We start from the raw sequence: 54,191 nt of genomic DNA, 5'->3' as shown, positions 1-54,191 counted from the left end.
CAGGGGGGACCCTGTGGGAGAGTAGGACGCCGCCGAACAATCATTCGAGAAAGCCCCTTCCCGGGAGACCGGGGAGGGGCTTTCCGCATTTCCGGGCGAGATGGTCCGGGAACGGGGTGGCGAGGCGGACGGGAATCGGCGGTGTTAGATGGCCGGGAAGCCCTGGATCCGTGGATTTGGAGTCTGTGATGCTCAGCCACCCTCTCGTGCCCGGCGCGGAGCTGCGTGCCCTGGAACCCTGGTGTGCCGAGGAGTTCTTCGCGTTCGTAGAGCGGGCGCGCGAGTACCTGGCGCCCTGGATTCCGTGGGCGACCAGCATCACCGACGTGGACGGTGCACGGCGATGGTTGCGGTACTGCGCCGAGGAGCAGGCCAGGGACGAAGGCCGGATCTATGGGATCTGGCTGGACGGGGAATTGGTCGGCGGGGTGGTGTTCCAGAGCTTCAGGGCGCGGGCCGGGGTCTGTGAAGTGGGCGCCTGGCTGGCACCGGAGGCAGCGGGGCGGGGGCTGGTGACCGCGGCGGTGCGGCGGATGATCGAGTGGGCCTTCGTGGAGCGGGGGATGGCCCGGGTCGAGTGGCGCACCGAGCCGGCGAACCTGCGGAGCGTCGCGGTGGCCAGGCGGTTGGGGATGGTGCGCGAGGGTCTGCTGCGGCAGGTGTTCCGGTTCCACGACGGTCGCCGGGACCTGGAGATGTGGTCGCTGCTGGCCTCGGAGTACGAGGCGCCGACGAGCGTGGCGTGAGGGCTGGGAGGCGGGGGAGACGGCTCAGAGCCGTCCGGCGGCCTTGAGTGCGAGGTAGGCGTCGGCGAGGGCCGGGGGCAGGGTGGCCGGCGGCGCGTCCAGGACGGTGACGCCGTGGCGGGTGAGGCGCTCCGCGGTGCGGCGGCGGTCGGCGCGGGTCTGCTCGGCGGCGGCGGCGCCGTACACGTCCTGGACGGTGCCCCGGGCGGTGGCGAGCTCGTCCAGGCGCGGGTCGGCGACGGAGGCCAGGAGGACCTCGTGGCGCCGGGTCAGCAGCGGGAGCTGGGGGAGCAGGCCCTCCTCGACCGGGCGGGCGTCGAGACCGGTGATCAGCACGATCAGTGAGCGGCGCGGGGCCATCCGCAGGGCGCACGCGGTGAGTGCGCGCATGTCGGTTTCGAGCAGGGCGGGTTCGAGGCCGGCCATCGCGTTGGTGAAGGCGGGCAGGACCTCGTTCGGCGAACGGCCGATGACACTGCCGCGCCGGTGCAGGTCGTGGGCGAGCAGGTCGACCCGGTCGCCGGCCCGGGTGGCGAGTGCGGTGAGCAGCAGTGCGGCGTCGAGGGCGGCGTCCAGGCGCGGGGCGTCGCCGACGCGTCCCGCGCTGGTGCGGCCGGTGTCGAGGACGACGAGGATGTGCCGGTCGCGCTCGGGCCGCCAGGTGCGGACGGCGACGGTGTTGCGGCGGGCGCTGGCCCGCCAGTCGATCGAGCGGACGTCGTCGCCGGGCAGGTACTCCCGCAGCGAGTCGAACTCGGTGCCCTGACCGCGCGCCAGCACCGAGGTGCGGCCGTCGAGTTCACGCAGGCGGGCGAGCCGGGAGGGCAGGTGCTTGCGGCTGGTGAAGGGCGGCAGCGCGCGCAGGGTCCAGGGGACGTGGTGGGAGCCCTGGCGTCCGGCCAGGCCGAGCGGGCCGAGGGAGCGTACGGTCACCCGGTGGGCGTGGTGGTCGCCGCGCCGGGTGGGGGCGAGCGGGGTGGTGAGCCGGCGGCGTTCACCGGCGGGGATGGTGAGGGCGTGCCGGGAGCCCGCGAAGGCGGTGCCGGGGCGCCAGGCGGACGGCGGCCAGGCGTCGCGGAGTTGGGCCCGGAGCGGCCGCCCGGACGGGTTGGTCACGGTGAGTTCGACGGTGGCGGCCTCGCCGAGCCGGACGGTGGTGTCGCCGCTCCGCTCGAAGCGCAGGGTGCGGACCGGAGCGGCGAGCGCCAGGTCGGCGAGGACGCCGAGGAGTACGGGCAGGGTGACCGTGCCGATCCCCGCCCAGGAGGGCAGCAGGAGGCCCACGACGAGCGCGCCGAGCGCGACGAGCAGGGCGGTGCGGCCGGTCAGGGCCATGGGGTGTACTCCCTTGGTGGTGCTGCTGGTTGAGGAGTGGTCAGCGCGGCGCGGGGGTCTGGGCGAGGACGGCCTGGATGACGGAGTCGGCGGTGACGCCCTCCATCTCGGCCTCGGCGCGCAGCTGGATGCGGTGCCGCAGGGTGGGCAGGGCGAGGGCCTTGACGTCGTCGGGGGTGACGTAGTCGCGGCCGGCCAGCCAGGCCCAGGCGCGGGAGGTGTTCAGCAGGGCGGTGGCGCCGCGCGGGGAGACGCCGATGGAGAGCGAGGGGGACTGCCGGGTGGCCCGGCAGATGTCCACGATGTAGGCGAGCACCTCGGGGGAGACGGTCAGCTTGGCGATCAGGGCCTGGGCGGCGGCGACGTCGGCGGGACCGGCGACCGGGCGGACGCCGGCGGCGGCGAGGTCGCGCGGGTCGAACCCGGCCGCGTGCCGGGTGAGGACCTGGAACTCCTGGTCGCGGTCGGGCAGCGGGAGGACCAGCTTGAGCAGGAAGCGGTCCAGCTGGGCCTCGGGCAGGGGGTAGGTGCCCTCGTACTCGACCGGGTTCTGGGTGGCGGCGACGAGGAAGGGGACGGGCAGCCGGCGGGGTTCGCCGTCGACGGTGACCTGGCGCTCCTCCATGGCCTCCAGCAGGGAGGACTGGGTCTTCGGGGGAGTGCGGTTGATCTCGTCCGCGAGCAGCAGGTTGGTGAAGACCGGTCCCGGCTGGAAGGAGAACTCGGCGGTGCGGGCGTCGTAGACGAGCGAGCCGGTGACGTCGCCGGGCATCAGGTCGGGGGTGAACTGGATCCGCTTGGTCTCCAGGCTGAGCGCCGTGGACAGGGTGCGGACCAGCAGTGTCTTGGCCACGCCGGGGACGCCTTCGAGCAGGACGTGGCCGCCGCAGAGCAGGGCGACGACCAGCCCGGTGACGGCGGCGTCCTGGCCGACCACGGCCTTGGCGATCTCGGCACGCAGGGCGGTGAGAGCGGCGCGGGGGTCGTCGGAGGCCGCCGGGGCCGTCGCGGGTGCCGGGGTGGAGACCTGTTCGGTCACGGCTGTCGTACCTGCCTTTCCAGGGCATCGAGGTCGTCGGTGAACCGCACCAGGGCGGCGTCGTCGGTGGGTGGGGTGCCGTACAGCAGCGCGTGGACCTCGGTGGCGGGCCGTCCGAGTCGGTCGGCGACGGCGGCGCAGAGCGCGGTGGGGTCCGGTTCGCCCGCGGTGAGCGGTACGCCCAGGGCGGGGGCGAGCCGGTGCCGGGCGGCCTGGCGGAGCGCGTCGGCGGCGCGGCCGCGGGCCTTGGCGCGCCGGTAGAGGCGGGCCCGGCCCTCGGTGGTCTCGGTGGCGCGGACCACGACGGGGAGGTTCTCGGTGACCACGGGCCCGAGGCGGCGGCCGCGCCAGAAGGCCGCGAGCAGTGCGGCGAGGGCGAGTTGGAGGCCGGCCCAGGTCCAGCCCTCGGGGATGTAGTCGGTGAGGGTGCGCTGCGGCCCCGCGGCGGTGCCGTCGCCGGACCGGGCCGCGGCGGCGTAGTCGGGGAGGTACCAGACCAGCTGGTGGCGGGAGCCGAGCAGGCTCAGGCCGAGGGCGGCGTTGCCGTCCTCGTCGAGCCGCTCGTTGGTCAGCAGGCGGCCGGAGCCGAGGACGACGAGCTCGCGCGAGCCGGGGTCGGTGTGCCGGACCAGCGGGTAGGCGCCGAGCCTCGGGTAGCAGCCGATGTCGTCGGCGCCGGGCCGGTAGAGCAGGCCACCGAGTTCGGCGTGGCCGGCCAGGGTGGCCTCGGGGAGGGGGCAGTCCGCGGGGACGCCGGCGGAGCCGGCGCTCTTCGGTATGCCGTTGGCGGTGGTCGCCAGGGTGATGCCGGGGGTGAAGGCGGCGAGCGCGGCGGCCTCGGGCGAGATCAGTACCAGGCGGCTGTCGCTGCCCCGCCGGATCTGTGCCAGTCGGCGGAGTTGAGTTGTCGTCAGCAGGTCGGGTTCGGGGAGGACCACGGTGCTGCCGGGTTCGGCGAGTGCGTCGGCCAGGGCGTCCTCGGTATCCACCGTACGGGTCGTCAGGCCCTGCTTCTCCAGCAGGTGGACAACCGCGCGGGCGCCGTCGCGGTCGGGGGAGCGCGGGTCCAGCGGCGGGTACTGGCCCGGGCTGCCGAGGCCGGCGGCCAGCAGGCCGACGAGCAGCAGCAGGACTGCGGAGAGCAGGAACCAGCGTACGCGCAGCCAGAGTTGACGGCCGGTCGGGGAGGTGCTGCCGGTCGTCCCGGCGCGGGTGGCGGTGAGCGTCATGCGGTGCCTCCGCCGGTCGGTGCGGGGACCGGTGCGGTCGGTGCGGTCGTCCCGGTGAGCACGGGCGTGGCCCGCTGGAGGGCCCGGTCGAGGTCGAGCAGCAACTGGTAGGCGCTCCGGTCGGCGGTCCGGTCCCCGTAGGCGATGCCGTCGAAGGTGCGGGCGGCGTCGGCCAGCGCGGCGGTGTGCGCGGGCAGGGCGCGGCCGGCCTCGGCGGCGGCCTCGTCGGCGGTGCGCCCGGGGCGCACGTCGAGGATGGTGCGCTCCTCCAGGGCTCGGACCAGGGCGCGCATCTGCTCCCGGACGGCGGCGGACCACTCGTCCGCGGCGGCGTGTGCGGCTGCGGCGCTGCGGTGCTGGGCGGCGGTGCGCGGCCCTTCGGCGGTGAACAGGGCCGCGGCGCTCTGGACCCGGCGGCGGGGGGCGCCCAGGCGCCACCACAGGGCGGCGCCGATCAGCACCGCCACCACCAGGAAGAACAGCAGGCCGGTGACACCGCTGCTGCCCACGGAGCCGACCTGCGACAGCGCGCGGCCGAGCTGGTCCTGGATCCAGGTCATCAGCTGCTGCAGCAGGCTCGGGTCGTGCTGGTGGTAGACGGGGTTGAGGAGCTCCCGGCGGGCGTCGTCGCGGGCCGGGTCGCGTGGGACGGTGACCGGGGCGCCGCTCGCGAGCAGCAGCGCCCCTTCCCCCCAGATGGGCATCTCTGTCAGATCCTCTGCGGTCCGCCCGGGGCGGTCGGGCCCTGCGGACCGGTGGGACCGGACCCGTCGGTGCCGCCGAACTCCGGCAGACCGGCGGCGCGGGCCAGTTCGATGTCGAGGGCCTCGCGGCGGATCCGCTGGTCGACGTAGAGCAGGACGTTCACGCCGGCCAGTACCGGAATGGTGATGGTGGAGACCAGAGTGCCGCCGATGGCGAGGCTGGCCAGCATCGCGGGCGGGGCGCCGGCTATCGCGCCGAACGGTCCGCCCGGCGTGCCGGAGGTGTCCGGGGCCAGCAGCATGCCGATCACGAGGAACGGCATCGCGACGATCGAACCGACGATGCCGATCACGAGGCGGCTGATCAGGGTGACGCCGAAGATCCGCCACCACGAGCCCTTGACGAGCCGCCGGGAGCGCGCGAGCGCGGTCAGCACGCCCTGCCTCTCCAGCATCAGCGCGGGCGCGGCCAGGCTGAGCTGGATGCCGAGCCAGAGCGCGACCGGGAGGGCTGCCAGGACCGGCAGGAACAGCAGTGCGATCTGCCCGGGGTCGGGGTTGCCGCCGATCAGCACGGCTATCAGCGGTACGCAGCCCAGCAGGATGACCCCGGCGATGATCAGGCTGGTCAGGAAGGTGACCCCGGCCAGCTTCAGCAGCTGCGGCCGGGCGTCCCGCCACACCTCGCCCAGGGTGGTCGAGCGACCCAGGACGGCCTTGCTGACCACCATGGTCAGCAGGCCGGCCGCGATGATGCCCAGCACGAAGCTGACCGGGTAGGTGGCGAACAGCGCGACGACCGGGCCGGCGGTGTGGGGCGACTCGTACGCCCACCACTGGGCGAGCGCGGAGAGCGTCTGCTCCAGGGCGGCCACGCCGAAGGACAGGCCGACGGCGGTCCGCCAGTGGCGGCGCACGGTGGAAACGGCGCCGTCCAGGATCTCGCCGATGCCGAGCGGGCGCAGCGGGATGACGCCGGGCTTGGGGCTGGGCGGCGCGCCCCAGCCGGGGTGGTAGCCGCCGGGGCCGGGCTGTGGGCCCCACCCGGGCTGTGGGCCCCACCCGGGCTGCGGGCCCGGTGCGGCGCCGTACGGGCCGGGGGCGCTCCAGCCCTGTGGCGGTACGGCCTGCGGCGGGATCTGCGGGGCGGTCGGCTGTGCGGTGCCCGGCTGCGGGGTGCCCTGCTCCGGTGCGGGGGTCGAGGGTGGTGCCGACGGCCCGGTGGCCTCATGCGGTGGCTCGGGCGAGCCGGGCGACGCCCAGCCCGGGGTGTCGGTCATCACTGCTCCTCGTAGCGGCTCTGCGGAAGATCACGGGTGCTCGTGTGACCACCGAGCGGTACCCTGTGGCGCCCATCGTGCCATGGTGGTGCCATCGTCCCCAGAGGTGTTCCCCTTGCTGATCGACAACGGCCCGTGCGACCTGCACGGCCTGCGAACTTTGCGACGATATGACCGAGTTGGCGGGGTGCTCCACGCCGAAATGGCACGGCTGTGCGGCACGTCACAATCCCGTAATGAGAGGATGGACGCATGAAGGGACGCGTCCTCGTCGTTGATGACGACACCGCACTGGCCGAGATGCTCGGCATCGTGCTGCGTGGTGAAGGTTTTGAACCGTTTTTCGTCGCGGATGGGGACAAGGCGCTAGCCGTGTTCCGGGAGACCAAGCCCGACCTGGTGCTCCTCGACCTGATGCTGCCCGGCCGGGACGGCATCGACGTCTGCCGGCAGATCCGCTCGGAGTCCGGCGTGCCGATCGTCATGCTCACGGCCAAGACCGACACGGTGGACATCGTGGTCGGCCTGGAGTCCGGTGCCGACGACTACGTCACCAAGCCGTTCAAGCCCAAGGAGCTGGTGGCCCGGGTGCGTGCCCGGCTCCGCCGTGCCGAGGAGCCCACCCCGGAGCAGCTGACCATCGGCGACCTGGTCATCGACGTGGCCGGTCACTCGGTCAAGCGGGACGGCCGGGGCATTCCGCTGACCCCGCTGGAGTTCGACCTGCTGGTCGCGCTCGCCCGCAAACCGTGGCAGGTGTTCACCCGCGAGGTGCTGCTGGAGCAGGTCTGGGGCTACCGGCACGCCGCCGACACCCGGCTCGTGAACGTCCACGTGCAGCGCCTCCGGTCCAAGATCGAGAAGGACCCCGAGCGGCCCGAGATCGTGGTGACCGTCCGCGGTGTCGGCTACAAGGCCGGGCCCAGCTGACGTGACGTACGACGCTGACGACACCCCGTCGGGCTCAGCCGCCGACGGGGACGCCGCTGTGCCCGGGGCCGTGCTGAGCTCGACCGTCCAGGGCCGGGGGCCCCGGCGCGGTCCGGCCGCCCTGCTGGCCCTGGTGGCGCGTCAGTTCCGGCGCCCGGTGCACCGGGTGCTCGCGCTGTACCGCCGCTCCATCCAGGTGCGGGTGGTCGCCGCGACGCTGCTGCTCTCGCTGGCCGTGGTGCTGGTGCTCGGCGTGGTGGTGGTCGCGCAGGTCCGCACCGGGCTGCTGGACGCGAAGAAGCACTCCGCGCAGGGCCAGGCCATCGGCGGCTTCCAGATCGAGCAGGAGAAGATCAACGAAGCCATCAACCTGCAGGCCAAGGCCGGGACCGGCGGCGAGTCGACCGCCGACGAGCTCAGCACCTGGCTGATCAAGCAGGTCTCGGACCTCGCCAGCGGCGGCACGGGCGTCTACTCGGTGATCGCCCTGGTCCCGACCACCGACCAGGAGGAGGCCGCCCCCAGCGCCGGACTGCGCGGGGCCTGGTACTCCGGCAACATCCTGCCCAGCAGCATCCCGGCCCAGCTGCGCCGTGACGTGGCCGCCGACCCCTCGGTCGCGCACGAGAAGGTCACCGACATCCAGCGCGGCGACGGCGGTCCGTCCTACAGCGAGCCCGGCCTGGTCATCGGCAAGCAGTTCACCGGACCGGACGGCCGGCCGTACCAGCTCTACTACGTCTTCTCCTTCGGCCAGGAGACCAAGACCCTCGGCCTGGTCACCGGCACCCTGGCGACCGCCGGGGTCTTCGTGGTGATCCTGCTCGGCGGGATCGCCTGGCTGGTGGTCCGTCAGGTCGTCACCCCCGTGCGGATGGCCGCCGGGATCTCCGAGCGGGTCGCCGCCGGGCACCTGGAGGAGCGGATGAAGGTGACCGGGACGGACGACATCGCCCGCCTCGGCGACTCCTTCAACCGGATGGCCAACGGCCTGCAGGCGCAGATCCGCCAGCTGGAGGAGCTCTCCCGGGTGCAGCGGCGCTTCGTCTCGGACGTCTCGCACGAGCTGCGCACCCCGCTCACCACCGTCCGGATGGCCGCCGACCTGATCTACGACAGCCGCGAGGACCTCGATCCGATGGCGGCCCGCTCCGCCGAGCTGCTCCAGGACCAGCTGGACCGCTTCGAGTCGCTGCTGGCCGACCTGCTGGAGATCAGCCGGTTCGACGCGGGCGCCGCGCTCCTGGACGCCGAGCCGGTGGACCTGCGCGACATCGTGACCCGGGTGGTGGAGGCCGCCGACCCGCTGGCCCAGGCCAAGGGCAGCGCGGTGGTCATCCGGGGCGCCGAGGACCCGGTGGTCGCCGAGGTGGACTCCCGGCGGATCGAGCGCATCCTGCGCAACCTGGTGGTCAACGCGCTGGAGCACGGCGAGGGCCGGGACGTGGTCATCCGGCTCGGCTCGGCCGAGGGCGCGGTCGCGATCGGCGTCCGGGACTACGGCATCGGACTCAAGCCGGGTGAGGCGTCCCGGGTCTTCCACCGCTTCTGGCGCGCGGACCCGTCCCGGGTGCGGACCACCGGCGGCACCGGTCTGGGCCTGTCGATCGCGGTCGAGGACGCCCATCTGCACGGCGGCTGGCTCCAGGCCTGGGGCGAGCCGGGCGGCGGCTCGCACTTCCGGCTCACCCTGCCCCGCACCAGGGGCGGCGAGGTCGGCCGGGCCCCGTTCCGCCTCGAACCCGAGGACTCCCGGCACAACCTCGGCCTGGGCGCCCGGGGCACCCCGTACCGGCGGACCGCGCGTCCTTCGGGGGCGACCGCGCTGACCGCTTCGGACGAGGGCGTCGGCGCCGCTCCGGCGGTACCGGAGACACCCGAGACCCCGGAGGGCGGCCTGAGCAGCTTCGGCAGCGGTCTGGGCGGGGTGCTGAACATCGGCCCGGGGCTTGGCAAGCTGCCGTCGGCGCCGGTCTCGGACCCTTCCGACGTCCGCGCCGCCTCGGCGGGATACGGTGCCACCGGCGCCCACGTGGTGGTGGACCGGCCGCTGGTCCGTCCGGCGGCACAGGAGCCCGAGACGGACGACGGCGTCGTGGACGACGACGGTGCGGACGGTGCGGCTGCGAACGGCGCGGCTGTGGACGACAGCGCAGCGGACAACGGCGCAGCGGACGGCTCCGCTGCGGGTCGTGGGTCAGCGGAGAGCAGCGGTTCAGCTGGGCACGGCGCCGACAGGAACGGTGCTGCGGACGGCGATACGGAGGGGGCGCGGCATGGCAGGGACGGACGGCAGGACGACTGAGGCTCGCCTCGGTGCCACCGCTTCGCAGACCGACGCCGCCGGGCCGGGAGCCGGGACAGCAGCCGGACCGGCCGGTGCACGCGGTCGGATACCCGGCCTCCACGGCCCCCGGGCCGCCCGCCGGCTCGGTTGGTCGGCGACGGCCGGGCTGACCGCGCTGCTGGTCAGCGGCTGTGTCGCGATGCCCGGCGACGGTCCGTCCGAGCGGGTGGAGGTGCTGCAGGCAGCCGGGGCGGAGAACCTCCAGGTCCGGGTCTTCCCGGTGGGGCCGCACCCGGGCGAGGACCTGGCCGGTCTGCTGACCGGTTTCCTGGACGCCTCGAACGCGGACGAGCCCGACTACGCCACCGCGTCCAAGTACCTGACCGCGTCCGCGCGCAGCCAGCACCGCTGGCGGCCGGAGGCGGGCGTGACGGTGCTGGCCAAGAGCCCCAGCCGGACGATCAGCGCGCCCAAGCCCGACGACCTGAGCATCGACGTCCCGGTCACCGGGGTCAAGGTCGGGCAGATCGACGCGGCGCACACCTACCGGGTGGTGGCGAACGAGCCGTACCAGGAGAAGTTCACCTTCGTGAAGGAGAAGGAGGGACCGGACAAGGGGGAGTGGCGGATCGATCAGCTGCCGGACGGCCTGATCGTGGACCAGACCAACTTCCGGAACGGCTACCGGGCCACCCACCGCTACTTCTACGCGGCCGCCGACCCGTCGGTGGCCACCCGGCAGCAGCCGGTCCTGGTGCCCGACCCGATCTACCTGCGGCGTCGGACCGACCCGCTGACCGCCGCCGCCCGAGCGCTGGCCGACGGCCCCTCGGCCTGGCTGGGCAAGGCGGTGTACTCGGCCTTCGACGGCGCGAAGCTGGTCGGCGACGTCTCGGTGAGCGACAGCCGGGTGATCTCGGTCAAGGTGAACGTCCCCGACTTCGGCGCCCAGCCGAAGCTCTGCCAGCAGATGGCCGATCAGCTCTACTTCACCCTGCTCGACCAGCAGGGCAAGGGGCAGATCGAGCGGCTCGACCTGAACGGGGTCAAGGGCGGCTGCTCGCAGAACGCCTCGCAGGCCCAGGCCGTCGCCCCCGGCAGCCTGGCCGCCGGCCCGGCGCAGGGCCTGCCGCAGGCGTACTACCTGTCGGACACCGGCAAGCTGATGCAGACCCAGGGCAGCGGCGAGGGCACGCCGGTGCTCGGCGACCTCGGGCAGCCGAGGGCCGGTCAGACACCGGTCGGATCGGTCGCGGTGCGGCGGGACGGCAACATGGCGGCGGCCGTCAGCAGTGACCAGCGGCAGCTCTTCGTGGCCGGGCTCGGCGCGAACGAGCGGCTGGGCACTCCGGTCGTCACCAGCGCCGCCACCTCGCCGAACCAGGGCCTGACCTCGCTCAGTTGGGACGGCCGTCAGGACCTGTGGCTGGTCGACCGCGACCCGGCGGCCGCCAAGGTGCTGATGGTGCGCGGCCGTTCGGTGGTCCCCGTCGCGGTCGGCGAGCTCGGCGGACGTACCGTGCAGTCGCTCAAGATCGCCTCGGACGGGGTGCGGGCGGCGCTCGTCCTGGCGGACAGCTCCGGTGCGCGGACGCTGATGGTGGGACTGGTGGTGCACTCGGGCACACCGGCCAAGCCGGAGGCGCGGATCACCGGTCTGCGGCCGGTGGCGCCGCTGCTCAGCGAGATCGCCTCGGTCTCCTGGGCGGACACCGACCAGCTGCTGGTGCTCGGCAAGGAGCCGGGCAAGCTCCAGCAGCTGCACTACGTGGGTACGGACGGTTCGCAGAACACCGACTCCCCGCTCCAGGGCGGCGAGTCGATGATCTCGGTCTCGGCCTCGGAGGCCCGCTCGGGCGACCAGGCGCTGCCGGTGCTGGCGGTCTCGAAGGACAGCGAGATCTACCGGCTCCAGGGCAGCCAGTGGCGCGAGGCCGCACCGCAGCATCACGGCACCTCCTTCACCTACCCGGGCTGACGTCGGCTACCCGGCCGACGGCGGCTACCCTGCCGACCGCGGCTACCCGGGCCGAGCAGCAGGCCCTCGGCTGCCGGGGGCCGTGGCCGCGCCGCCGGTCGAGCAGGGCTCCGCACCCTGCGGAGCGCGCCGGACGGTGGCGGCCACGGTCGCGGCGGCCGACGGCGGGTGGCCGGCCGCGCCCAGTGCACGGGCGGCCTCGGCGAGGCTCGCCCCGGTGGTGACCAGGTCGTCCACCAGGATCGGCCGACCGCCCGTCAACCGGGTGGCCAGGCGCGCCGGTACCGCGAGCGCGCCGTGCAGGTTCCGCCGCCGCTCGACGGCGCTCAGCCCGGACTGGTCGGCGACGGCCCGCCCGTGCCGCAGGACGGGAGCGACCGCGGCCCGCAGACCGCCCCGGCGCAGCTCCCGGGCCGCCGCGCGGGCCAGCCGCAGGGTCGGGTCGTGCCCGCGGGCCCGGACGGCCCGCCGGGTGGAGGGCACCGGCACCAGCAGGACGGCCCCGGCGTCCGCCCCGGGTACGGGCTCCGCGGTGCAGTGGCCGAGCGCTGCGCGGACCGCGACGGCGAGTGCCCCGCCGAGCGGCCCGGCCAGGGAGAGCGCGCCGCGCTCCTTGTGGGCGAGCAGCAGCTGCCGCACCGGGTCGGCGTACGGCGCGGCGGCGTACAGCGGTGGCAGCCCGGTCGGTGGCGGCCGCGGACCCGCGGGCGCGGCGCGGGCGGCCTGCAGGACGGCCCGGCAGGACGGGCAGAGGGGGCTGTGCCCGGTCCGGCAGCCCGCGCAGTGGGCCGGGAGCAGCAGGTCCAGGAGGTCGCGGAGGGGGGAGCGGAACAGAGGACGGAACGGAGGGTGGAACAGGGAGCGGAACGAAGAGCCGACGGCGGAGGCGGAACCTGCGGCGGGGACGGCGAGCGGGGCGCCGGCTGGGCCGGTTGCGGGAACGGTGGCGTGATGGGGAACGAGATCCGGCACGACTCCTCCCTAGGGCTTCCGGGAGCGGAGACTGGGCCTTACGGTGGACGCCCCCGGCGTCGTTGTCCAGCCGTTTACCGTCGTTTCACCCGCAAGAGGGTAAACAAGGTAAAACAGCCGGACCGGCGACACCACGCCGCTACCTTGTTCGACTGGGGAGGCGAAATCCCCTCCGTGGGTGTTCGATAAGGCTCCAAGGGGTTTCAAGCGTTCCTGGTGGGGAGGAAGTGAGGTGAGGGCCAGTCGCGATGGCCGCCCTCGGTGACGGGGGCACCTCCCGGCGGAAGCCGGCAGAGGAGGGGCGGCAGAGACGGGCTGGTCCGGCTGGGTCTCAGCCCGATCCGGTGAGCACTCCGGGTCGGCGTCAGCACGAGGGATCGGAGTTCTGCGTGGACATCGTCGTCAAGGGCCGCAAGACCGAGGTGCCCAAGAGGTTCCGCGAGCACGTGGCCGAGAAGCTGGAGAAGGTCCAGAGGTTCGACGGCAAGGTGATCAGCCTCGACGTCGAGGTGTCCAAGGAGCACAACCCGCGTCAGGCCGACCGGTCCGAGCGGGTGGAGATCACCCTCCGTACCCGTGGCCCGGTGATCAGGGCCGAAGCCGCCGCTGGTGACCCGTACGCGGCGCTCGACCTGGCCTCGGCCAAGCTGGACGCGCAGCTGCGCAAGTCCGCCGACCGCCGTCGGGTGCACAAGGGCGGTACCGGCGGCCGCACTCCGATCAGTGTCGCGGAGGCGACGGCCGCACTGGCGGCGCTCCCCGAGACGGCACCGGCCGGCGGGGCGGCCAACGGCGCGGTCCGCAAGACCATGATGGGATCCCTGGAGGTGGAGGGCGACGGACCGCTCGTCGTCCGCGAGAAGACGCACCCCGCCGCGCCCATGTCGCTGGATCAGGCGCTGTACGAGATGGAGCTCGTCGGCCACGACTTCTACCTGTTCGTGGACAAGGACAGCGGGCTGCCGAGCGTGGTCTACCGCCGGCACGGCTACCACTACGGTGTCATCCACCTGGAGCCCAACGGCGCGGCCGTCGGAGAGATCGGCGGCGTCGGCGGGGCCGGCGGCGCGATCGGTGAGCCGGACGAGGACTGACCCCGGCCGGTAGCGGCGCCCACGGCCGCCGACAACGGCACACACGCCGGCAGTGGCAGGGAGCCGCCGCCGGTACAACGGAACAGATCGACAGTCCGGGTGACCCCGGCGGCCACGGCCGCCGGGGTCACCCGGCTGGGCGGTCCGACGTCGGAGGGTGACCGGGCGGTGGCCGCGCCGTGGAATGATTGCCCGGACACTGACCGACGAGGGGGGAGGAGCGGATGGGGGATCACTTCAGGCCCGGTGCGGGGGGAGGCATCGGCGCCGGGCAGGGCCGGGAGCGGCTGGGGGAGTTCGCGGCGCCGGAGTGCCCGACGGCCCAGGCGGAGCCGATTCGGGTCCTGGTGGTCGACGACCACGCACTGTTCCGCCGCGGCCTGGAGATCGTGCTGGCCGAGGAGGAGGACATCAAGGTCATCGGCGAGGCCGGGGACGGCGCCGAGGCCGTGCTGAAGGCCGCCGACCTGCTGCCCGACATCATCCTGATGGATGTCCGGATGCCGCGGCGCAGCGGTATCGAGGCCTGCACCGCGATCAAGGACGTGGTGCCCAGCGCCAAGATCATCATGCTGACGATAAGCGACGAGGAAGCCGACCTCTACGAGGCGATCAAGGCCGGAGCCACCGGTTACCTGCTCAAGGAGATCTCCACCGACGAGGTCGCCACCGCGATCCGGGCGGTGGCCGACGGCCAGTCGCAGATCAGCCCGTCGATGGCCTCCAAGCTGCTCACCGAGTTCAAGTCGATGATCCAACGGCGTTCCGACGACCGGGAGTTGGTTCCGGCGCCCCGGCTCACCGACCGGGAGCTGGAGGTGCTCAAGCTGGTGGCGACCGGGATGAACAACCGGGAGATCGCCAAGGAGCTGTTCATCAGCGAGAACACCGTGAAGAACCACGTCCGGAACATCCTGGAGAAGCTGCAGCTGCACTCCCGGATGGAGGCCGTGGTCTACGCGATGCGGGAGAAGATCCTCGAAATAGGCTGACCGCCGGTCCGCCTGCCGCGCTACTGCGCCAACAGCCGGTCCAGGGCGGGCCGCAGCCGTTCGTCGGCCAGGGCCTCGACCCGGACGGCGTCGCAGCCCACCCACTCGGCGGCCTCGCGCAGTGCCCCGGCCAGCGCCTCGACGTGCTTCGGCGCGTCCAGTGAGACCTGGCGTGCCACCAGCGTCCGCCCCTCGCGGGCCGGGTCGACCCGGCCGACCAGGCGGCCGCCCGCCAGCAGCGGCATGGCGAAGTACCCGTGCACCCGCTTGTGCCTGGGGGTGTACGCCTCCAGCCGGTGCGCCATGCCGAAGATCCGCTCGGTCCGGGCGCGGTCCCAGATCAGCGAGTCGAAGGGGGACAGCAGCGTCGTGCGGTGCCGCCCGCGCGGCTCGCCGGCCAGGGCCGCCGGGTCGGCCCAGGCGGGCGCGTCCCAGCCGGCCACCTCGACCGGCACCAGGGGGGAGTCGGCCAGCGCCGAGTCGACCTGGTCGGCCCTGAGCCGGTGATAGTCCATCAAGTCGGCCCTGGTGGCCACCCCGAGGGCGGCGCCGGCCTGGGCGACCAGCCGGCGCAGGCACTCGGCGTCGGTCAGCTCCTGGCCGAACAGGTCGGCCGGGACGGCCTGTTCGGCCAGCTCGTACACCCGCTTCCAGCTGCGCCGCTCGGTGCAGACCACGTCGCCGAAGGCCAGCGCCCGTTCGACCGCGATCTTGGTGTCGGACCAGTCCCACCACTCGGAGGTCTTCTTGGCCCCGCCCAACTCGGTGGACGTGAGCGGGCCCTCGGCGCGCAGCTTGTCCAGCACGTGCCGGTACGTCTGCGGGGCCACCTGGTGGCCCCAGAGGTGGCCGCGCTCGCGGTAGCGGCGGCGCCGGAAGGCGAACAGCGGCCACTCCTCCACCGGCAGGATGCAGGCCGCGTGCGACCAGTACTCGAAGGTGCTCTCCGCGCCCCAGTAGGCCGACTCGACGGCGGTGCGGCCCACCGCGCCCAGCCGTGCGTACGGGACCAGTTCGTGCGAGCGGGCTAGCACGGAGATGGTGTCCAGCTGCACCGCGCCCAGGTGCCGCAGCACCCCGCGCACCCCGGCCCGGCGATCCGGGGCGCCGAGCAGCCCCTGGGCCCGCAGGGCGATCCGGCGGGCCTGGTCGGCGGAGAGCGTCGTGGCAGGGGTCGAGGTCATGCCCGCGAGCCTAGAACGGGGCACTGACACCGCCGGAGTCGGCGGCGATACCCTGAGCCCACCGGACAGAGGGGGAGATGGGACGTGGGTTGGCTGTGGGCGCTGATCCCCGCCGTGGTCGTCGGCGGGGGCTGGGTCGAGCGGAACGTGCGGGGTGCGCTGAGGACCAGGCACAAGCGGAAGTTGGAGCTGCTGCGGATCGCGGACCGGCAGCGGCGCGAGCTGGAGGCGGCGAAGCGGCCGCCGGAGCCGATCTGCGGCTGCACCCACCACCTCGCCAAGCACGACCGGACCGGCCGCTGCCACGAGCAGGTCGAGTGCCCGGCGGCCTGGGACGCGGACCGGAAGCCGGTGCGGTACGAGCCGAGGCCGTGCAACTGCCAGCAGTACATCGGCCCGGAACCGCTGGGCACCGTCTTCGCGGCCGAGTTGATCGATCCTCGCTGAACTTCCTTCAGCGGTGCCCCTTTTGCCCCTGAGCATGCCGCTAGGGGGCATTCCTCTTCCGGGTGACACGGGAATACCGTGCTGACGCACCTCCCAAGCCGTTGGCCTCCTCGCATACGATGGCCCGTACGGTGGGGTGTCCCACCTCGCAGTAAGTCCAGAGCCGATCCAGGCAAGGAGCCCGCTCAAGTGTCCGTCTTCGACAAGATCCTGCGCGCAGGCGAAGGCAAGATCCTTCGCAAGCTGCAGCGGATTGCTGCCCAGGTCAATTCCATCGAAGAGGACTTCGTCAACCTCACGGACGACGAGCTGCGCGCACTGACCGACGAGTACAAGCAGCGCCTCGCCGACGGCGAGAGCCTGGACGACATCCTGCCCGAGGCGTTCGCGACCGTCCGCGAGGCGGCGAAGCGCGTCCTCGGCCAGCGGCACTACGACGTCCAGCTGATGGGCGGCGCGGCCCTGCACTTCGGCTACGTCGCCGAGATGCGCACCGGTGAGGGCAAGACCCTGGTCGGCACCCTGCCCGCCTACCTCAACGCGCTGACCGGCAAGGGCGTCCACCTGATCACCACCAACGACTACCTCGCCGAGCGCGACTCGGAGTGGATGGGCCGGGTGCACCGCTTCCTCGGCCTCGAGGTCGGCGTGATCCTCGGCAACATGTCGCCCGCCGAGCGCAAGCGCCAGTACGCCTGCGACATCACGTACGGCACCAACAACGAGTTCGGCTTCGACTACCTGCGCGACAACATGGCCTGGTCGCAGGACGAACTGGTCCAGCGCGGCCACAACTTCGCGGTGGTCGACGAGGTCGACTCGATCCTCATCGACGAGGCCCGTACTCCGCTGATCATCTCCGGCCCGGCCGACCAGGCGACCAAGTGGTACGCCGACTTCGCCAAGCTGGTGCTGCGCCTCAAGATCGACCGTGACTACGAGGTGGACGAGAAGAAGCGCACCGTCGGTGTGCTGGAGGAGGGCGTCGGCCGGGTCGAGGACTACCTCGGCATCGACAACCTCTACGAGTCGGTGAACACCCCGCTGGTCGGCTTCCTGAACAACGCCATCAAGGCCAAGGAGCTCTACAAGCGCGACAAGGACTACGTCGTCATGAACGGCGAAGTCATGATCGTCGACGAGCACACCGGCCGTATCCTGGCCGGCCGCCGCTACAACGAGGGCATGCACCAGGCGATCGAGGCCAAGGAGGGGGTGGAGGTCCAGAACGAGAACCAGACGCTGGCCACCATCACCCTGCAGAACTTCTTCCGCCTGTACGACAAGCTGTCCGGCATGACCGGTACCGCCACCACCGAGGCGGCCGAGTTCCACCAGATCTACAAGCTCGGCGTGGTGCCGATCCCGACCAACAAGACGCCGCTGCGCATCGACCAGCCCGACCTGATCTACAAGTCGGAGCCGGCCAAGTTCGCCGCCGTGGTCGAGGACATCGTCGAGAAGCACGAGAAGGGCCAGCCGGTGCTGGTCGGCACCGTGTCGGTCGAGAAGTCCGAGTACCTCTCCCAGGAACTGAGCAAGCGCGGCGTCCCGCACGAGGTGCTGAACGCCAAGCACCACGAGCGCGAGGCGCTGATCATCGCGCAGGCCGGCCGCCGGGGCGCCGTCACCGTCGCCACCAACATGGCCGGCCGCGGTACGGACATCATGCTCGGCGGCAACGCTGAGCACCTCGCCGCGGCCGAGCTGGCCCAGCGCGGTATCACCCCGGAGGCGCCGGAGGAGTACGACGCCGCCTTCCCGGGCGCGCTGGAGAAGGCCAAGGCGGCCGTCAAGGCCGAGCAGATCGAGGTCCAGGAGCTCGGCGGCCTGTACGTCCTGGGCACCGAGCGGCACGAGTCCCGCCGGATCGACAACCAGCTGCGCGGCCGCTCCGGCCGTCAGGGAGACCCGGGCGAGTCCCGGTTCTACCTCTCGCTCGGTGACGACCTGATGCGGCTCTTCAAGGCCGGCATGGTCGAGCGCGTGCTCTCGATGGCCAACGTGCCCGAGGACGTGCCGATCGAGTCCAAGATGGTGACGCGCGCGATCGCCTCCGCGCAGACCCAGGTCGAGCAGCAGAACTTCGAGATCCGCAAGAACGTCCTCAAGTACGACGAGGTGCTCAACCGCCAGCGCGAGGTCATCTACGCCGAGCGCCGCCGCGTCCTGGAGGGCGAGGACCTGCAGGAGCAGGTCGGCCACTTCATGGACGACACCGTCGAGGCGTACGTCACCGCCGCGACCGGCGAGGGCTTCGAGGACGACTGGGACCTGGAGAAGCTCTGGGCCGCCCTCAAGCAGCTCTACCCGATCACCCTCGACCTGGAGGAGCTGGAGGAGGAGGCCGGCGGTCAGGCCGGGCTCACCCCCGAGTTCCTCACCCGGGTCCTGCAGGAGGACATCCAGGCCCAGTACGGCGCCCGCGAGGACCAGCTCGGTGCGGAGATCATGCGCGAGCTGGAGCGCCGGGTCGTCCTCTCGGTGCTCGACCGCCGCTGGCGCGAGCACCTCTACGAGATGGACTACCTGCAGGAGGGCATCGGCCTGCGGGCGATGGCGCAGCGCGACCCGCTGGTCGAGTACCAGCGCGAGGGCTTCGACATGTTCACCGCGATGATGGAGGGCATCAAGGAGGAGTCCGTCGGCTACCTGTTCAACCTGGAGGTCCAGGTCGAGCAGCAGGTCGAGGAGGTCCCGGTCGAGGACCAGGCGATCGAGGAGACCAGCGCGCTGCTGGAGAAGCTCGCCAAGGACTCCGGCGTCGCCCGCCCCGAGATCAAGGCCAAGGGTCTGGAGGCCCCCAAGCCGCAGCGTCTGCACTACACCGCTCCCACGGTGGACGGCGACGAGACGGTCATCGAGGGCGACTTCGACGAGTCCGGTGCGGACGGTGACGGCGACGGCCTCACCCGGGCCGAGCGCCGCAAGGCCGCGAAGGCGGCCAAGGGGCGTCGCCGCAAGGCCTGACGCCTCGCCGAGTCCGGCTCTTCCGGGGCGCCACTTCCCGCACGTGCGGGAAGTGGCGCCCCGCGGCGTCTGCGGGGTCCGCCACGTCTGCGGGGTCGTGCCCGGGCGGACGGGTGACCGGGCTGCTCTTCGGGCGCGGGAGAGCTCGTGGGCGGCCGGTGCGGACCCGGGAGCGGGCCGGCCGCGCCCCTCGGCGGTGGCTCGCCCGGCCCGGACCCCGGCCCCGGGCCCCCTGCTCCGGGCCCCCTGTTCCGGGAGCGGTCAGCGGGCTTCGACGGCGGCGCACTGCCACTGGTCGGTCCGGCGGTGCTGTTCGAGGCGGAAGGCGACCATGTGGTGGCGGTGCCCGAACTCCACCCGGACGCAGACCTCCAAGGCGCCGGGCCCCGGTGCGGAGTCGTAGACCCGTCCGAGCCGGTGGCCGACGACCCGGCCGCGCGGACGCAGCGGGCCGCTCCTGACCAGGGCGGTGAGCTGCTGGTAACCGGGAACGGTGGTGTGCCGCTGGAGCTGCCCGGCCGGGCGGCGGCCGGTGAGGACCTCGACCAGCCGGTGCGCGAAGCGGGCGGCCAGCTCGCTGTGGCCGCCGCCGTGCGCCGGGGCGCAGGCGGAGCGCGGGTGGCGCGGCCGACGCGGCTCGCTCGGGGTGCGGGTCGGAGCGGGGACCGGTACGCGTGCGGGGCCGCCCGGGACGGCGGGCGAGGGGGCGGGCGCCGGTGCGGTGCAGGACCGCGGGTGCGGGAGCGGTCGGCGGGTGTGCGGGTGTCCGGGGGCGTGGACCAGGGGGCGTACGCGCGGAGCGCGGAGCGTCGCGAGCTGCGGGACGGCTGCGGGCTCGACCATGGGCGGTACCTCCGGCGGACGGGTGTCGGTGGACGGCGGGGCCTGTCGGAGACCTTGGTACCCGGGCCGCCGGGGGCTGGGCAATCACCCGTCGGCGCGCGGCGAGGGCGCGCGCCGAGTCACCTATCCGGGTGATGTCCCTTGCGGTTCGCGGGCTCCGGGGCCGGTCGTGCGGGCCGTTGGTTGACGTCGGAGGGCGGCCGGCGGCGCTCGAAGGGGGACGTACGCTGGGTGGCATTCGCGGCGCGGGCCGGGTGCCGTACCGGGTGTACCGGCCGGTAGCCGGGAGTATCGGGGGAAAGCGATCCGGAGACCGGAGAGGCGGCAGCGGAATGGTGACTCAGCCATCGGCCGAGTCGGCAGGGGCGGCGGGGACGGCGGGGCCGGTGAAGGCCTCCGGTGCGTCCTCGACGGCGGCTGCCACCGCACGGTCCGGTCCCGAGCGGACCAGGGGGGAGCGAGGCGCCGCGGAGGTCGACGGCGGCCCCGGCGGTCTCGGCGGAACTGACGGCACCGACGGCACCGGGGTCGACCGGGGGCGGCGCCCGGCGGTCGGGCTGGACCGGGTGTCGGTGAACGGCGCCCTGGTGGATGTCGTCGCGCGGAGCGGCACCGCGCCGGCCGTCCTCGGGGCGGACGGCGTCCGGCGTGGCCTGGTGCTCGGCGGCGGCGGCATGCTGGGCGCGGCGTGGACCATCGGGGCGCTCTGCGCGATTGAGGAGAGCACCGGCTGGCAGCCCGGCCGTGCGGAGGTGATCCTCGGGACGTCCGCCGGTTCGATCCTGGGCACGATGCTGGCTGCCGGGGTGCGGGCCGAGGAACTGCGGGACCACCAGCGCGGCCTGCCGATCCGTACCGGACCGCTGGCCGGGGTGGAGTTCGACTACGACACCGCCGTCGGCGGCGCGCTGCCGCCGCGCCCCCGTCCGGGGATCGGCTCTCCCGGTCTGCTGCGGGACGCCGTCCGGCACCCGCGCGAGTACCCGTTCCTGACCATGGTCTCGGCCGTGGTGCCGACCGGCCGCGGCTCGGTGGCGCCGGTGGGCGAGCTGGTGCGGGGACTGGTCGACGAGGACGGCTGGCCGCTCGGGTCCGGTCTGCGGGTCGCCGCGGTGGACTACCGCACGGGCCGCCGGGTGGTCTTCGGCGACCCGGACGCGCCGGAGGCCGACGTGGCCCAGGCGGTGATGGCGTCCTGCGCGATCCCCGGCTGGTTCGCACCGGTGGACGTGGCGGGCAGCCCGTACGTGGACGGCGGCTGCTGGTCGGCCACCAACGCCGACCTGATGGCCGAACGCGAACTGGACGAGGTGTACGTGCTGGCGCCGATGGCACTGCGGCCCGCGTGGGCGGGTCCGGCGCGGGTGGACGCGGGACGCGGCACGGTCGCCGCGCTGCGCGAGTGGCGGGACCGGGACCGCCCGAAGGGCGTGCTGGCCCAGCTGGTCAGCCGCTACCGCCGCGCCGTGACCCGGCAGATGCTCCGTGAGGCCCGCCGCCTGCGGGATTCGGGCGTCCGGGTGCGGCTGCTGGCACCGACCCTGGAGGACCTGGCGGTGATGGGGCCGAACATGATGGATCCGGCCCGCCGTCCGGAGGTCCTGGAGACCGCGCTGCGGACCAGCCGGTCGGCGCTGACCGCCGTTCGGTGACCCTCGGCCGACGGGCGTCGGGCACGCCGCCGTCCGGGCAGCCGCTCGCAACCCCCCCGCAGCCCGGGTGCCCGCCCGGGGTGGGGTTCCGGGTGCGAGCCGTATTCTTGGTGCGCGGTGTGATCAGCCGTCCGTTGTGGCCCGGCTGTTGGAAGAACCCGAAGACCCGAAGAACCGGAGTGCCCCCGATGCGCGTGTACGTGCCCACCACGTTGAACGGTCTGGCGGCGGCGCACCCGGGCGGTGCACTCGACCAGTCGGCGGCCTACGCCGTCACTCCCGCGCTGCGCGAGTGGTACGTCAGCGACGACCTGGAGGAGTTGGAGTACGCGGCGCTGAACCGGGCGGCCCAGGGCTCGCTGCGCCTGCTCGCCGCCGATCCGCAGGCCCCGCGCCGCCGTGTGGTGGTGGCGGTCGAGGTGGCGGACTCGGCCGTGCGCCCGTTCCCCGGTGACGAGTACCAGGACCAGGCCTCGCTCGGCCGGGTCGAGCTGGTGGGCCCGGTCCGGCTGGCCAAGGCCGCCGCCGTGCACGCCGACGTCGCCGACACCGAGGTGATCGAGGACGTGACGGCCGCCGCCGAGGCGATCGCGGCCGCCGACAAGGGCGACGCGGACGCCCAGTTCACCGTGGACGGTGCGGAGGACCACGACCTGCTCTGGTTCGCCACCCAGGAGATCCCGGCCCTGCTCGCCTGAGGGCGGACCGGGAGTGCCCTGATCCGTGCCGCAGCGGTCTGCCGGTGGCCGTCGGACCGGGTCGTTCCGCTCGTCCCCGGTCGGCGGCCGGCCGGGGCTCGGCAGGCTGTCCCCGGGTGACCGCTCCTCGGGGTGCCCGCCCCCGGGTGCCCGCCCCCCGGGGCGGTCAGAGCCGTTGCTGTCGCCGGTCGGTCCGGAGCGGGTTCGGCCGTTCCTGGAGCGGACACTGACGAGGGGTAGGCGGAGCACGCCCGGCTCCGTCCGCCTGCTGCCGGCCCGGCTGGACGGACCGCGGTGGGTTGCGCACCCGGGTGGGGCCGGCTGGGTGATCCCGCAGCCGAGGAAGTGACCGCCGGCCGTCCGGGTGTCCCGGGTGCGGGTGCGGGTGCGGCTCCGGGCGGCGGTGGTGAGCAAGGGGTGAGCAGGCTCCCGCCGTTCCCTGCCGGCAGTGCCCTTGCAGGACGAGGCCGGTATTCCGGCGCGGGCGGCGCGGCCCGCCGCCGAGGACGGTTGTGTGATCTGCATCTCGTAGTGTCAACCCGGTCGGGTTCCCAGGCGTAGACGGATCAGAAACCGATCTTGCAAGGAGCCGGCGTTGACCGAGGAGGAGTTCACCGAGTTCTACACCCACTCGGTCAGTCGGCTCACCGGACAGCTGTACGTGATGACGGGAGACCTGCACGAGGCGCAGGACGTGGTCCAGGAGGCCTTCGTCCGGGCCTGGGGCAGGCGTCGGCAGCTGGAGCGTGAGCGCGCCCCCGAGGCGTGGGTGCGCACGGTCGCGTGGCGACTGGCGATCAGCCGGTGGCGGCGTGTGCGTGGTGGCCGGCAGGCCTGGATCCGGCGCGCGGACCCCGAGTCCGCGGCGGGACCCGATCCCGCCGCCGTGGACCTGGACACCGCCTTGCGCGCGCTTCCCGCGCGGCAGCGGCTGTGCGCCGCTCTGTTCTACGTGTGCGACCTGCCGGTGGAGCAGATCTCCGCCGAGACGGGCATGGCCGTCGGCACCGTCAAGACGCACCTGTCCCGGGCCCGGGCCGCCCTCGCCGGCCACCTCGACCAGCCCTCACTCACCGGGGAGAACCGTGATGCCTGACAGCAACGACCCGGTGACAGCCGCACTGCGCCGGGCCGCGAGCTCGGCCGAGCAACTGGCGGCCCCCGCGAACGTGCGGGTGATCGCCGTGCGGGGGCGGCGGCGCCGTCGCCGCCGGGCGCTTGCCGTGGCGGGCGGGCTCGCGGGCCTGTGCGGCACCGTCGTGGTGCTGGTCGCCCTCGCCGCCGGCCCGGGCCCTGCCCCGGCGCCGGGCCCGCCGGCCGTTCCGGCGACCAGGCCGAGCGCCACCTCGGGCCCTTCGGCCACTGCCGCACCACGCTCCTCACCGGCGAATTCCCGGCCGCAGCCGAGCAGTCCGCGCGCGAGCGTGACCCGACCGCCTGCGCCCGGCAGCACGTCGTTCCCTCCCCAGCCGGGTGGCTCGGTCTCCGCCGGTGCCCCGCCCGCGACCGGCTCCACCACCACCCCCAGCACCACGCCGAGCAGTACCACTACGAGTTGACCCGTCACCGTGAACCGCACTCCCTACCGAACCCGGGAAACCATGACGCCGTCGTCCCTCGCGCAGCACGCCCCGACCCCGACCGACGCCGGGCAGCCGGAACCCACCGCGTGCGACACGCCGGCACCGGCCGACGGCGCGCGGCCCCGCCACCCGTCGATATCCGGCCGGCTCGGCGCCACGGGCCACCCCACCGGCCCCCGCCCGCCACTGCCGGACCGCCTGCAGCGGGCCGGGCGCGCGGTGTGGCCGGCGCTGGTGGTCTACGCCACGACCGCGCTGCTGCACTTCGTGCTCCTGGCGGCGATGAACCCGCCGGGCGGCCCCGGGATCCGGCGGCGGCTGCTCGCCTGGGACGGCACGCTGTACACGACGATCGCCGCACAGGGCTATCCCGACGGCTTCAGCTACACGCCCACGGGTCAGCTCACCGGCAACAACCTGGCCTTCTTCCCGCTGTTCCCGATGCTGGCGCGCGGCGTCCACGGCCTGACCGGCCTGGACCACGGCACGGCCGCGATCGTGACCGCCCACCTCGCCCTGGTCGCCGCGCTGATCACCGTCCACCTGCTGCTGACCCGGCTGTACGGACGGCGCACGGCCACCGTCGCCATCGTCCTGCTGGCCGCCGCCCAGCCCATGGCCCTCGCCTTCCTCATGGCCTACAGCGAGTCGCTGTTCGTCGCGCTGGCCGCGGGCACCCTTCTCGCCGCCCACCGGAGGGCCTGGCTCACCGCCGGCACCCTGGCGCTGCTCACCGGCCTCACCCGGCCGGCCGCCGTGGCGGTCGTGGCGGCCCTGGCCGTCGCCGCCGCCCTGCACCTCGTGCGGACCCGCCGCCTCACCTGGCGCCCGATCGCCGCCGTCGCCCTCGCCTGCACCGGTACGCCGCTCTACCTGTGGTGGGTGGGGCAGCGCGTCGGCCGGCCGGACGCCTGGTTCACCATCCAGGAAGCCGGCTGGGGCACCCGCTGGGACAACGGCAGCTCCTTCGTCCACTTCCTCGGCGAGACCCTGGCGCGCGGCGACGGCTGGGTCCCCGTCAGCACCGCCGTCCTGCTCCTCGCCGTGATCGCCGGCACCGCCGCCACCTGGCAGCGCACCACCTGGCCACCGCTGCTCGTCTACGGCACCGGCATCCTGGTGCTCACCCTCGGGCAGAGCAACTTCTACCACTCCAAACTGCGCCTGCTGATCCCCGCCCTGGTCTTCCTCATCCCCGCCGCGCGCGCCCTCGCCCGGGCCCGCACCGGCACCGTCGTCACCGTCCTGGCCGGCAGCGCGCTGTTCGGCTGCTGGTACGGCGCCTACATGCTCACCACCTGGCACTACGCGATCTGACGGCCCGCCCCGCCCGCCGTCCGCGAGGGCGGGGCGGTCGGTGCGGTCGGGAGGGACCTGGCCTGGCACCGGCCACGGCGGGCCTTCCTGCCGTTTGACAGTTGCGGCTACCGTTCCCTGGTGCGTACTCACATCGTCTGGGACTGGAACGGCACGCTCTTCCACGACATGGCGGCGGTGCTCGAAGCGAGCAACGCCGCCTTCGCCACCGTGGGGATAGCCCCGATGACCCTTCAGCAGTACCGGGACTCGTACGAGATCCCGATCCCGCGCTTCTACGAGCGCCTGCTCGGCCGGGCCCCGAGCCGGGCGGAGTGGGAGCAGCTGGACGGCGTGTTCCACGACCGGTACACCGAGCTGCGGGGCGGCTGCGGCCTCACCGAGGGCGCGTCGGAGCTGCTGCGCGACTGGCAGGCGGCGGGCAACAGCCAGTCGCTGCTGTCGATGTACGAGCACGAGCAGCTGGTGCCGGTGGTGGACGCCTTCAGGATCACTCCGCACTTCGTCCGGGTGGACGGGCGGGTCGGGGACGCGGGTGGGCGGAAGGCCGGATTCCTGGCCCGGCACCTGGCGGCGCTGGCCCCTGCGGTCGAGCCGGGACGCACCGTACTGATCGGGGACGCGGCGGACGACGCGCTGGCGGCGCTGGAGTCGGGCGCGCACGCGGTGCTGTACACGGGCGGATCACACAGCCGGGCCAAGCTGGAGCAGGTCGGCGTGCCGGTGGTGGACACCCTCACGGAGGCGGTGGAGCTGGCGGCGCTGATCGCGGCGTAGGGCGCCGGGGCACCGGCTGCCCGGTCGTGCGGAGCCCGCTCCTCGCGGCGTGTCATCGGCGGTCGGCGGGGCGCCGGGAGGTCGGTCCGGGCCGACCCGGACCGCGTCCCCGGACCACTTCCCCGGGCCACTTCCACGGACCGATCGGAGCCCTCCGGAGGGGTGCAGCGGGCCCCGGGAACCGGCCGAACCTGACAGAGCCTGACACGCCGCCAGGCCGCTTTGGACAAGATGTCCAGGACGGATCGATCTTCCTCCGGGTTTGTGCCTTCATGTCCCCTGACACCTTCGTTTGCTCCGGCTAGGCTGGCTGGCGTCGTCGGGTTGGCAATCCAGGCCAAAGGACCTCACGTACCCAGATGGAGGGCAGGTCATGCGTGACATGGCGGCCTTTCGTAACCACCCATTAGGGCGGAATCTGGATCATGAGGGAGGATTGCAGACAGACCCGGCGGTGCACACCCGACACCACCGAGTCACGCAACGGCGCGCGACAGGAGCCAGACAGCCATGCAGACCAAGCTGGACGCAGCCAAGGCCGAACTGCTCACGAAGGCAGCAGCAGCCGCTGAGAACAGCCAGGTGGGGGGAGCGGCGCAGGGCGAAGGGCTGAGCAACGGTGCTCTGACCGCATACCTGCACCACTACTACCTCCACACCGCGCCCGAGGACCTGATCGACCGGGATCCGGTCGACGTCTACGGTGCGGCCGCCTCCCACTACCGGCTGGGGCTCAAGCGGCCCCAGGGCACCGCCGAGGTCCGGGTGTACACCCCGACCGTCGAAGAGAACGGCTGGTCCTGCGGCCACACCGTGGTCGAGGTGGTCACCGACGACATGCCCTTCCTGGTCGACTCGGTCACCAACGAGCTGACCCGCGAGGACCGCGGCATCCACGTGGTCATCCACCCCCAGCTGGCCGTCCGCCGTGACATCACCGGCAAGCTGCTGGAGATCCTCGACATCGACGCCTGCTCGCGCAGCCAGGCCGCCGGGACCGAGTGGCCGGCCGACGCCGTGGTCGAGTCCTGGATGCACATCGAGATCGACCGCGAGACGGACCGCGAGGACCTCCGCTCGATCGAGACCAACCTGCGCCGCGTCCTGGGCGATGTCCGCGAGGTCGTCGAGGACTGGTCCAAGATGCGCGACTCCGCGCTGCGGCTCGCCGACGAGCTCGCCCAGGAGCCCCCGGCCCACCTGCCCGAGCAGGAGGTCGGCGAGGCCTGGGAGCTGATGCGCTGGCTGGCCGACGACCACTTCACCTTCCTCGGCTACCGCGAGTACGACCTGGCCGAGCACAAGGGCGAGGAGGTGCTGCGGGCCGTCCCCGGCACCGGCCTGGGCGTGCTGCGCTCCGACCCGCTCAGCCACGACACCGACCACCACCCGGTCAGCGAGGCCTTCGGCCGCCTGTCCGCCCCGGTCCGCGCCAAGGCGCACGAGAAGAAGCTCCTCGTGCTGACCAAGGCCAACAGCCGTGCGACCGTGCACCGCCCGGCCTACCTCGACTACGTCGGCGTGAAGAAGTTCGACGCCAACGGCGAGGTCGTCGGCGAGCGCCGCTTCCTCGGCCTGTTCTCCTCCGCCGCGTACACCGAGTCGGTCACCCGGATCCCCGTGGTTCGCCGCAAGGTGCAGGAGGTGCTGGCCGAGTCCGGCTTCAGCAGCGAGAGCCACGACGGCCGCGACCTGCTGCAGATCCTGGAGACCTTCCCCCGGGACGAGATCTTCCAGACCTCGGCGGAGGGCCTGCTCTCCATCGCGACCAGCGTGCTCTACCTGCAGGAGCGCCGCCGGCTGCGGCTGTTCCTGCGCCAGGACGAGTACGGCCGCTACTTCTCCGCGCTGATCTACCTGCCGCGCGACCGGTACAACACCCGGGTCCGCGAGCGGATCACCGCGATCCTCAAGGACGAGCTCAACGGCGACGCGATCGACTACACGATCTACTCGACCGAGTCCGTGCTCACCCGTCTCCACCTGGTGGTCCGGGTCGCCAAGGGCAGCGCGCTGCCGCAGCTCTCCGACGCGGACATCGAGCGGATCGAGGCCAAGCTGGCCGAGGCCGCCCGGTTCTGGATGGACGGCTTCCACGACCAGCTGCACATCGAGCTGGGCGAGGAGAAGGCCGCCGAGCTGGGCCGCAAGTACGCCAACGCGTTCCCCGACGGCTACCGCGCCGACTTCACCGCGCGGGCCGCCGTCGCCGACCTCAAGCACATCGAGTCGCTGAGCGGCGAGGGCGACTTCCGGCTCAACCTGTACCAGCCGGTCGGCGCGGCGCACGACGAGCGCCGCTTCAAGATCTACCGCGTCGGCGGCCCGATCTCGCTCACCGAGGTCCTGCCGGTGCTGTCCCGCCTGGGCGTCGAGGTGCTCGACGAGCACCCGTACGCGCTGACCCGCGCCGACGGCTCCACCGCGTGGGTGGTGGACTTCGGCCTGCGGCTGCGCGAGGGCATCAAGCTCACCGACGAGGCCCGCGAGCGCTTCCAGGACACCTTCTCGGCCACCTGGACCGGCCAGGCCGAGAACGACCGCTTCAACGAGCTGGTCATGACCGCCGGGCTGACCTGGCGCCAGGCCGTCGTGCTGCGCGCCTACGCCAAGTACCTCCGCCAGGCCGGGAGCACCTTCTCCCAGGACTACATGGAGGACGCGCTCCGCAACAACACCCACACCACCCGGCTGCTGGTCAACCTCTTCGAGGCCCGCCTCAGCCCCGGCCACCAGCAGGGCTCCGGTGAGCTGACCGAGGGCATCCTGGAGGAGCTGGCGGGTGCCCTGGACGAGGTCGTCTCGCTGGACGAGGACCGCATCCTGCGCTCCTTCCTCAACCTGATCAAGGCCACCCTGCGGACCAACTTCTTCCAGCACGACTCCGAGGGCCGCTGGCACAGCTACCTCTCGATGAAGTTCGACCCGCAGGCCATCCCCGACCTGCCGGCGCCGCGCCCGGCCTTCGAGATCTGGGTCTACTCGCCCCGGGTCGAGGGCGTGCACCTGCGCTTCGGCAAGGTCGCCCGCGGTGGTCTGCGCTGGTCCGACCGGCGCGAGGACTTCCGTACCGAGATCCTCGGCCTGGTCAAGGCCCAGATGGTCAAGAACACCGTGATCGTCCCGGTCGGCGCCAAGGGCGGCTTCGTCGCCAAGCAGCTGCCGGACCCGACGGTGGACCGCGACGCCTGGCTGGCCGAGGGCGTCGCCTCGTACAAGACCTTCATCTCGGCGCTGCTCGACATCACCGACAACCTGAAGGCCGGCAAGGTCGTCCACCCCGCCGACGTGGTCCGCCACGACGAGGACGACACCTACCTGGTCGTCGCCGCGGACAAGGGCACCGCGACCTTCTCCGACATCGCCAACGGTGTCGCAGAGTCGTACGGCTTCTGGCTGGGCGACGCCTTCGCCTCCGGCGGATCGGCCGGTTACGACCACAAGGGCATGGGCATCACGGCGCGCGGCGCCTGGGAGTCCGTCAAGCGCAACTTCCGGCAGCTGGACGTGGACACCCAGTCGCAGGAGTTCACCGTGGTCGGCATCGGTGACATGTCCGGTGACGTCTTCGGCAACGGCATGCTGCTCAGCGAGCACATCCGCCTGGTCGCCGCCTTCGACCACCGGCACATCTTCCTCGACCCGAACCCGGTCGCCGCGACCTCCTACGCGGAGCGCCGCCGGCTCTTCGACCTGCCGCGCAGCTCCTGGGACGACTACGACAAGTCGCTGATCTCCACCGGCGGCGGGGTCTTCCCGCGCAGTGCCAAGTCGATCCAGCTGACCTCGCAGGTCCGCGCGGCGCTCGGGATCGCGGAGACCCGCCTCACCCCGGCCGAGCTGATGAAGGCCATCCTGCAGGCGCCCGTCGACCTGTTCTGGAACGGCGGCATCGGCACCTACATCAAGGCCGGCACGGAGACCAACGCCGAGGTCGGCGACAAGGCCAACGACGCCATCCGGGTCAACGGCTCCCAGGTCCGCGCCCGCGTGGTCGGCGAGGGCGGCAACCTCGGCTGCACCCAGCTCGGCCGGGTGGAGTACGCGGCGACCGGCGGCCCCGAGGGCACCGGCGGCTGGATCAACACCGACGCCATCGACAACTCGGCCGGCGTGGACACCTCGGACCACGAGGTGAACATCAAGATCCTGCTCAACCAGGTCGTCGCCGACGGCGACATGACCATCAAGCAGCGCAACGCCCTGCTCGCCGAGATGACCGACGAGGTCGGCCACCTGGTCCTGCGCAACAACTACGCGCAGAACGTGGTGCTGGCCAACGCGGTCAAGCAGGCGCACAGCCTGGTCAACGTGCACTCGCGCATGATCAACCGCTACGAGGCGGACGGTCAGCTCGACCGGGCCCTGGAGTTCCTGCCGACCGAGCGCCAGATCCGGGACCGCCAGGCGGCCGGCCGTGGGCTCTCCCAGCCCGAGCTGTCGGTGCTGCTCGCGTACACCAAGATCGTGCTGGCCGAGGAGCTGCTCGCCACCGACCTGCCGGACGACCCGTACTTCCGCAGCACGCTGCACGAGTACTTCCCGACCGCGCTGCGCACCCGCTTCGCCGACGCGATCGACCGGCACCCGCTGCGCCGCGAGATCATCACCACGCTGATCGTCAACGACACGATCAACCGCGGTGGCTGCACCTTCGCCTTCCGCCTCCGCGAGGAGACCGGGGCGACCATGGCCGAGATCGCCCGCTCGCACACCGCGGCGCGCGCCGTCTTCGGTCTGGAGGGCATCTGGGACGAGGTCGAGGGCCTGGACAACCAGGTGTCGGCCCGGATCCAGACCAAGATGCGGCTGCACTCCCGCCGCCTGGTCGAGCGCGCCACCCGCTGGATGCTCAACAACCGGCGCCAGCCGCTCGACATCGCCGCCACCATCGAGTTCTTCCGCGAGGGCGTCGAGGAGGTCTGGAGCAGCCTGCCCAAGCCGCTCCACGGCGAGGACCTGACCTGGTTCGAGTCGGTCTACCAGGAGCTGGCCGAGTCCGGTGTCCCGGAGGGCCTGGCCACCCGGATCGCGGGTCTGTCCTCGGCCTTCCCGGCCCTGGACATGGTCGGGGTCGCGGACAGCACGGGCGCCGAGGTGGCCGAGGTCGCCGAGCTCTACTACGACCTCGCCGACCGCCTGCAGATCACCCACCTGCTGGACCGGATCATCGACCTGCCCCGCACCGACCGCTGGTCCTCGATGGCCCGCGCGGCCATCCGCGAGGACCTGTTCGCGGCCCACTCGGCGCTCACCGCCGACATCCTCGCCTGCGGCCCCGAGGGCGCCACGCCCGAGGAGCGGTACGAGGCCTGGGCCGAGATCAACAGCACGCTGCTGAGCCGGGCGAACACCACGCTGGACGACATAAGGGGTTCGGACAACTACGAGCTGTCCAGCCTCTCGGTCGCGATGCGGGTGATCCGCACCCTGCTGCGCACGGGCTCGATGCGCTGAGTCCGCCGAGGGCCTGGCGAGGGCGGTACCGGTTCCTTCCGGTACCGCCCTCGCGGCGTTCCGGCCTCCTCAGGAGGTGCCACGGGGGCGGGGGCGGCGTTCCGGTCCTGCGGCCGTCCGCCCGTCGGGGCCGGGGGTGGTCGCCCGCGCGGGTTCCCGCGCCCCCGGCCGGGCTTGCCCGGGCCCCGTCAGGGGGTGGTGGCGGCGCGTTGCAGGGCGCTGGCGAGCAGGGCCAGGTCGGTCGGGCCGTTGCCCAGCTCGCGGACCGGGCGGCGGGTCGGCGGGGCGCCGAGCTGGGCGGGGTCGATGGCGACGACGGTCGGCCGGAGGGTCGCGGTGCGCGGGATGCGACCGCTGACCCGGGCGGCCTGGAAGGCCGTGACACCGCCGTCCGGGCGTCGCAGGTAGCCCCGGCCCGGAGTGTCCTCGGCGAGCGTGGCGGCATCGCCCAGGTGGATCAGCAGATCGGAGTCGGCGGGGTCGGCCGTCCGCAGCGCGATCCGCAGCTGGGCGGCTTCGTCCACCTCGGTGCCGGCGGTCTCCTCGGGAGAGCCGGTGCTGACCGCCAGGTGCACGCCGAGGCGTCCGCCGCGCTGGGCCACGGCCGTCAGGGCGCGGGCCAGCGGCCGTCCGGCGGGGGAGGTGGGGGCGAGCAGCGCGTCGTAGTCGTCCACCACCACGACCAGCCGGGTGGGTGCGGCGGGCCGGACGTCCGACCCGGTGCGCGGCCCGGCCGTCCGGGTGACGGCGCCGGCCGGGCCGGCACCGCCCGCCGTGACCAGCGCGGCGGCGCCGGGCGTACCGCCGAGGGCGCGGGTGGTGTGCCAGGAGGTGAAGTCGAGGTCGCCGAGGACGGCCTCGCGCCGGTCCAGTTCGTCCAGCAGCGACTCGGCGGTGAGCAGGGCCTGCCGGGGGTCGGCGGCGGCGTCCAGATGGTCGGTCACATGTGGCAGGTCGGTGCAGCTGCGCAGGCTGGACGCGTCGTCGCCACCGGCCGAACCACGCCCCTCGACGACCGTGATCCGCAGCCGTTCGGGCCGCTCCGAGACGGCGAGCGAGGCGATCAGCGTCCGCAGCAACTCGGTCTTGCCCGAGCCCCGCGCCCCGCCGACGATCAGGTGCGGGCCCACCGGCTCGGCACCCGCGAAGGCCGGCCCACCGGCCAGGTCCGGGTCGGCGAGGTCGATGGTGCAGTGGTCGTCGCGGGTGGTGCCGAGCAGGGCGGTGGCGGTGCCCGGACTGGCGGGCAGGGCGGCCCACCGGGCCGAGAGCTTGGCGGGGGTGACGGTGTCCAGCCGCAGCAGGTCGAGCAGGCGCAGCGCGTCCGGCAGCGGGCCCCGACTGGTGGGGGAGGTCTCGGTGAGCGGGGCGAGCACGCGGGCGAGCCGTTCGGCCCAGGCGGCGGAGACGGCGTCCAGCGAGACGTCCGTGACCGTCTCCCGGCCGCCCTGGGCGGGGCGGCTGACGGTGAGCTGGGTGGCGACCTCGCCGGTGATGTGGGCGGTGGCGCCGAGCCCGGGGGGCAGGTCGTCGGGGCGCTCGGCGAGGCAGATCGGGAACACCTTCCCCCAGCCCGGCGGCCGGGAGGTGCCCCCGCCCCAGCCACCCGCCTGGGAGGTGCCCCCACCCCAGCCACCCGCCTGGGAGGTGCCCCCGCCCCACCCCGACGGCTGGGACGTGCCCCCGTCGCCCTGGCGCCGGGCGAGCAGCAGCTCCAGGGCACGGCGGGCGGCCGGGCTGCCCGGGTCGCCGTCCACCAGCAGGACGGTGGCGGGCGGGGCGGCGGCGGAGTCGGAGCCGGTGCGGGCGGTGAGCTCGGCGAGCCTGGCCTCGGTCTGCTCGGGGCCGAAGCCGACCAGCAGTCGGCAGTCCTGCCCGTGCGCGGGGCGCAGGTGCGGCAGCCACAGGGCCCAGGACCAGTCGGCGGCCGACGCCTCGTCGGCGCTGACCAGGACCAGGTTCAGGCCGCTCGGCGGGTGCAGGACGGCGAGCTGGGCGACGGCGGCGCGGGCCAGCCCGAGGAGCCGCGCGCGCGGTCCGGTCAGGCCCAGGCTTCCGGCGCCGCGCAGGTCGACGGTGACGGGCACGGCGGGCAGCACGGCCCCAGGGGCGGTCCCGGGGCCGCCGGGCCGGTCGGCGGTACCGAGCCGGAGGGCGAGCGCGTCGGGGTGGGCCGGGCCGCGCTCCCACAGCCGGGGCCCGGTGCCGAGTGCGGTGAGCAGCAGACCGGCCGGGTCGGGCCAGCGCTCGCGCTGGGCGGCGGTCTGGCGGAGCCTGGCGGCGGTGTGCTGCTGGGTGGCGCTGGGCTGCGGTTCGGGGGTGGCGGAGCGGCCGAGCGTACGGGAGAGCAGGGCCCGGGCGCGGCCGCCGGGTGAGGGCGGTTCGGGGGCGGTCGGCACCGGCGGCTCGGCGGGGTGCGGCTTGGCGGGCGGGGCGGGGGCGAGCTGGAGACGGCCCTGCCCGTCGGGTACGGGCTGCCGGGGCGACCCTGAGATATCCCCGAGACCGGGGTGCGCCGGGCCGTCGGGCCTGGCGACCTGGAGGGTGGACTCGCCGAGGCGGACCAGTCCGCCGTCGGGCAGGTCGGCGGCGGCGCCGCGCAGGAACCGTCCGTCCACCGTGGTGCCGTTGGTGGAGCCGAGGTCACGGACCGTCACCCGGCCGTCGGGGGACAGGTGCAGGGAGAGGTGGAGCCGGGAGACGTCGGGGTCGTCGAGGGGGACGTCGGCCTGGCTGGAGCGGCCGACCCGGATCTCCTCGCCGTGCAGCCGGTGCACCCCGCCCGCGTCGGGGCCGCCGACGATCCGCAGCTCGGGGGCGGTGCCGCCGACCGGCTCGTCGGCGTCCGGGTCGGGTTCGTTGAGGGCGAGGACGGCGCCGTCGAGCAGCGGGGGGTGGCCGAGCAGGGCCTGGTCGTCGAGCCGCTGGTCGCCCGCGTACAGGTGCACGTGGGTGGCGGAGCGCGGGCCGCGCACGCCCACCGCGCCGGCGAGGGCGCCCGCGACGGTGCCGAGCGCGGTGCCGACGGGGGCGGTGACCAGGACGTCGGTGGCGGATCCGGCGGCGGCCGAGCCGCTGCGGGGTCGGAGGACGGTCAGCCGGATCTGCATCTCGCCCGGTCCCTTCTGCTCGTCTAGGCCCTGCCGGTCGATCTCGGGCACGTGATCAGCCGTGCTCCCGGCCCGGGCCGGGAAGTGCCCCGCTCCCGGAGCCCCGTGCCTCGGGGGAGGTGCCGGGTTGCCGTCGGCCGAGGACCGGCCGGCCGGGCCCCGGGCTACGCCGTACCCTCGCCTGCGGTCACACGTGCGGCGCATGCCATCCTGCCACTCGGGGCCGACAGCGCGCGCCCGGTACCGGATTTGACGATCTTGCGATGATCGCCATGGTGGAGCCGACGGGCAGTCAGGTCAACCTGCCCACTGATCCACCCCCTAGGGGAGACCCCGAGGTCCGCCGCGCGCTGTCGGCGGCGCGGCCCGGCGACTGCCTCGGAAAGCTGCGCGGTCACCGTTAGAGTTGCCGAAAACACGGGCCCGCAGCCCGTCGCGAACGGGCCCCTCCTCGGCCGATGGAGGGCGCGGAGAGAGAGTCACAGGTGCGGCCAGTCGGCAGCAAGTATCTGCTTGAGGAAACCCTCGGGCGCGGGGCCACCGGCACCGTGTGGCGCGCCCTGGTGCGGGAGGACGCCGCCGTTCCCGGCATCGAACCCGGGCGGCCCGTCGCGATCAAGATACTGCGCGAGGAGCTCGCGGCCGATCCGGACGTGGTGATGCGCTTCCTGCGCGAGCGCTCGGTCCTGCTGCGGCTCACCCACCCGAACATCGTCAGGGTTCGCGACCTGGTGGTCGAGGGTGAGCTGCTGGCGCTGGTGATGGACCTGGTCGAGGGCCCCGACCTGTACCGCTACCTGCGCACCAACGGGCCGTTCAGCCCGGTCGCGGGCGCGCTGCTGATGGCCCAGATCGCCGACGCGCTGGCCGCGAGCCACACCGACGGCATCGTCCACCGCGACCTCAAGCCGGCCAACGTCCTGCTCGCCACCGTCGCCGTGGACGGTGCCGAGCGGATGCACCCGATGCTCACCGACTTCGGTATCGCCCGGCTCGCCGACTCCCCGGGCATCACCCGCACCCACGAGTTCGTCGGCACCCCCGCGTACGTCGCCCCGGAGTCCGCCGACGGCCGTCCGCAGACCGCGGCCGTGGACGTCTACGGCGCCGGGATCATGCTGTACGAGCTGGTCACCGGCCGTCCGCCGTTCGAGGGCGACAGCCCGGTGGCGATCCTGGCCGCGCACCTGCGGGAGGAGCCGCAGCGTCCGCGCACCATGCCCGAGCCGCTCTGGACGGTGATCGAGCGCTGCCTGCGCAAGAACCCGGCCGAGCGCCCCAGCGCGGTCTCGCTGGCGCACGCCCTGCGGGTGGTCGCCGCCGGGATCGGCGTGCACTCCTCCCCGGCGGCGGTGGACGCGGCGATCGAGGTCGGTGCCCTGCTGCTGCCCGACCCCCGGCTGATCGCCGCGTCCGGCGCCGGGGTGCAGGCCGGTGAGGCCCTCGCCGACGCCTTCGGGGAGGCCGCCCCGACCCAGGTGCTGCCCTCCAATGCGGGCAGCTACGACCCGGCGGCCGCCACCCAGGTCTTCGGTGCCGCGCCCGGTGTCCAGCAGTTCGGCGCGCAGGACCGCACCCAGGTGATGGGCACCCCGCCCGCCGGTGCCGCGGACCGGACCGCGGTGATGCCGCCGGTGCCCCCGGCCGGGCCCGCAGGACCGCCGCAGGCCGAGACTCCGCACCCGTGGCAGACCCAGCTGCGCGCCGCCCGTGACCGCAACCAGCAGACCGAGATCGGCTACCTCGACCCGGAGGAGCTGGCGGCCCCGCAGGTGGCCCCGCGCCCGTACCAGGCGCCCCGGCCCGGTCAGCAGCCCCCGCCCGCCCAGCCGCCGTACGGGCGCCCTCCGCAGGGGCAGCAGCGACCCGGCTACGCCGACCGCCCGCCGGTCGCGCCGCCGCCGTACCGGGCCGACCAGGGCGCTCCGGCCCAGCAGCAGCCGTACGGCGGCCGTCAGCCGTACCGGCAGCCGCAGGGGTACCCGCCGCCCCAGCCGTACCAGCAGCAGCCCGCGCAGGGCTACCCGCAGGCGTACCCGCCGCCCGTTCCGCAGCCCGCACCGGCCCCGGCGCCGCAGCCGGCCCGCCGGGCCGAGCCCGCGCCGCCGCGCCGGGCCGAGCCGCCGGCCCCGAGGCCGCGCGACCCCGAGCCCAGGGAGCGCGAACCCCGGCGTGAGGCGCCGCCCGCGCGCGAGCCGCGCCGCCGCAGCCCGAACCGGATGTACATCCCGGGCCTGGGCTGCCTCAAGGGCTGTCTGATGGTGCTGCTGATCCTCGCGGTGGCGGCGGTGGCGCTGTGGAACTTCACGCCGCTTCCGCACTACTGGGACACCGTGCACGGCTGGTACACCAGCGTGAGCGACTGGTTCGGCAAGTACACCAACTAGCCGACGGCCCGATGGTTCGCGACTTTGCCGCTATGTCGACAATTCGAGATATTTCTCGTCAATTGGCGTCCCCCGGAGCCCTCCCGGCGTCTCCCGGAGGGCTCCGGGGCGCGTAGGTTGGTCGCTGAGCACCGACCTACCGAGCCCACGGAGCAGCATTGGCACGCAAGATCGGCAGCCGGTACACCGTCCACCAGGTGATCGGCCGGGGTTCCGCGGGAACCGTGTGGCTCGGTGAGGGGCCGGACGGACCGGTCGCGGTAAAGCTGCTGCGCGAGGACCTGGCGTCCGACCAGGTACTCGTCGGCCGCTTCGTCCAGGAGCGGACCGCCCTCACCAGCCTGGACCACCCCCGGGTGGTCGGCGTGCACGACATGGTGGTCGACGGCAGCGACCTCGCCCTGGTGATGGAACTGGTGCAGGGCACCGACCTGCGCACCCGGCTGGAGCGCGACGGGGTCCTCACCCCGCGGCACGCCGTCTCGGTGATCGCCGACGTCGCCGACGGCCTCGCCGCCGCCCACGCGGCCGGGATCGTCCACCGCGACGTCAAGCCGGAGAACGTCCTGCTCGACCTCGCCGCTCCGCCGGGCCCCGGCGGTGCCCCGCGCGCCAAGCTCACCGACTTCGGCATCGCCCGCCTGGTCGACGCCCCGCGCCGGACCCGTGCCACCCGGATCATCGGCACCCCCGACTACCTCGCCCCGGAGATCATCGAGGGCCTGGAGCCCCGGGCCGCCGTCGACATCTACGCCCTGGCCACCGTGCTGTACGAGGTCCTGGCGGGCTTCACCCCGTTCGGCGGCGGGCACACCGGGGCCGTGCTGCGCCGCCACGTCACCGAGTCCGTCCCGCCCGTCCCCGGGCTGCCGGACGGCCTGTGGCGGATCATCGCCGAGTGCCTGGCCAAGGCCCCGGCGTCCCGGCTGCGCGCCGCCGAGCTGGCCGAGCGCCTGCGCGACCAGCTCCCGGTGCTGGACGAGCTGCCCGCGCTGGCGGTCCCGGCGCAGGGCAAGCCGCTCGCGGAGGAGGCGCTGACCCCCGGCGAGGCGGTCTACGCCGAGGCCGAGACGGGCCCCGGCACCCACCGGCGCCGCCGCGGTCCCGCCGTACCGCTGGTCCCCGGGCCGTCCCCGGACTCCACCCGGGACACCCACACCAGCCTGCGCCGCCCCTCCCCGCACGAGCTGGCGTCCTACGCGGCCGAGTCGGACGCCCAGCGCAGCAACGCCGTCCCGGCCGCCCACCGCAAGGGCCGCCGGGCACTGGTCAGGCGCCGCCGGACGATCGCGGTGCTGATCGCGGTGGTGCTGCTGCTGGCGGGAGCGGCGGCGGCGTTCGCGGCCTTCGCCGGCGGCGGGGGTGGCCGCGGCGGCGGCCGGGAGGGCGGCCGGGCGGGCGCGGCGAGCCCGGTGGGGAGCGTCCAGGTGGTCCCGAGCCCCCCGTCCGCTGCCTTGATCCCCCGGTTGTAGCCGAGCTCCTCCGCGGAACCATTAGTCTTGGTTACGTGGCAGCCGTCGATCCTTCCGAAGAGCTCAAGTCCCTCGAAACGACCATGGGGTCGATCGAGGCCGTCCTCGACCTGGACAAGATCCAGGCCGACATCGCGCGTCTGGAGGAGGAGGCAGCCGCCCCCGACCTGTGGGACGACGTCGTGAACGCGCAGAAGGTCACCAGCCGGCTCTCCTTCCTGCAGGGAGAACTGCGCAAGGTGCAGACCCTGCGGGGCCGGGTCGAGGACCTGGGCGTCCTGTTCGAGCTGGCCGAGGACGAGGGCGACGCGGACGCCCGCGCCGAGGCCGAGTCCGAGCTGGTCTCGGTCAAGAAGGCCGTCGAGGAGCTGGAGGTCCGCACCCTCCTCTCCGGCGAGTACGACGCCCGTGAGGCCCTGGTCAACATCCGGGCCGAGGCCGGTGGCGTGGACGCCGCCGACTTCGCCGAGCAGCTGCTGCGCATGTACCTGCGCTGGGCCGAGCGGCACGGCTACTCGACCGAGGTCTACGACACCTCCTACGCGGAGGAGGCCGGCATCAAGTCCGCGACCTTCACCGTGAAGTCCCCCTACGCCTACGGCACCCTCTCGGTCGAGCAGGGCACCCACCGCCTGGTGCGCATCTCCCCGTTCGACAACCAGGGCCGTCGCCAGACGTCCTTCGCGGGCGTCGAGGTCCTCCCGGTCGTGGAGCAGAGCGACCACGTCGACATCGACGAGTCCGAGCTGCGCATCGACGTCTACCGCGCCTCCGGCCCCGGCGGCCAGGGCGTCAACACCACCGACTCGGCGGTCCGGATCACCCACCTGCCGACCGGTGTCGTGGTCTCCTGCCAGAACGAGCGCTCGCAGATCCAGAACAAGGCCTCGGCGATGAACGTCCTCCAGGCCAAGCTGCTGGAGCGGCGCCGCCAGGAGGAGCGCGCCCTGATGGACTCGCTCAAGGGCGAGGGCAGCTCCTGGGGCAACCAGATGCGCTCGTACGTCCTGCACCCGTACCAGATGGTCAAGGACCTGCGCACCGAGTACGAGGTCGGCAACCCGCAGTCCGTGCTGGACGGCGACATCGACGGCTTCATCGAGGCCGGCATCCGCTGGCGCAAGCAGAGCGAGACGGCCGACAGCTGACGGGCCCGTAGCCTGACGAGCCCGTAACCGAAAGGGCCCCCGGTCACCCGGGGGCCCTTTCGCGTGCCGGTGTCGCGTTGTCGGTGTCCGCGCCCGCGCCCGTCGGTGCCTAGGCCAGGGCCTGCCGGGCGATCAGCGCCACCGCGAGCAGGCCGAGCAGCAGGGCGATCAGCATGGCGGGGGTCAGCGCGGCGAAGGGGCCCTGCTCCTGCTGGAGCCGGGCGCGGTTGGCGCGGCAGACCGGGCAGCGGCCCTCGCTCACGCGGCCGTTGCAGTTGGCGCACACCAGATGGTCGCAGGTCATGCGATCTCCTCCTTGCTGCTAAGCCAACGCACCGGACGCGGCTTTGGTTCCGCTTCTCTCCACTGTGCCAGGTTCTGGACGGTACGGCCCGTGGGCTGTGAAATCGCTCGCATTATTCGGGGCAAATCAGGACACTTCTCCCATGCTTGCGGACGGGGCCTGCGAGTCCTCACGCGGGTCGCGTATGGTCCCAGGCTGGAGGAGAGGCACAGGGCCCCTCCTGCCGACCGAGGAACGGCACCGCGGGGCCGCGCCCTCCGGCCTTGAGTTTAACGATCGGGTCACGGAGGTTTGGCCGAGCCGGTCGCCATTCCACCTAGGATGGCCCCCGTGATGCAGCCGTGATCAGATTCGACAACGTCTCCAAGACCTATCCCAAGCAGAACCGTCCCGCCCTGTCGGACGTCTCGCTAGAGATCGAGAAGGGCGAGTTCGTCTTCCTGGTCGGCTCCTCGGGATCGGGCAAGTCGACCTTCCTGCGCCTGTGCCTGCGCGAGGAGCGGCCGAGCACCGGTGCGGTGCACGTGCTGGGCAAGGACCTCGGCAAGCTGTCCAACTGGAAGGTGCCGCACATGCGCCGCCAACTGGGCACCGTCTTCCAGGACTTCCGCCTGCTGCCGAACAAGACGGTGGCGCAGAACGTGGCCTTCGCCCTCGAGGTGATCGGCAAGCCCAAGAGCGCCATCAACAAGGTGGTGCCCGAGGTGCTGGACCTGGTCGGCCTCGGCGGCAAGGAGGACCGGATGCCCGGTGAGCTCTCCGGTGGTGAGCAGCAGCGCGTGGCGATCGCCCGGGCCTTCGTCAACCGCCCGATGCTGCTGATCGCGGACGAGCCCACCGGTAACCTCGACCCGCAGAACTCGGTCGGCATCATGAAGCTGCTGGACCGGATCAACCGCACCGGGACGACGGTCCTGATGGCCACTCACGACCAGGCCATCGTCGACCAGATGCGCAAGCGAGTGATCGAGCTCGACAAGGGGCTGCTGGTCCGCGACCAGGCCCGCGGCGTCTACGGCTACCAGCACTGACGCCCCGCCCGCCACGTCGCCCCACCCGCATTGACCCTGGAGTGAGATAAGCATGCGCGCCCAGTTCGTCCTGTCGGAGATCGGTGTCGGTCTCCGCCGCAACCTGACGATGACCATCGCGGTCGTCGTCAGTGTCGCGCTGTCGCTCGCCCTCGCCGGTGCCAGCCTCCTGGTCAGGGACCAGGTCAACTCGATGAAGGGTTACTGGTACGACAAGGTCGAGGTGAGCATCTACTTCTGCACCAAGTCGGACGCCAAGACCTCCGCCCAGTGCTCGGCCGGTGCCGCCACCGACCAGCAGGTCAAGGACGTCAAGACGCAGCTGGACAAGATGACGCAGCTGGTGCAGTCGTCCACCTTCGAGAGCTCGGCGGAGGCGTACAAGCGCTGGAAGGACACCAACCCGGACAACCCGCTGCTCGCCGCCGTCGGCGCGGACGCGATGCCGCAGTCCTGGCGGGTGAAGCTGAACGACCCGGAGAAGTACGACGTCGTGCAGAGCGCCTTCGCGGGCAAGCCGGGCGTCAAGTCGGTCGAGGACCAGCGCAAGATCCTGGAGAACCTGTTCGGTCTGCTGAACGGCCTGCAGACGGCGGCCTTCGTGATCATGGTGCTGATGCTCTTCGTGGCGCTGCTGCTGATCGTCAACACCGTCCGGGTGTCGGCCTTCAGCCGACGGCGCGAGACCGGCATCATGCGCCTGGTCGGTGCTTCGAACTTCTACGTCCAGATGCCGTTCATCGCCGAGGCGGCGTTCGCCGCGCTGCTGGGTGCGGTGATGGCCTCCGGGCTGCTGCTGGCCGGGCACTTCTTCGTGCAGAACTTCCTGGCCCAGCGGGTGCAGTTCATCCACTTCATCGGGCTCTCCTCGGTGCTGACGGTGATCCCGCTGCTGGTCGTGCTCGGTATGGGCATGGCCGGTATCGCGGCCTTCATCACCCTGCGGAAGTACCTGAAGGTCTGATCCGGCATCAGGAACGGCCCCGGAACGGCACCGCGCCGCTCCGGGGCCGTTCCGCTTTCGGCCACCGCCGAGACCTGCGGCGCCTAGACTCCGGTGCCATGGCACGAACACCGAGCGGGGTACGGCAGGGCGCCGCACTCACCCTGGTGTTCGGCACCGTGCTGCTGGTGGGCGCGGCCACCGGCGCCTGGGGCGAACCGGTCGCGGTGCCCCGGCCGCCCTCGGCCGACGCCGCCCGCCGGCTCGCCGATCCCGCGGGCGCCGCCCTGACCCGGCAGCAGGCCGAGCGGCTGGTCGAGACCGGCGGCGACCCCTGGGCCGCGTACTACAGCCCCGAGGCGTACCGGGACTTCACCCAGGGGCGGTACCTCGGGGTGGGCCTCTCGGTGGGTCGGGCGCAGGACGGGAGCACCGCCGTCTCCCAGGTGCAGCCCGCCGGACCGGCCGAGCAGGCCGGGATCGCGGCGGGCGACCGGCTGCTGCGCGTCGACGGCGTTGCGGCCGACCCGCTGCCGGTCACCGAGGTGGTGGCCCGGCTGCGCGGCCGGCCCGAGGGCGGGGCGGGTTCGACCGTGGTGCTCGGGGTGCAGCGCCAGGGCGGTCCGGTGCGCGAGCTGGTGCTCCGGCGGCGGTTGCTGGCGGCGCGGGAGGTGACGGTGGAGCACCCGCGCCCCGGTGTGGTCCGGGTGGCCGTACGGGGCTTCACCGACGGCGTGGCCGAGCAGGTGCGGGCCGCCGTCCGGGGCGCCCGCGGGGTGGTGCTCGACCTGCGCGGCAACTCCGGCGGCCTGGTCGGCGAGGCCGTCGAGACCGCCTCCCTCTTCCTGGACGGCGGCCCGGTGGCCTGGTACGAGTCGCGCGGCGAGCGGCGCGACCTGACCGCGGCGCGGGGCGGCGACACCGCCACCCCGCTGGTGGTCCTGGTCGACGGCGGCACCATGAGCGCCGCCGAGCTGCTCGCGGGTGCCCTGCAGGACCGCTGCCGCGCGGTGCTGGTCGGCGCCCGCACCTTCGGCAAGGGCACGGTGCAGCAGCCCAGCCGGCTCGCCGACGGCGCGGTCCTGGAACTCACCGTCGGCCGCTACCACACCCCCGGCGGCCGCACCCCGGACGGCACCGGCCTGACCCCCGACGTCCCGCTGCCCGCCGGGGCCGCCCCGCAGGACGCGCCGGCGCTGGCCGACACCGTCCTCCTGGGCCTCGGCCGCGGCTGACGGCACCTCGGGACGCACCCCGCCGGGTAAAGGGGCTGCCGGAGGGCGCCCCGAGGTGCGAGAATGATCGGCGCTATGGCAAAGGAAAAGGGACAGAAGCTGATCGCCCAGAACAAGCGGGCGCGGCACGAGTACACGATTCTCGACACATACGAGTGCGGCATGGTGCTCACCGGCACCGAGGTGAAGTCGCTGCGTGAGGGTCGTGCCAATCTGGTGGACGGCTACGCCTACATCCAGGGGCACGAGGCATGGATCGACAACGTCTTCATCCCTGAGTACACCCAGGGCACGTGGACGAACCACGCCGCTCGGCGCAAGCGCAAGCTGCTGCTGCACCGGATGGAGATCCGGAAGATCGAGTCCAAGGTGAAGGAGACCGGGCACACCCTGGTGCCGCTCTCCCTCTACTTCAAGGACGGCCGGGTGAAGCTCGAGCTGGCGCTGGCCGTCGGCAAGAAGCTGTACGACAAGCGGCAGACGCTGCGCGAGAAGCAGGACCGCCGCGAGTCGGACCGCGCGGTGGCTGCCGCCCGCCGCCGTCAACAGGGCTGACACCCCGCGACTGTCGCAGTTTCGTCCCAAGACCACCTGCCCGTCGGAGCCGCACCGGATCGTCAGTACGATCACCCGGTGAATGTCTCCCTGCTTCAAGGCTGGCTCCCGGCCGCGATGAAGATCGTGGCCGTACTGGCGCTGCTGGCGGCAGTCGGCTGGCGTGACTCCGGCTGGCGGCTGCGCCGACTGCCGGTGGCACTCGGTTCGGCCGTCCTGCTCACGGTGCTCGCCGCGCTCGGTGTGCTCTACCTGTCCGGGGTCACCGACCCGCTGCCGGTCAGCCTCTGGGTCTGGCTCGGTGTGGCGATCCTGGCGCTGGCCGTCCTGGTGGCCGGCTGGCGCAGCGGACGCTGGTGGCAGCGTGCGGCGGTGCCGGTGACGGTGCTGCTCGCGGTCGCCACCGGCGCGAACGTGATCAACCAGGAGACGGGCTACTACCCGACCGTCGGCGACGCCATCGGGGAGCTGACCAACCAGCCGCTGCCGAGCCAGATCACGGTGGACGAGGCGAAGAGCATCACCGGCAAGACCAGCACCGGCCGGATCGTGTCGGTGACCATTCCCTCCACGGCGAGCAACTTCGCCCACCGGCAGGAACTGGTCTACCTGCCGCCGGCCTGGTTCCGCAGCAAGGTCCGACCCAAGCTGCCCGTGGTGGAGATGGTCGGCGGCGAGTTCTCCGCCCCCGACAACTGGCTGCGGATCGGCAACGCGGCGCAGACCGCCGACGCGTACGCCAAGAAGCACAAGGGCTTCGCGCCCGTCATGGTCTTCGTGGACCCCAGCGGCGGGTTCAAGGTCGACACCGAGTGCGCCAACGGTCCGGCCGGGAACGCCCAGGACCACCTGGTCAAGGACGTGCCGCCGTTCGTCGCGAGCACCTTCGAGACCGCCACCGACCCCCGCAAGTGGGGGGTGGCCGGCTGGTCCATGGGCGGCACCTGCGCCCTCACCCTGGCGGTGACCCACCCGGACGTCTTCGGGCACTTCCTCGACATCTCCGGTGACCTCGGCCCGAACACCGGCAACAAGGACCAGACCATCGCCAAGCTGTACGGCGGTGACGCGGCCGCCTGGGCCGCCAACGACCCGATGACCGTGCTCGCCCACCACGCGAAGTACCCCAAGGGCGTGACCGCGATGCTGATGGCGGGCGACCAGGAGACCCGGCAGATCGGCCAGATGAAGCAGCAGCTGGAACCCGCGCTGCACAAGGCCGGATACCTGGTCCACACCACCGTCCTGCCCGGCAAGCACGTCTGGCAGTTCGCCGCCACCGGCTTCCAGCACGATTTCGCGCTGCTCGCCCAGCAGGTCGGCACCCCGGGCTCCCGCCCCGCCGCCGCCAAGCCGGAGGTCGCGCCCCTGCCGTAATGAGCTGGACCCCTGCCGGTGACTGCGCGTACCATGGCGACAGCAACACCGCAGGGGTCCACTCCGGCGGAGCTGTTTCTCAAAAAAACATGGGGATGATCGGTTTCGACAGGGGAAGTCGAAACAGGGGAAGCGAGCCGAGGAACGCGGCAATGATCTCGTTAACCATCTGTCGCAAAAAAATAATCGCCAACTCTAAGCGCGATTCCCAGCAGTTCGCTCTCGCAGCCTGATCTGCGAAAGTGAATGGGTGTCAGCCCGGGGCGTTCCCGACCCGGATCCTGGCATAATCTAGGGAACTCAACCCTCCTCTCGGGCTGCGAGGGAGGCGGGGAAATCAAACAGCAGCTGGGCCTGTTGGCGGCTTGTCCGCGTGACTGCCAGGGCCGAGAAAATCACAGCGGACTGCGCTCGGAGAAGCCCTGAATCCACTCCACTGGACCCGGGTTCGATTCCCGGCATCTCCACCATCCCATGTGCACATGAGCCGTCCTCCGGTCCGGAGGGCGGCTCTCGTGTTTCTCCGGGAGCGCCGTCCCCTTTCCCGTGCCGCTGTCCCCACACGCGGAACCGTCCCTCTCACACCGTCGCGGCGGCGGGGGTGAGTGGACGGTTCCGCGGGCGTCACCGCGCACAACGGACCGGAAACCCCGGACTCCTACCGTCGGTCGCACACCGCACCGGCAGGCAAGGGGAGACCGATGAGAGCAGGCCCGCAGTCCGGACCGGGGACCCGCTGGATCCAGGACTGGCACCCCGAGGACACCGCGTTCTGGGCGCGCACCGGACGCCGGACCGCCCACCGCAACCTGGCTTTCTCCGTCCTCTCCGAGCACATCGGCTTCTCCGTCTGGAGCCTCTGGTCGGTGATGGTGCTCTTCATGGGGAGGGAGTACCACGTCGACCCGGCCGGAAAGTTCTTCCTGGTCGCCGTACCGACCGTGGTCGGCGCCCTGGTGCGGATCCCGTACACCTTCGCGGTGGCCCGCTTCGGCGGCCGGAACTGGACCGTCGTCTCCGCCGCCCTCCTGCTGCTGCCCCTCCTCGCGGCCGGGTGCGTGATGCACCCGGGCACCTCGTACCGGACCTTCCTGCTGGTCGCGGCGCTCACCGGGCTGGGCGGCGGCAACTTCGCGTCGTCGATGTCCAACATCAACGCCTTCTTCCCGCAGCACCGCAAGGGCTGGGCGCTGGGGCTCAACGCGGGCGGCGGCAACCTCGGCGTACCGGTGATCCAACTGGTCGCGCTCGCCGTGATCGCCCGGGCGGGCGCCGGACACCCCCGGCTGGTGCTCGCGCTCTACCTGCCGCTGATCGTCCTCGCGGCGCTCTGCGCGGCCCTGTTCATGGACAACCTGGCGCCACTGCGCAACGACGGCGGCGCGCTGCGGGACACCCTGAAGGAACGGCACACCTGGCTGTTGTCGGTGCTCTACGTCGGCACCTTCGGCTCGTTCATCGGCTTCTCCTTCGCCTTCGGCCTGGTGCTGCAGAGCCAGTTCGGACGGACCCCGCTGCAGGCCGCCCAGCTCACCTTCCTCGGACCGCTGATCGGCTCGCTGGTCCGGCCGGTCGGCGGCCGGCTCGCCGACCGGCTCGGCGGGGCCCGGATCACCTTCTGGAACTTCGTCGCCATGGCCGCCGCGGCCGCGCTGGTGACCTGTGCCTCCTCGGCCGCCTCGCTGCCGCTCTTCCTGACCGGGTTCACCGCGCTGTTCGTCCTCGCCGGGATCGGCAACGGCTCCACGTACAAGATGATCCCCGGCATCTTCGAGGCCGGGGCCAGGGACCGGATCGCGGCCGGGGCCGACGCCGAGCGGGCAGCCGCCTGGTCCCGGCGGATGTCGGGTGCGGCGATCGGCGTGATCGGCGCGGTGGGCGCGCTCGGCGGACTGCTGATCAATCTGGTCTTCCGGCAGTCCTTCCAGGCCACCGGCACCGGTACGCCCGCCTTCCTCGCCTTCCTGGCCGGGTACGCCGTCTGCTCCGCCCTCACCTGGGCGGCCTACCTCCGCCGTCCGGTCACCGCCGCGCCGGCCGCGGTCGAGAGCCCGGCGCCGGCCCGGGTCTGAGCACGGCCGCTGCCGGGCGCGACCCCACCGCTGATCCACCGCCCGCGACCGCTCGGCCCGGCCCCGGCGGTGGCCCGAGACCCGGCCGGACGGGCGCAACACGACGGAAATCGGAGCGACCCGGGGGCGTCACCACCGCACGACAGGATGACCGTCCCACCCGTAAACCCCCGGACCGGGTCGGCCGCAGGCCGGGGGAGCCCCACCGAAGGACCCCCGACCATGGACGCCTCGCACCCCGGTCCGCCCGGCACCCCCACCGTTCCCCCGCTGGCCGGCTTCACCGTCGGCATCACCGCCGCCCGCCGCGCCGACGAGCTCGCCGCCCTGCTCCAGCGCCGCGGCGCCGCCGTGCTGCGCGCCCCCGCACTGCGGATCGTGCCGCTCGCCGACGACGCCGAACTGCTCGCCGCCACCCGGGACCTGCTGGCCGCGCCGCCGGACCTCGCGGTCGCCACCACCGGGATCGGCTTCCGGGGCTGGATCGAAGCCGCCGAGGGCTGGGGCCTGGCCGGCGAACTGACCGCCTGCCTCGGCAGGGCCGTCCTGCTGGCGCGCGGCCCCAAGGCCAAGGGCGCGATCCGGGCCGCCGGGCTGCGCGAGGAGTGGTCACCCGGGTCGGAGTCCTCCGTGGAAGTGCTGGAACGGCTGCTCGACCAGGGCGTGGACGGCCGCCGGATCGCCGTCCAGCTGCACGGCGCGCCGCTGCGCGGCTTCGTCGACTCGCTCCGGGCCGCCGGCGCCGAGGTGGTCGAGGTCCCCGTCTACCGCTGGCTGCCGCCGGCCGACAGCGCTCCGCTGGACCGGCTCCTCGACGCCACCTGCAGCGGCTCCCTCGACGCCGTCACCTTCACCAGCGCCCCCGCCGCCCTCGGCCTGCTCGACCGCGCCGCCGAACGCAGCCGAACCGCCGAACTGCTGCACGCCCTGCGCCGCGACGTCCTCCCGGTCTGCGTCGGCCCCGTCACCGCCGCACCGCTGGAGGAGCTGGACGTGGCCACCGTCCGGCCCGAGCGGATGCGGCTCGGCGCCATGGTGCAGACCCTCACCGCCGAACTGCCGCAGCGGGCCCGCCGCCTCGCCGTCGCCGGGCACGGCCTCGAACTGCGCGGCCGGGCGGTCCTGGTGGACGGCGAGCTCCGGCCGGTACCGCCCGCCGGCATGGCCCTGCTGCGGGCACTCGCGAGACGGCCCGGGTGGGTCGTCCCGCGCGCCGAACTGCTGCGGGCACTACCCGGCAGCGGCGCCGACGAGCACGCCGTGGAGACCGCGATGGCCCGTCTGCGAGCTGCCCTGCGCGCACCCGAACTGGTCGCCACCGTGGTCAAGCGCGGCTACCGCCTGGCCCTCGACCCGCACGCGGACTTCGGCGCCCCCTCCCGCTGAGGTCCTGCGGCCCCGGGAAACCGCGCCCCGGGCAACCCGGCAACCGGGCCCCCGCCGGGGACACGCGGAGCCGCGCGGGCCGGAACCGGCCGCCCCGCGCTCTGCCGGCCCGGGGCGGGGAGCGCCGCGCGGCTTCCGTCCCGAGCGCTCCCCGGCCGTGCCCCTGCTGTGCCCCCCGGTCGTCCGGAAGGGCTCCTGCCGGAGAAGTCTTCTGCCGGTTCGCGCAGTTCCCCGCGCCTTCGGGACCATCCGGTGCTGCCGCCGACGGGGTGGGCTGGCGTAGGATCATCCGTCCGCCTTCTCTCCCGGAGGCGGCGATCCATCACCCGCAGGACGCACCTCAGGGGGCTCTTTGGGCGCGCACGGCTCAGCCCAGCAGTTCACCGCCGCAACCACCGAGGCCATGCACAGCACCGCCATGCACAGCACCAGCACTGCCGCCACCGCCGGCGCCACCACCATCGACGGCATCGCCCACGACGGCGACACCGTCCGCGATCGCGAGATCGCCGAGGAGCAACGCCACCTCGACACCGTCTACCACCGTCTCGAGGAGAAGCTGGCCGAAGCCGAGTACATCCTCGAGGACGCCGTGAAGCGGGTCCAGGTCGGTACGCCCGGCGCGCTCGCCGAGCGCGACGCCCAGGTCTACCGGGCCGGGGCCCACCTGCACCGGCTCAACAGCGAGTTCGAGGACTTCCTGTTCGGCCGGATCGACCTCCAGCAGGCCGACGCGCCCGAGGAGCACGGCATCCCCTCGCAGACCCCGATGGATCCGGCCGACCCGGCCGTCGCGGAGACCCTGCACATCGGACGCCTCGGCGTGCTGGACGCCGAGTTCGGCCCGCTGGTGATCGACTGGCGGGCCCCCGCCGCCGCACCGTTCTACCGCGCCACCCCGGTCGAGCCCGGCCGGGTGGTCCGCCGCCGGGTGATCCGTTCCAAGGGCCGCAAGGTGATCGGAGTCGAGGACGACCTGCTGCGTCCCGACCTCACGCCCACCCTGGACGGCCGCGAGCTGGCCGTGGTCGGCGACGGCGCACTGATGGCCTCGCTCGGCCGCGCCCGCAGCCACTCGATGCGCGACATCGTCTCCTCCATCCAGAAGGAGCAGGACGAGGTCATCCGCGCCGCCGCGGCCGGGGCGACCCTGGTCACCGGCGGTCCGGGCACCGGCAAGACCGCCGTCGCCCTGCACCGGGCCGCCTTCCTGCTCTACCAGGACCGCCGCCGCTACGCCGGGGGCATCCTGGTGGTCAGCCCCACCCCACTGCTGGTCTCCTACACCGAGGGCGTCCTGCCCTCCCTCGGCGAGGAGGGCCAGGTGGCGATCCGCGCGGTCGGCAGCCTGGTGGACGGCATCGAGGCGGAGCGGTACGACACCCCCGAGACCGCCCACGTCAAGGGCTCGGGCCGGATGGTGCAGCTGCTGCGCCGGGCCGCCCGGGCCGCGCTGGAGCTGGCCGCGCCGACCGAGCTGAAGGTCTTCGCCCGGGGCGAGGCGCTGCGCCTGGACGCCGGCCGCCTCAAGGCGGTGCGCGGCAACGTGATCGGCGGTGGCGGCACTCCGCTGAACCTGCTGCGCCCGCGCGCCCGCCGCCTGCTGCTGGACGCGCTCTGGCTGGAGGCGGTCAGGCACCTGCCCAAGCCGACCGACCACTACGGCCGGGAGCAGCGCCAGGAGGAGAAGGAGTCCTTCGACGAGTACGTCTCGGACGAGGCGTCCTTCCTGGACTTCCTGGACGCCTGGTGGCCGGCCCTCACCCCGCGCCGGGTGCTGGCGACGCTCAGGAACAGCCGGCACACCAACCGGATCGCCCGGCGCGCCGTCACCCCGGAGGAGGCCAGGCTGCTCGCCGCCTCCTGGCGCCACCTCGGCGAGCGCGGCGAGGGCGCGCTGTCCACCCACGACGTGGCCCTGGTCGACGAGCTGCAGCTGCTGCTCGGCGAGCCGGCCCGCCCGAAGGTGCGCGAGGTGGACGCGGTCGACATGCTGACCGGCCTGGACGAGGTCACCACCTACGCCGACCGCAGCGCCCGCCAGCGCGAGCGGGTGCCGGTGGAGCGCCGTGAGTACGCGCACGTGATCGTGGACGAGGCGCAGGACCTCACCCCGATGCAGTGGCGCATGATCGGCCGCCGCTCCCGGATGGCGACCTGGACCATCGTCGGCGACCCGGCGCAGTCCTCCTGGCCGTACCCGAAGGAGGCGCAGGCCGCGCTGGACGAGGTGCTGTCGGGCAAGCCGCGCCGCCGCCACACCCTGACGGTCAACTACCGCAACCCGGCGGAGATCGCCGAGGTCGCGGCCAAGGTGCTGGCCCTGGCCGCGCCGGGTACGCCGTCGCCGAGCGCGGTCCGCTCGACCGGGATCGAGCCGCGGTTCGCCGCCGTGCACGACCCGGCGCCCGAGGCGTTCGCCGAGGCCGCCCGGGTCGAGCTGACCCGGCTGCTGGCCGAGGTGGACGGCACGGTCGCGGTGGTGGTCCCGATGGACCGCAGGGCCGAGGCCGCCGCGTGGGCCGAGGGTCTGGGCGAGCGGGTGGTGGCACTGGGCAGCCTGGAGGCCAAGGGCCTGGAGTACGACGCCACGGTGGTGGCCGACCCGACCGGGATCGCCGGTGAGTCGGAGGCCGGTCTGCGGGTGCTGTACGTGGCGCTGACCCGGGCCACCCAGCGCCTCACGGTGCTGTCCGGGCCGGACGACCTCCCGGACGCCGACGGCGTTCCGGCGCTGCTGCACGGCTAGGGCGGCAGGGGCGCGGGGAACCGCGCCCCTGCCGAGGTCCCCGGTCGTCCGGGGGCGGGACCAACGGCGAAGGCCCCCACCGATGGTGGGGGCCTTCGCCGTTCACGTTGATGACACCGACCCGCCATGCTCGCCTCGCGGCAAGTGGTCGCTCGAAGCGACGAAGGTTGGGCCCGGGGGCTTGGATCGAGCCGGTGTCTCGTCCAATGTAACGCATTGCCGCGAGAAGGCCAGCGGCCACGGCGGATTTTTCGGGTCCGGGTGCGGTGGCCGGAGGGTCTGTTGTGGGGCCCGTGCAATTAATGACCAATATTTCTGACTACCCGCTGGTAGGTGCGACGATCGAGGTCTAGCATGCGCTGGGCTGGCTTCAACAGAATGTTGAATCCGGGGCCCTGCTGCCAACCCTCTCAGTGGATGGAAGAAGGACGTCGATGGCGACGGTGCCAAGTGTCTCGAACTCGATCACGGTGCGTCTGGAGGTCCCGGCCACCGGCAACGCCGTGAGCTCGATCACGACCGCCGTCGAGTCCTCCGGCGGCTCGGTGACCGGCCTGGACGTGACCGCTTCGGGCCTGGAGGCCCTGCGGATCGACGTGACCGTGGCGGCCTCCTCGGTCGCGCACGGCGAGGAGATCGTCGAGAAGCTCCGGGCGATCGACGGGGTGGCGATCGGCAAGGTCTCGGACCGCACCTTCCTGATGCACCTCGGCGGCAAGATCGAGATGTCGTCCAAGCTGCCGATCCGCAACCGTGACGACCTCTCGATGATCTACACCCCGGGTGTCGCCCGGGTCTGCATGGCGATCGCCGAGAACCCCGAGGACGCCCGCCGCCTGACCATCAAGCGCAACAGCGTCGCCGTGGTCACCGACGGCTCCGCCGTGCTGGGCCTGGGCAACATCGGCCCGCAGGCCGCGCTGCCGGTGATGGAGGGCAAGGCGGCCCTGTTCAAGCGCTTCGCGGGCATCGACGCCTGGCCGATCTGCCTGGACACCCAGGACGCCGACGAGATCGTGGCCATCGTCAAGGCCATCGCCCCGGGCTTCGCCGGCATCAACCTGGAGGACATCTCCGCCCCGCGCTGCTTCGAGATCGAGGCCCGGCTGCGCGAGGCCCTGGACATCCCGGTCTTCCACGACGACCAGCACGGCACCGCGATCGTGGTGCTGGCCGCGCTGACCAATGCGCTGCGCGTGGTCGGCAAGGAGATCTCCGACATCCGCGTGGTGATGTCGGGGGCCGGTGCCGCCGGTACTGCGATCCTCAAGCTGCTGCTGGCCGCCGGTGTCGAACACGCCACCGTGGCGGACGTCCGCGGCGTGGTGCACAGCGGCCGTGACGACCTCAACGACAGCCTGCGCTGGATCGCCGAGCACACCAACCGCTCGGGCCGTACCGGCAGCCTGAAGGAGGCCGTGGCGGACGCGGACGTCTTCATCGGCGTCTCGGCCCCGAACGTGCTGAACGGTGACGACATCGCCACCATGGCGGACGACGCGATCGTCTTCGCGCTGGCCAACCCGGACCCGGAGGTCGACCCGGCCGTCGCCCGGCAGACCGCCGCCGTGGTCGCCACCGGCCGCAGCGACTTCCCGAACCAGATCAACAACGTGCTGGTCTTCCCGGGCGTCTTCCGCGGCCTGCTGGACGCGCAGAGCAAGACCGTCAACACCGGCATGATGATCGCCGCCGCCCGCGCGCTGGCCACCACCGTCGGCGACGACCAGCTGAACGCGAACTACATCATCCCCAGCGTGTTCCACCCGGATGTGGCGAAGACCGTCGCCGCCGCCGTGCGGGAGGCCGCGCTGGCTGCCCGCGAGGGTGAGCCGACCCCGGCGAAGCCCACCCCCGGCATCGTCGGGACGCTCGACACGACCTCGTTCCCGGCCATCCGGATCTGACCGGAGTGTCGCCCACGGCGTGTCGGGTAGTCGGTCAAATGTGCGATTAGCCACCATACCCGTCCTTACACGCCCCGAACCCTTGCGACACAAGGGGAAGGGGCGTGTTTGGGCTTGTCGGTGCCAGGGCGTACGGTAGCCCTGCACGGGGCGGCGTGTCCGACAAGTACGGAACGTCCCCTCCGGCGTCCCGGCGTGTCGTCCCGACCGCTGCCCGCTCCGGTCCACCGGAGCCGACGGAGTGTCACAACTCCGTCCGGCGGGCGCTGTTCGGGTCAACCTCGCCGGAGCCCGATTGGCTTTCTCAGTGCCGGTCGGGGCAGGATTCGTACCCAGGCAGTGCGGTTTGAGGCGCTTCGGGGTGCAAGCCCGACCCCTGACCAACCCTCGCCTGAACGAGCACAGTGTGCGGACCAGCGGCCCGCCGGGTGCCCCCGGAGGGTGACCGATGGGGCCCCCGCACACGCAACGCGAACAGACCACAGGAGTACACATGAACCGCAGTGAGCTGGTGGCCGCTCTGGCCGACCGTGCCGAGGTGACCCGCAAGGACGCCGACGCCGTGCTGGCCGCCTTCGCCGAGGTCGTCGGTGAGGTTGTTGCCAAGGGTGACGAGAAGGTCACCATCCCCGGCTTCCTGACCTTCGAGCGCACCCACCGTGCCGCCCGTACCGCCCGTAACCCGCAGACCGGCGACCCGATCCAGATCCCGGCCGGTTTCAGCGCCAAGGTCAGCGCCGGTTCGAAGCTGAAGGAAGCCGCCAAGGGCAAGTGACGTCGGGCTCCTCGGAGCCGCGTCCAGCACAGACGGCGATGGCCGGTCTCCCCCTCGGGGAGACCGGCCATCGGTCGTTCCGGAGCCGTTGCGGGCCGGTGCCGGGGCCGGACCGGGGGGGGGGCCCGGGCCGCCCCCGCCCCCCCCCCCCGCGCCCACCCCCGCGGGCGTGGGGGGGGGGCCCCCGCCGGGGGGGGGGCGGGGCGGGGTCCGGGCGGCGCGCCGT

Annotated in this window: 39 protein-coding genes and 1 other RNA gene; 29 read left to right on the top strand and 11 right to left on the bottom strand. The window is 73.1% G+C overall.

Features of this window, described 5'->3' with window-relative positions:
• The first annotated feature begins 188 nt into the window (after positions 1-188).
• Positions 189-746, top strand: a complete 558-nt coding sequence (locus ACFC1R_RS28665) for a GNAT family N-acetyltransferase (RefSeq protein WP_375943426.1) — start codon at positions 189-191, stop codon at positions 744-746.
• A gap of 24 nt (positions 747-770) precedes the next feature.
• Here ACFC1R_RS28665 and ACFC1R_RS28660 read toward each other — a convergent pair whose 3' ends face one another.
• Genes ACFC1R_RS28660 through ACFC1R_RS28640 form a run of 5 tightly spaced genes read right to left on the bottom strand, consistent with a single transcriptional unit; the run spans position 771 to position 6,333 of the window.
• Entirely contained in the window at positions 771-2,081 is a 1,311-nt protein-coding gene (locus ACFC1R_RS28660; RefSeq protein ID WP_375943424.1) for a DUF58 domain-containing protein, read from the bottom strand.
• Positions 2,082-2,121: 40 nt separating this feature from the next.
• Positions 2,122-3,120 carry an AAA family ATPase gene (locus tag ACFC1R_RS28655; RefSeq protein ID WP_375943422.1) on the bottom strand — a complete coding sequence of 333 codons (999 nt, stop codon included), beginning with the start codon at positions 3,118-3,120 and terminating at the stop codon, positions 2,122-2,124.
• Positions 3,117-4,349: a DUF4350 domain-containing protein gene (locus tag ACFC1R_RS28650; RefSeq protein WP_375943420.1), complete on the bottom strand. Its 1,233-nt coding sequence runs from the start codon at positions 4,347-4,349 to the stop codon at positions 3,117-3,119. Before ACFC1R_RS28650 ends, ACFC1R_RS28655 begins: the two co-directional genes overlap by 4 nt.
• Complete coding sequence (locus ACFC1R_RS28645; protein WP_375943418.1) at positions 4,346-5,053, bottom strand: DUF4129 domain-containing protein; 708 nt, start codon at positions 5,051-5,053, stop codon at positions 4,346-4,348. The genes ACFC1R_RS28650 and ACFC1R_RS28645 overlap by 4 nt, the downstream gene beginning before the upstream one ends.
• Before the next feature lie 5 nt (positions 5,054-5,058).
• Complete coding sequence (locus ACFC1R_RS28640; protein ID WP_375943416.1) at positions 5,059-6,333, bottom strand: hypothetical protein; 1,275 nt, start codon at positions 6,331-6,333, stop codon at positions 5,059-5,061.
• 252 nt (positions 6,334-6,585) lie between these two features.
• Between ACFC1R_RS28640 and mtrA the strand changes: the two genes are divergently transcribed.
• The 3 genes from mtrA (at position 6,586) to ACFC1R_RS28625 (ending at position 11,528) form a co-directional block, all read left to right on the top strand.
• Positions 6,586-7,263: an MtrAB system response regulator MtrA gene (gene mtrA / locus ACFC1R_RS28635; protein WP_045303502.1), complete on the top strand. Its 678-nt coding sequence runs from the start codon at positions 6,586-6,588 to the stop codon at positions 7,261-7,263.
• A gap of 70 nt (positions 7,264-7,333) precedes the next feature.
• The gene (gene mtrB, locus ACFC1R_RS28630; protein WP_375943431.1) at positions 7,334-9,568 is read left to right on the top strand and encodes an MtrAB system histidine kinase MtrB; all 2,235 of its coding nucleotides are present in this window, start codon (positions 7,334-7,336) and stop codon (positions 9,566-9,568) included.
• Positions 9,540-11,528, top strand: a complete 1,989-nt coding sequence (locus ACFC1R_RS28625; RefSeq protein WP_375943413.1) for an LpqB family beta-propeller domain-containing protein — start codon at positions 9,540-9,542, stop codon at positions 11,526-11,528. The genes mtrB and ACFC1R_RS28625 overlap by 29 nt, the downstream gene beginning before the upstream one ends.
• 42 nt (positions 11,529-11,570) lie before the next feature.
• On the opposite strand, the gene ACFC1R_RS28620 is transcribed toward ACFC1R_RS28625, so the two are convergent.
• Positions 11,571-12,500, bottom strand: a complete 930-nt coding sequence (locus ACFC1R_RS28620) for a ComF family protein (protein ID WP_375943411.1) — start codon at positions 12,498-12,500, stop codon at positions 11,571-11,573.
• A 389-nt stretch (positions 12,501-12,889) separates the two neighbouring features.
• Between ACFC1R_RS28620 and hpf the strand changes: the two genes are divergently transcribed.
• Positions 12,890-13,594, top strand: a complete 705-nt coding sequence (hpf, locus tag ACFC1R_RS28615) for a ribosome hibernation-promoting factor, HPF/YfiA family (RefSeq protein WP_045303500.1) — start codon at positions 12,890-12,892, stop codon at positions 13,592-13,594.
• Positions 13,595-13,818: 224 nt separating this feature from the next.
• Positions 13,819-14,586: a response regulator gene (locus tag ACFC1R_RS28610; protein ID WP_375943409.1), complete on the top strand. Its 768-nt coding sequence runs from the start codon at positions 13,819-13,821 to the stop codon at positions 14,584-14,586.
• Positions 14,587-14,606: 20 nt separating this feature from the next.
• Here the strand turns inward: ACFC1R_RS28610 and ACFC1R_RS28605 are convergent, their stop codons facing one another.
• A complete protein-coding gene (locus ACFC1R_RS28605; protein ID WP_375943407.1) occupies positions 14,607-15,770 on the bottom strand; it encodes a winged helix-turn-helix domain-containing protein in 1,164 nt (387 codons plus the stop codon).
• An 84-nt stretch (positions 15,771-15,854) separates the two neighbouring features.
• On the opposite strand from ACFC1R_RS28605, the gene ACFC1R_RS28600 reads away from it, so the two are divergent.
• Positions 15,855-16,217 (top strand): hypothetical protein, encoded by a 363-nt coding sequence (locus ACFC1R_RS28600; RefSeq protein WP_375943405.1) that lies wholly within the window; start codon positions 15,855-15,857, stop codon positions 16,215-16,217.
• Positions 16,218-16,406: 189 nt separating this feature from the next.
• Positions 16,407-19,187: a preprotein translocase subunit SecA gene (secA, locus tag ACFC1R_RS28595; RefSeq protein WP_375943403.1), complete on the top strand. Its 2,781-nt coding sequence runs from the start codon at positions 16,407-16,409 to the stop codon at positions 19,185-19,187.
• A 261-nt stretch (positions 19,188-19,448) separates the two neighbouring features.
• On the opposite strand, the gene ACFC1R_RS28590 is transcribed toward secA, so the two are convergent.
• On the bottom strand, positions 19,449-20,030 hold the full coding sequence (locus ACFC1R_RS28590) for an Rv3235 family protein (RefSeq protein WP_375943401.1): 582 nt from the start codon (positions 20,028-20,030) through the stop codon (positions 19,449-19,451).
• A 332-nt stretch (positions 20,031-20,362) separates the two neighbouring features.
• On the opposite strand from ACFC1R_RS28590, the gene ACFC1R_RS28585 reads away from it, so the two are divergent.
• The 3 genes from ACFC1R_RS28585 (at position 20,363) to ACFC1R_RS28575 (ending at position 23,476) form a co-directional block, all read left to right on the top strand.
• Entirely contained in the window at positions 20,363-21,682 is a 1,320-nt protein-coding gene (locus ACFC1R_RS28585) for a patatin-like phospholipase family protein (RefSeq protein ID WP_375943399.1), read from the top strand.
• 188 nt (positions 21,683-21,870) lie between these two features.
• Positions 21,871-22,380, top strand: a complete 510-nt coding sequence (locus tag ACFC1R_RS28580) for a DUF6912 family protein (RefSeq protein ID WP_375943398.1) — start codon at positions 21,871-21,873, stop codon at positions 22,378-22,380.
• Positions 22,381-22,975: 595 nt separating this feature from the next.
• A complete protein-coding gene (locus ACFC1R_RS28575) occupies positions 22,976-23,476 on the top strand; it encodes a SigE family RNA polymerase sigma factor (protein WP_375943396.1) in 501 nt (166 codons plus the stop codon).
• Here ACFC1R_RS28575 and ACFC1R_RS28570 read toward each other — a convergent pair.
• Positions 23,447-23,947, bottom strand: a complete 501-nt coding sequence (locus ACFC1R_RS28570) for a hypothetical protein (RefSeq protein WP_375943394.1) — start codon at positions 23,945-23,947, stop codon at positions 23,447-23,449. The genes ACFC1R_RS28575 and ACFC1R_RS28570 overlap by 30 nt on opposite strands.
• Positions 23,948-23,981: 34 nt before the next feature.
• On the opposite strand from ACFC1R_RS28570, the gene ACFC1R_RS28565 reads away from it, so the two are divergent.
• The 3 genes from ACFC1R_RS28565 (at position 23,982) to ACFC1R_RS28555 (ending at position 31,514) form a co-directional block, all read left to right on the top strand.
• Positions 23,982-25,280 (top strand): hypothetical protein, encoded by a 1,299-nt coding sequence (locus tag ACFC1R_RS28565; protein WP_375943392.1) that lies wholly within the window; start codon positions 23,982-23,984, stop codon positions 25,278-25,280.
• 120 nt (positions 25,281-25,400) lie between these two features.
• Positions 25,401-26,057, top strand: coding sequence for an HAD family hydrolase (locus tag ACFC1R_RS28560; protein ID WP_375943390.1), 657 nt, complete (start codon positions 25,401-25,403; stop codon positions 26,055-26,057).
• Positions 26,058-26,567: 510 nt separating this feature from the next.
• Positions 26,568-31,514 carry an NAD-glutamate dehydrogenase gene (locus ACFC1R_RS28555; protein ID WP_375943388.1) on the top strand — a complete coding sequence of 1,649 codons (4,947 nt, stop codon included), beginning with the start codon at positions 26,568-26,570 and terminating at the stop codon, positions 31,512-31,514.
• Positions 31,515-31,702: 188 nt separating this feature from the next.
• Here ACFC1R_RS28555 and ACFC1R_RS28550 read toward each other — a convergent pair whose 3' ends face one another.
• Positions 31,703-34,675 (bottom strand): FHA domain-containing protein, encoded by a 2,973-nt coding sequence (locus tag ACFC1R_RS28550; RefSeq protein WP_375943386.1) that lies wholly within the window; start codon positions 34,673-34,675, stop codon positions 31,703-31,705.
• 212 nt (positions 34,676-34,887) lie between these two features.
• Here ACFC1R_RS28550 and ACFC1R_RS28545 point away from each other — a divergent pair, with 212 nt between their 5' ends.
• From ACFC1R_RS28545 to prfB, 4 genes are all read left to right on the top strand, one after another.
• Positions 34,888-35,028 carry a hypothetical protein gene (locus ACFC1R_RS28545; RefSeq protein ID WP_375943384.1) on the top strand — a complete coding sequence of 47 codons (141 nt, stop codon included), beginning with the start codon at positions 34,888-34,890 and terminating at the stop codon, positions 35,026-35,028.
• An 81-nt stretch (positions 35,029-35,109) separates the two neighbouring features.
• On the top strand, positions 35,110-37,011 hold the full coding sequence (locus tag ACFC1R_RS28540) for a serine/threonine-protein kinase (RefSeq protein WP_375943382.1): 1,902 nt from the start codon (positions 35,110-35,112) through the stop codon (positions 37,009-37,011).
• Positions 37,012-37,169: 158 nt separating this feature from the next.
• On the top strand, positions 37,170-38,483 hold the full coding sequence (locus ACFC1R_RS28535) for a serine/threonine-protein kinase (RefSeq protein WP_375943380.1): 1,314 nt from the start codon (positions 37,170-37,172) through the stop codon (positions 38,481-38,483).
• A 35-nt stretch (positions 38,484-38,518) separates the two neighbouring features.
• Entirely contained in the window at positions 38,519-39,631 is a 1,113-nt protein-coding gene (gene prfB, locus ACFC1R_RS28530; RefSeq protein WP_375943378.1) for a peptide chain release factor 2, read from the top strand.
• A gap of 109 nt (positions 39,632-39,740) precedes the next feature.
• On the opposite strand, the gene ACFC1R_RS28525 is transcribed toward prfB, so the two are convergent.
• Positions 39,741-39,935 carry a hypothetical protein gene (locus ACFC1R_RS28525; protein WP_375943376.1) on the bottom strand — a complete coding sequence of 65 codons (195 nt, stop codon included), beginning with the start codon at positions 39,933-39,935 and terminating at the stop codon, positions 39,741-39,743.
• 341 nt (positions 39,936-40,276) lie between these two features.
• Here ACFC1R_RS28525 and ftsE point away from each other — a divergent pair, with 341 nt between their 5' ends.
• The 11 genes from ftsE (at position 40,277) to ACFC1R_RS28470 (ending at position 53,965) form a co-directional block, all read left to right on the top strand.
• Entirely contained in the window at positions 40,277-40,966 is a 690-nt protein-coding gene (ftsE, locus tag ACFC1R_RS28520) for a cell division ATP-binding protein FtsE (protein WP_045303489.1), read from the top strand.
• A 52-nt stretch (positions 40,967-41,018) separates the two neighbouring features.
• The gene (gene ftsX / locus ACFC1R_RS28515) at positions 41,019-41,930 is read left to right on the top strand and encodes a permease-like cell division protein FtsX (RefSeq protein ID WP_375943374.1); all 912 of its coding nucleotides are present in this window, start codon (positions 41,019-41,021) and stop codon (positions 41,928-41,930) included.
• Positions 41,931-42,028: 98 nt separating this feature from the next.
• Positions 42,029-43,144, top strand: coding sequence for a S41 family peptidase (locus ACFC1R_RS28510; RefSeq protein ID WP_375943372.1), 1,116 nt, complete (start codon positions 42,029-42,031; stop codon positions 43,142-43,144).
• A gap of 75 nt (positions 43,145-43,219) precedes the next feature.
• Positions 43,220-43,699: an SsrA-binding protein SmpB gene (gene smpB / locus ACFC1R_RS28505; RefSeq protein ID WP_375943370.1), complete on the top strand. Its 480-nt coding sequence runs from the start codon at positions 43,220-43,222 to the stop codon at positions 43,697-43,699.
• A gap of 78 nt (positions 43,700-43,777) precedes the next feature.
• Complete coding sequence (locus ACFC1R_RS28500) at positions 43,778-45,076, top strand: alpha/beta hydrolase-fold protein (protein WP_375943368.1); 1,299 nt, start codon at positions 43,778-43,780, stop codon at positions 45,074-45,076.
• A gap of 91 nt (positions 45,077-45,167) precedes the next feature.
• Positions 45,168-45,546, top strand: a transfer-messenger RNA (tmRNA) gene (gene ssrA, locus ACFC1R_RS28495).
• A gap of 231 nt (positions 45,547-45,777) precedes the next feature.
• Complete coding sequence (locus tag ACFC1R_RS28490) at positions 45,778-47,148, top strand: nitrate/nitrite transporter (RefSeq protein ID WP_375943366.1); 1,371 nt, start codon at positions 45,778-45,780, stop codon at positions 47,146-47,148.
• Between the two features lie 222 nt (positions 47,149-47,370).
• A complete protein-coding gene (locus ACFC1R_RS28485; RefSeq protein WP_375943364.1) occupies positions 47,371-48,534 on the top strand; it encodes a uroporphyrinogen-III synthase in 1,164 nt (387 codons plus the stop codon).
• 418 nt (positions 48,535-48,952) lie between these two features.
• Positions 48,953-51,283: a HelD family protein gene (locus ACFC1R_RS28480; protein WP_375943428.1), complete on the top strand. Its 2,331-nt coding sequence runs from the start codon at positions 48,953-48,955 to the stop codon at positions 51,281-51,283.
• Positions 51,284-51,717: 434 nt separating this feature from the next.
• Positions 51,718-53,190, top strand: a complete 1,473-nt coding sequence (locus ACFC1R_RS28475; RefSeq protein WP_375943362.1) for an NAD-dependent malic enzyme — start codon at positions 51,718-51,720, stop codon at positions 53,188-53,190.
• 493 nt (positions 53,191-53,683) lie between these two features.
• Positions 53,684-53,965, top strand: coding sequence for an HU family DNA-binding protein (locus ACFC1R_RS28470; RefSeq protein ID WP_280698842.1), 282 nt, complete (start codon positions 53,684-53,686; stop codon positions 53,963-53,965).
• The last annotated feature ends 226 nt before the right edge of the window (positions 53,966-54,191 follow it).

Origin of the sequence: Kitasatospora sp. NPDC056138 (assembly GCF_042264695.1) — a bacterium.
GTDB lineage: Bacteria > Actinomycetota > Actinomycetes > Streptomycetales > Streptomycetaceae > Kitasatospora.
The sequence above is the reverse complement of the archived record's forward strand: the minus strand, read 5'-3'. Positions and strand labels throughout refer to the sequence as shown.

Bases quoted from the DNA above. Each gene is read 5' to 3' on its own strand.
- ACFC1R_RS28665 (WP_375943426.1), top strand. From the start codon at position 189: ATGCTCAGCCACCCTCTCGTGCCCGGCGCGGAGCTGCGTGCCCTGGAA.
- ACFC1R_RS28660 (WP_375943424.1), bottom strand. From the start codon at position 2,081: ATGGCCCTGACCGGCCGCACCGCCCTGCTCGTCGCGCTCGGCGCGCTC.
- ACFC1R_RS28650 (WP_375943420.1), bottom strand. From the start codon at position 4,349: ATGACGCTCACCGCCACCCGCGCCGGGACGACCGGCAGCACCTCCCCG.
- ACFC1R_RS28645 (WP_375943418.1), bottom strand. From the start codon at position 5,053: ATGCCCATCTGGGGGGAAGGGGCGCTGCTGCTCGCGAGCGGCGCCCCG.
- ACFC1R_RS28640 (WP_375943416.1), bottom strand. From the start codon at position 6,333: ATGACCGACACCCCGGGCTGGGCGTCGCCCGGCTCGCCCGAGCCACCG.
- mtrA (WP_045303502.1), top strand. From the start codon at position 6,586: ATGAAGGGACGCGTCCTCGTCGTTGATGACGACACCGCACTGGCCGAG.
- ACFC1R_RS28625 (WP_375943413.1), top strand. From the start codon at position 9,540: ATGGCAGGGACGGACGGCAGGACGACTGAGGCTCGCCTCGGTGCCACC.
- ACFC1R_RS28610 (WP_375943409.1), top strand. From the start codon at position 13,819: ATGGGGGATCACTTCAGGCCCGGTGCGGGGGGAGGCATCGGCGCCGGG.
- ACFC1R_RS28605 (WP_375943407.1), bottom strand. From the start codon at position 15,770: ATGACCTCGACCCCTGCCACGACGCTCTCCGCCGACCAGGCCCGCCGG.
- ACFC1R_RS28590 (WP_375943401.1), bottom strand. From the start codon at position 20,030: ATGGTCGAGCCCGCAGCCGTCCCGCAGCTCGCGACGCTCCGCGCTCCG.
- ACFC1R_RS28585 (WP_375943399.1), top strand. From the start codon at position 20,363: ATGGTGACTCAGCCATCGGCCGAGTCGGCAGGGGCGGCGGGGACGGCG.
- ACFC1R_RS28580 (WP_375943398.1), top strand. From the start codon at position 21,871: ATGCGCGTGTACGTGCCCACCACGTTGAACGGTCTGGCGGCGGCGCAC.
- ACFC1R_RS28565 (WP_375943392.1), top strand. From the start codon at position 23,982: ATGACGCCGTCGTCCCTCGCGCAGCACGCCCCGACCCCGACCGACGCC.
- ACFC1R_RS28555 (WP_375943388.1), top strand. From the start codon at position 26,568: ATGCAGACCAAGCTGGACGCAGCCAAGGCCGAACTGCTCACGAAGGCA.
- ACFC1R_RS28545 (WP_375943384.1), top strand. From the start codon at position 34,888: ATGATCGCCATGGTGGAGCCGACGGGCAGTCAGGTCAACCTGCCCACT.
- ACFC1R_RS28525 (WP_375943376.1), bottom strand. From the start codon at position 39,935: ATGACCTGCGACCATCTGGTGTGCGCCAACTGCAACGGCCGCGTGAGC.
- ftsX (WP_375943374.1), top strand. From the start codon at position 41,019: ATGCGCGCCCAGTTCGTCCTGTCGGAGATCGGTGTCGGTCTCCGCCGC.
- ACFC1R_RS28510 (WP_375943372.1), top strand. From the start codon at position 42,029: ATGGCACGAACACCGAGCGGGGTACGGCAGGGCGCCGCACTCACCCTG.
- smpB (WP_375943370.1), top strand. From the start codon at position 43,220: ATGGCAAAGGAAAAGGGACAGAAGCTGATCGCCCAGAACAAGCGGGCG.
- ACFC1R_RS28490 (WP_375943366.1), top strand. From the start codon at position 45,778: ATGAGAGCAGGCCCGCAGTCCGGACCGGGGACCCGCTGGATCCAGGAC.
- ACFC1R_RS28485 (WP_375943364.1), top strand. From the start codon at position 47,371: ATGGACGCCTCGCACCCCGGTCCGCCCGGCACCCCCACCGTTCCCCCG.
- ACFC1R_RS28480 (WP_375943428.1), top strand. From the start codon at position 48,953: ATGCACAGCACCAGCACTGCCGCCACCGCCGGCGCCACCACCATCGAC.
- ACFC1R_RS28475 (WP_375943362.1), top strand. From the start codon at position 51,718: ATGGCGACGGTGCCAAGTGTCTCGAACTCGATCACGGTGCGTCTGGAG.
- ACFC1R_RS28470 (WP_280698842.1), top strand. From the start codon at position 53,684: ATGAACCGCAGTGAGCTGGTGGCCGCTCTGGCCGACCGTGCCGAGGTG.